A 57671-nucleotide genomic window follows, 5' to 3' on the forward strand; every position below is an offset into this window, starting at 1 on the left:
GCCTCCGGCCGGCTGCCACGCCCGGTGATTTCCGGAGCGCGTCCTCGTTTCGCAGCGCGACACGCCCGGAACCTGCCGTCCTGGCGGCGGACGCTGCCGCACTCATCGGCCGATCCATGCCCGGGACAGCCAAGCTTGACCAATGTAATAACGCGCTATTACATTACGCACCCATGAAACAGCGCATCGAGCCCCTGCCGGAGTCCGACGCCGACGCCTCGTTCCGGGCGCTGGCCAAGGCGTTCGCCGGCCTGGAGCGGGTGGACGAGGCCGCGGCGTTCCTGCGCGACCTGTGTACGCCGGCCGAGCTGGAAGCCATGGCCGATCGCTGGCGGGTGGTGCCGATGCTGCTGCAGGGCGTGCCGTACCGCGAGATCCACGAGCGCACCCTGGTCAGCGTGACCACGATCGGTCGGGTCGCGCGCACGCTCGAACATGGCGCCGGCGGCTACGCGGCCGCCGTCCGACGCCAGTATCCCCGGCTCGCGCCGGGCCATTGAGGAAGTTCCCATGAGTCCCACGGCCGTCCCCGCGGCGCGCGATCGCCTGCGCATCGCGATCCAGAAATCCGGTCGCCTGAGCGATCCGGCGCGCGCGCTGCTGGCCTCGTGCGGCCTGTCCTGGCGCGAAAGCCGCGACAAGCTGTTCTGCTACGGCGAGACCCTGCCGGTCGACCTGCTGCTGGTGCGCGACGACGACATCCCGGGCCTGCTCGCCGATGGTGTCTGCGACTACGGCATCGTCGGCCGCAACGTGCTCGAGGAGCATGCGGCCCTGCGCGAGGGCGAGGGCAGGCCGCAGGTGTCGAAGGAGGTGCGCCCGCTCGGTTTCGGCGGCTGCCGGCTCGACATCGCCGTGCCCGAGGCCTGGGACTGGGAAGGCCCGCAGCAGCTGCAGGGCCGGCGTATCGCCACCAGCTACCCGGGCCTACTCGCGCGGTGGCTGGCGCAGGAGCAGGTGGACGCCAGTGTGGTCATGCTGTCGGGTTCGGTCGAGATCGCGCCGCGCCTGGGGCAGGCGGACGTCGTGTGCGACCTGGTCTCGAGCGGCGGCACGCTGCTGGCCAACCAGCTCAAGCCGGTGGCGACGATCATGCGCAGCGAAGCGGTGCTCGCCGGGCCGGTGCAGCCGTTCGCCGACATCCGCGGCGAACTGGCGCAGATGCTGCTGCGGCGGCTGGACGGCGTACTGCGCCTGAAGGACAGCCGCCTGCTGCTGTTCCAGGCGCGTCGCGACGAGGTGGCGGGCCTGCTGGACATGCTGCCCGATGCCGAGGCGCCCACGGTGCTCCAGGTGGACGGCGCCGACACCCTGGCGCTGCAGGCGCTGTGCCACGGCGCGATGACCTGGCAGCGGCTGGAGGACCTCAAGCGCGCCGGTGCGCGCGGACTGATGGTGCTGCCGGTCGAGAGGATGCTGGCATGAGCGCGCCCGTTGCGCAGCGGCTGGACTGGCCCACGCTCGACGCCGGCGCGCGCTCGGCGGCGCTGCAGAGACCGGTGCAGGCGGTCGCGGCGCAGGTGCGCGACACCGTGGCCGCACTGATCGAGGAGGTCCGCACCGGCGGCGACCCCGCATTGCGCGCGATCAGCGAACGTCTGGATGGCGTCGCGCCGGATGCGTTCGAGATCGGCGAGTCCGCGTTCGACGCTGCCGAAGCGACACTGCCGGCCGCGCTGAAGTCCGCAATTCTCGAGGCGGCCGAGCGCATCGAGCGCTTCCACCGCGCCGGGATGGTGCAGGGTTACACGGTCGAGACCGCGCCGGGGGTGGTGTGCGAGCGCGTCGTGCGTGCGATCGATCGCGTCGGCCTGTACGTCCCGGCCGGGAGCGCGCCGCTGCCGTCGACCGCACTGATGCTGGGCGTCCCGGCACGCCTGGCAGGTTGCCGCGAAACCATCCTGTGCACGCCGCCCCGGCGCGACGGCAGTGCGGACCCGGCCGTCCTGTTCGCCGCCCGCGCGACGGGCGTGCAGCGGGTGTTCGTCCTGGGTGGCGCGCAGGCGATCGCGGCGATGGCCTTCGGCGCCGGCGGCGTGCCGCGCTGCGCCAAACTCTTCGGACCCGGCAACCGCTACGTCACCGAGGCCAAGCAGCAGATTGCGCAGGCGGGCATCGCCGCGATCGACATGCCCGCCGGTCCGTCCGAGGTGCTGGTGATCGCCGACGATGGCGCCGATGCCGACTTCGTCGCCGCCGACCTGCTGTCGCAGGCCGAGCACGGCCCCGATTCGCAGGTGCTGCTGCTCAGCGACAGCGCGGACCTGCTGGACCGGGTGGAGCGCGCGCTCCAGGCCCAGTTGGCCGTCCTGCCGCGCGCCGACATCGCCCGCCAGGCGCTGTCGCGTTCGCGGCTGGTGCGGGTGGACACGCTCGCCGGGGCATTCGAAATCAGCAATGCCTATGCGCCCGAACACCTGATCCTGGCGCTGCGCGACCCGCGCGCCTGGCTGGACCGCGTGGTCGCCGCCGGTTCGGTGTTCCTCGGCGATTTCACGCCCGAGGCTTTGGGCGATTACTGCAGCGGCACCAACCACGTGCTGCCGACCAATGGCGCCGCGCGCGCGTACAGCGGCGTATCGGTGGCCAGCTTCCAGAACTTCGTGACCGTGCAGTCGGCCAGCCCTGCGGGCATCGCCGCCATCGGCGCCTGCGCCGTGACCCTGGCCGAGGCCGAGGGCCTCGAAGCACACGCCAACGCGGTACGCCTGCGACTGCAGCGCGGTAGCGCGCCCGGATCGCGGGAGGCCGCATGAGCCGGATCCTCGACCTGCTGCGCGAGGACCTGCGCGACTTTTCCGGCTACAGCTCCGCGCGCAGCGAATCGCTGGACGGAGAGGTCTGGCTCAACGCCAACGAATCGGCGTGGGCGAACGTGGCCGATGCCGACGGCGCGTGTCGCCGTTACCCCGATCCGCAGCCCGCGGCGCTGCGTGACGCATTGGCGGCGCTCTACAGCGTGGCGCCGGAGCGGCTGCTGGTCGGCCGCGGCAGCGACGAGGCGATCGACCTGCTGGTCCGCGCCACGTGTATCCCCGGCCGCGACGCGGTGCTGGTCACGCCGCCGGTGTTCGGCATGTACGCGGTGAGCGCCAGGCTGCAGGGTGCGCCGCTGGTCGAGGTGCCGCTGCACGACGATCCGCAGGCCGGGCTGGTGCCCGACATCGCCGCCATCGGCGAAGTCGCTGTCGCGCGCGGAGCGAAGCTGGTGTTCCTGTGCTCGCCGTCAAATCCAGGCGGTGCCGCGGTTCCGCTGGCCGAAATCGACGCCCTGTCGCGCCTGCTTGATGGACGCGCGCTGGTGGTGGTGGACGAGGCCTACGGCGAGTTCGCCGACGGGCCCTCGGCCACCATGCTGCTCGACGCACTGCCCAACCTGGTCGTGCTGCGCACGCTGTCGAAGGCGCACGCGCTGGCCGCGGCGCGGATCGGCGTGGCAATCGGCGATCCGGCGTTGATCGCGGCGCTGCGCCGCTGCCAGGCGCCGTACCCGGTCCCCGCACCCTGCGCCGCGCTGGCGCTGGCCGGCCTGGGCACTGCGGCGCGCGCGCAGACCTGTGCGCGTGTGGGCGCGGTACGCAGCGAACGCGAGCGGCTCGCGGGTGCGATGCAGGCACTGCCCGGCGTGCGGCGGGTGTATCCGTCGGAGGCGAACTTCCTGCTGGTCCGCTTCGAAGACGCCGGCGCAGCGTTCGAGACGCTGCTGGCGGCGGGCATCGTGGTCCGCGACCAGCGGTCCGCGTACGGCCTCGGCGACGCTCTGCGCATCACCATCGGCACCCCGGAACAGAACGCGCGCGTGCTGGATGTGCTGTCGACGCGTGTGCGGCCGGCCGAAATGGCGCGTGCGCGGGGAGTGGCGTGATGGGCACGAGGATCCTGTTCGTCGACCGCGACGGCACCCTGATCGAGGAGCCGGCCGATTTCCAGATCGACGCCTACGAAAAGGTGCGCTTCGTGCGCGGCGTGATCCCGGCCATGCTGAAGCTGCGCGACGCCGGCTTCGCGTTCGTGATCGTGACCAACCAGGACGGGCTCGGCAGCGAGGCGTATCCGCGCGCGAGCTTCGACGGGCCGAACGACCTGATGCTGCAGATATTCGAAAGCCAGGGCATCGTGTTCCGCGAGGTGCTGGTCGACGGCAGCTGGCCTGCCGACAACGCGCCCACGCGCAAGCCGGGGCTGGGCCTGGTGCAGCACTACCTGCGCGACCGGGGCATCGACCTCGACCGCTCGGCCATGGTCGGCGACCGCGAGACCGACCTGCAGTTCGCGCGCAACCTCGGGATCCGCGGCTTCCAGCTGCGTACCGAACAGTTCGGCGGCGACTGGGACTGGGCTGGCATCGCGCACGAGCTGGCCGATGCGCCGCGCCGCGCGCGCGTGCAGCGCGACACGAAGGAAACCCGGATCACGGTCGAACTCGACCTCGACCGCAGCGCCGATGCCGAGGTGTCGACCGGCCTGCCGTTCTTCGACCACATGCTCGACCAGATCGGCAAGCACGGCGGCATTGCGCTGCGCGTGCGCGCCGAGGGCGACCTTCACATCGACGAGCACCACACCATCGAGGACACCGGCATCGCCCTGGGCCAGGCCCTGCGCGAGGCGCTGGGCGACAAGCGCGGGATCGCGCGCTACGGTTTCACCCTGCCGATGGACGAAACCCTGGCCAGCGCGGCGCTCGATCTCGGCGGCCGTCCGTACCTGGTATTCGACGGCACGTTCCGGCGCGAGCGCGTGGGCGACCTGCCGACCGAACTGGTGGAACACTTCTTCCGCTCGGTGTGCGACGCGGCCGCGCTCAACCTCAACCTCAAGGTCGCGGGCGAGAACGACCACCACAAGGTGGAAGCCTGCTTCAAGGCCTTCGCCCGCGCCCTGCGCATGGCCGTGCGCCGCGAAGGCGCGGACCTGCCCAGCACCAAGGGCGTGCTGTGATGCGGGTGGTGCTGGTCGACGCCGGCGGCGCGAACATCGGCTCGGTGCGCTACGCGCTGCAGCGGCTGGGCGTGGACGCGCAGCTGGCCTCGGACGCGGAGGAGATCCGTGGCGCGGATCGCGTGATCCTGCCGGGCGTGAGCACCGCGGCCACGGTGATGCGGCGGCTGCGTGAACTCGACCTGGTCGACACCCTGCGGGCGCTGCGCCAGCCGCTGCTGGGCGTGTGCGTCGGCGCGCAGCTGCTGTTCGAGCATTCGGAAGAGGACGACACGCCGTGCCTCGGCCTGCTGCCCGGCATCGTGCGTCGCCTGCCGGCCGGGGAGGGCATCCGCGTGCCGCACATGGGCTGGAACCGCCTGCAGCGACGCGTCGACGATCCGCTGCTGGCCGACATCGCCGAGGGTGCGCATGCGTACTTCGTGCACAGTTTCGCCGCGCCGGTGACGCCCGACTGCATCGCGGCCAGCGAACACGGGGCCGCCTTCGCCGCGGTGGTCAGGCGTGGCCACGTGATGGGCGCCCAGTTCCACCCGGAGCGGTCCGCTGCCGCGGGCGCGCGCCTGCTGCACAACTTCCTGTCGCTGGAGCCCGCATGACCCGACCCTTCACCCTGTATCCGGCGATCGACGTCCGCAACGGCCGCGTGGTCCGGCTGGCCCAGGGCGACTATGCGCAGGAGACGCGCTACGGCGACGATCCGCTGGCGCTCGCGCGCGACTATGCCGCGCAGGGCGCGCAGTGGCTGCACCTGGTCGACCTGGACGCGGCGCGCGCCGGCGGCTACACCCTGCTGCCACTGGTGGCCGATATCGTCCGCGACACCGGCCTGCAGGTACAGACCGGCGGCGGCGTGCGCGCGCGCGACGACGTGCAGCGCATCCTCGATGCGGGCGCTTCGCGCGTGGTGGTGGGCTCGCTGGCGGTGCGCGAGGCCGACAGCGTGTGCGACTGGCTCGGGGCACTCGGCAGCGATCGCCTGACCATCGCCCTCGACACCCGGCAGGATCGCGAGGGCACCTGGCGCCTGCCGGTCCACGGCTGGACCGAGACCGCGGCGGGCACCCTGCAGGACATGGCGCGACGCTATGCCGACCACGGCCTGCGCCACCTGCTGTGCACCGACATCACCCGCGACGGCATGATGACCGGACCGAATCTCGAACTGTACAGGCTGCTGGTGGACGCCGTGCCGGGGCTGGAACTGCAGGCCTCGGGCGGCGTGCGCGACCTGGACGACGTGCTCGCGGCGCGCGACACCGGATGCACCGGCGTGGTGCTGGGCCGCTCGCTGCTCGAGGGGCGGCTCGAACTGCCGCAGGCGCTGGCGCGCGTGACGGCGGACGTGCGCTGATGCTGGCCCGGCGCCTCATTCCGTGCCTGGACGTGCGCGACGGACGCGTGGTCAAGGGCGTGCGCTTCCGCGACCACGTCGACATGGGCGACATCGTCGAGCTCGCGTTGCGATACCGCGACGAGGGCGCCGACGAACTGGTCTTCTACGACATCAGCGCGACCCCGCAGCAGCGCTCGGTCGACCGCGGCTGGGTCGAGCGCGTCTCGGCGCGGCTGGACATCCCGTTCTGCGTGGCCGGCGGCATACGCGATGTCGGGACCGCGCGCGCGGTGCTGCACGCGGGCGCCGACAAGATCTCGATCAACTCGCCCGCGCTCGAACGGCCGGCACTGATCGGCGAACTGGCGGAGGCGTTCGGCGTGCAGTGCGTGGTGGTGGGCGTGGATTCGATCCGCGAGGCCGATGGCGAGTGGCGGGTGCGCACCCATACCGGCGATCCCGAGCGGATGCGCGCACCGTCGATCCGCACCCTCGACTGGGTGGTCGAGGCACAGCGCCTGGGCGCGGGCGAGATCGTGCTCAACTGCATGGACAGCGACGGCGTGCGCCGCGGCTACGACCTGGAGCAGCTGCGAGCCGTGCGTGCGCGTTGCGGAGTACCGCTGGTGGCGTCCGGCGGGGCAGGCGAGCCGGAACATTTCGAGTCGGTGTTCCGCGAGGCCGACGTGGACGGCGCGCTCGCGGCGAGTGTGTTCCACAGCGGCAGGATCCGGATCCCGGAACTCAAGCGGTTCCTGCATGCGCAGGGCGTGGAGGTGCGCGATGACTGAGCGGACGACGGCTGCGGCGGCGCCCGACGGCATCGACTGGGACAAGGGCGGCGGCCTGCTGCCGGCGATCGTGCAGGATGCGCGCACGCTGCGGGTGCTGATGCTCGGCTACATGGATCGCGCCGCGCTCGAGGCCACGCTGTCCTCGCGCCAGGTGACCTTCTTCAGCCGCAGCAGGCAGCGGTTGTGGACCAAGGGCGAGTCCTCGGGCCACATGCTCGACCTGGTGTCGGTCGAGGCGGACTGCGACGGCGACACCCTGCTGGTGCTCGCGCACCCGCGCGGGCCCACCTGCCACCTGCAGCGCGAAAGCTGCTTCCCGACCGCGCCCGGATCGCTGCTGGCGGAACTGTCCGCGCTGGTGGAGCGCCGCGCCACGGAGCGTCCGGAAGGCAGCTACACCACGCGGCTGTTCGAGGGCGGCGTGCGCCGCATCGCGCAGAAGGTAGGAGAGGAAGGCGTGGAGACCGCGCTCGCCTCGATCGCCGAGGACGATCAGGCGCTGCTGGGCGAAGGGGCGGACCTGCTGTTCCACCTGCTGGTGCTGCTGCGCGCGCGGGGCCTCGGCCTGGCGGACCTGGAGGCGACGCTGGCGACCCGTCGCCGTTGACCCTGGACCCACGGCGTGGCGGGCGTGCGCCGCGGGGCAGGACGCGCCGTCTATGCCGCCGTGATCGAGGTGCGCACGCAGTCGCGCCCGTTGGCCTTGGCCGCGTAGAGCGCCTTGTCGGCGGTGTCGAGCGCGTCGTCGATGTCGTCGGCCGCGTCGGGCGCGATGGTGTGCACGCCGATGCTCGCCGAGATCCGAAGGCAGGTGCCCTGCGATTCGCAGGCTTCGTCCACCAGCGAGCGCCGCAGTTCCTCCGCCACCGCGACCGCCGCCCGCAGGTCGTGGTTGGGCAGCACCACCACGAACTCCTCGCCGCCGAAGCGCGCCAGCAGCGCCTCGTGCGGACGCAGGGTGCGGCCGATGCGGCGTGCGGCCCAGCGCAGGCAGTCGTCGCCGACCAGGTGGCCGTGGCGGTCGTTGATCGACTTGAAATGGTCCAGGTCGACCATCAGCAGCGACAGCGGCCTGCGCGCCTGGCGGCATTCGTCCAGCATGCGGTCGAAGCCTTCGTGGAAGAAGCTGCGGTTGTACAGGCCGGTGAGCGCGTCGCGGCGGCTCGAATCCCGAAGCTTCTCGTGCGTTTCCTTGAGCTGCGACAGCGCCTGCTGCAGCTCCTGCGTGCGGGCGGCGACATTGCGCTCGAGCTGGCGGTTGGCCTCGTCGGTGATGCGCTGGTTCTCGTTGCGCAGCTGCGCGTAGCGGTAGCCGAGCGCGATCGAGAGCAGCAGCATCTCCAGCGCCGAGCCGATCTGCACGCCGTATTCGGTGGCGAAGTTCTTCGGCAGGGCGCCGAAGGCGAGCAGGGTGAAGATCGCGGTGCCGAGCAGGAACATCGACCACGCCAGCAGCAGCAGGCGCGCGGGCGTGTAGCCGCGGCGCAGCACGTGGATGGTCACCAGCACGATCCACAGCACGCCCACCAGCACCGCGCGCGAGGCGATCGGCGTCGACAGCCGGTAGGGAAGCCAGATCGAGGCGACGCCGAACACCAGGAAGAAGCCGATCAGTGCGATCGTCCCCGCGTTCAGCCGCGGTGCCCGCTGCGGCAGCTCCAGGAAGGTGCGCGCGAACTGCAGCATGGCCACCAGCGCCAGGCAGATCGAGATCGGCACCATGTGGTCCGCCATCCACGGCGAGTCCGGCCACAGGTATTCGAAGCCCAGGCCGTTGAGCGTGAACAGCACCAGTCCGAACGCGGTGATGTGGCACAGGTACCAGAAGTAGCTGGCGTCGCGCAGCGACAGCCACAGCACCAGGTTGTAGAAGAACAGCGCCAGCAGGATGCCGTAGTACAGCCCGATCGCCAGCTGCGCATCGCGCGAGACTTCGGTGAACGCGGCCGGCGTGTACAGGTGCAGCGGCACCTGCATCGAGCTCTCGCTCTCCACCCGCACCAAAAGCTGCACCGGGACATCCGGCGGCAGGTCCACCAGCACGTTGGGGTGGCGGTAGCGCACGCTGCGGACGCCGAACGGAACGTGGTCGCCGCCTACGTGGTGCACCACGCGACCGTCGGGGTAGCGCAGGAAAATCTCGAGCCGGTCGCTGAGCGGATACTCCTGCACCAGGAGCCAGCGCTGTTCGCCGCGGTCGCGGTTGACGATGGTGGCGTGGAACCAGAATGCGCCGCTCTGGAACCCGAAGGCGTCCTTGCCGCCGGGCAGGGGCGCGAACGCGCCGGCGTCGACGCGGCGCCAGGCGTCCTCGGGTCGGTCGGACCCGGTCGCATCGTGGCGGTAGACCAGATGGGGCGAGAGAGCGGCATCGCGGGCGCCGGCCGGCAGGTCCAGCGCTGGCCCGGCTGCTGCGGCCGGAAGGGCCGACGCCAGCGCCAGCAGCAGCCACCCCATCAGGAAGCGCCACGTGCGCCTCATCGATCGTCCCGGTCCGTCGCGGATTCCATCTGCGTGTGTCCGTCCGTCATCCCAGTTCGGCCATCAGGGGTAACGCCAATGATGGCCATAATGGGACATCTTCGACCCGACGGGGGACTCGTGCGCCATCGCATCCGGTTCGCGGCGCTGGTGGCGCTGCTGGCGTCGGCGCCCGCAGGTGCCTGTGTCCAGGGCGAGGTATTCGTGGACGCCAGCGGCGACGGCGTGCGCCAGGCCTCCGAGGCCGGCCTGGCCGATGTGCTCGTGTCGAACGGACGCGAGATCGTGTCCACGGATGCGGGCGGGCATTGGCGCGGACTGCCGTCCGGCACGTCGCCGGTGTTCGTGGTCAAGCCGGCGGGGTTCACGATCGCGCTTGCGGGCGACGGCCTGCCGGGCTTCTGGCGCGCGCCCGGCGCGGACGCATGCGACTTCGCGCTGCAGCCGCAGGCGGCTGCACGGGGGCCGCTGAAGGTCCTGGTGACGAGCGATCCGCAGGCCGGCACGCCGCGCGAGGCCGGCTTCTACGCTACGGTCGTGGATCGCGCGCTCAGGTCCCATCGCGACGCGGCACTGGGGCTCACGCTCGGCGATATCGCCAACGACGACCTGTCGCTGTATCCCCAGCTCAACCGCGCCACGACCTCCCTGGGCGTGCCGTGGCTGCACCTGCCCGGGAATCACGACCTCGATCCCGGCGCACGCGACGACGCTGCCTCGCTGGCCACCTATCGCCGCGTGTTCGGCCCGGACACGTTCGCGTGGGAAGAGCCGCATGCGAGTTTCGTCATGCTCGACAATGTCGTTGCGCAGCCCGGTGGTCGGCCGGCCTACGTCGGCGGCCTGCGCGAGGACCAGTTCGAATTCCTCGCCGGCCTGCTGCCGACGCTCGACCCCGCGCGCCTGCTGGTGGTGGCCGCGCACATTCCGTGGTTCGACACTGCGGCCGAGGGCCGCCCACCGAGCCTGCGCATCCGCGACCGCGAGCGCCTGTTCGCGCTGCTGCAGGCGTTTCCGAACGTGCTGCTGCTGAGCGGGCACCGGCACGCCCAGCGCCAGGTCGACCACGGGTCCGAGAGCGGCTGGCACGGCACGTCGCCGCTGCGCGAGTTCAACGTCGGGGCGATGAGCGGGGCGTACTGGTCCGGGATCGACGACGCCGACGGCATCCCGGTCTCGACCATGGCCGACGGCACGCCGCGCGGCTTCGCCACCCTGCACGTCGCCCACGACGGCAGCCATCGCCTGGCCTGGCATCCGACCGCGCGACTGCCGGACGATCCGTCCCGCACCGATGCGATGGCGCTGCACGCACCACAGCTGCTGCGTCGCGGCGCCTATCCGGCCTGGGGCGTGTACGCGAACGTGTTCCTGGGCCATGACGGCACGCGGGTGGAGTACCGCGTCGACGGCGGCGAGTGGCAGGCGATGGAGCGGGTGGAGCGTGCCGATCCGCGGCTGGCCGCGGAGAACGCGCGCGACGACGCGGCGCGGACGCTGCGTGGCTTCGATCGCTCGCCCGAAGCCGACGTGTCGCCGCACCTGTGGCGCGGGCCGCTGCCCACCCGGCTCGACGCCGGCCGCCATCGCATCGAGGTGCGCAGCATCGACGACGCGGGACGCGAGTCGCGGGCGACGACGCATTACCGGCTGGAGGACGCGGCGGTCCGCTGACCGGCTTTGCACAACTTGCTGGAACGCCGCTGCCGGGATATCGTGACCTGGTTCCGGATTTCGCATCCGGACGCGAGCGCCGCCATGCCGGCGGTTGCCACAGGGGACAACATGACGAAGTGCTTCGCCGACGGGCTTCCCGCCGGGCAGTTGGACCGTGCGCCATTCCAGTTCAGGCACGCCCTGCTGGATCATCCCGCGCTCACCATCGAGGGCCTGGCGGAAGTCCTGCCGGAGCTGCCGCCGGAGCGGGTCAGGTATTCCAAGGGGCTGGCCGACCTGCGCATCAACTTCGACCACGCGCACGTCGAGCACCGCAACGGCATGGGCCTGGCGGACACCATCGAGACGATCCGCGGCGGCAATTCCTACATCGCGGTGAGCGATCCCCAGACGCATCCCGCATTCCGTGGCCTGTACGGGGATCTGTGCCGCGAGATGACGGCGCTGCTGCGCGAGGGCGGGCAGTCGCAGGCGATCCACGAGCCGCGCATCTGGCTGTTCATCGCCTCGCCCAACGCGATCACCCCGTTCCACTTCGACCGCTACTCGAACGTGCTGATGCAGATCCGCGGCAGCAAGCAAGTGGCGGTGTTCCCGAACTTCCGGCCGGACATCGTGCCGGTCGACGTCTGCGAGGCCTACATGGACCGGCAGCCGATCGACGCGCTCTGGCGCGACGAGCTCGACCAGCACGCGATCAAGTTCGATTTCCGCCCCGGCGACGCGCTGCACATCCCGTACACCAGCGGCCACTACGTGAAGAACGGGGCCGAGGATGTGTCCATCTCGCTGTCGTTCTTCTTCCAGACCGACGAGACCCTGCGCTGGACCCGTGCGATGCAGTTCAACCACCGCATGCGCCGCTGGTCGAAGGCCGTGGGCCTCAGGCAGACGCCCGTGGGGCACTCGCACTGGCTGGACGCGACCAAGTCGCACGCGCTGCCGTGCGCGGAGGCCGTGAGCCGCGTGGCGCGGAGGCTGCGTCGCGCGTAGCCGGCAGCGGGAGGAGGAGCTGCCGCACGCGCGAGCCCCTCGCGGGGATATACGGGCTTCGCCCGTGCTGGTATCGGCGCCGCCCTACAGCGGATGCGGGTAGGGCAGCAGCGGCCCGCGCACCAGCGCTGCTTCCCAGGCGTCCAGCCGGGCACGGATCCGTTCGCCCACGTTGATTTGCGGAAACGACGCCTCGTGTCCTTCCATTACCTCGCGCCGGGCCACCTGGCGTCGGGCGTAGCCGAAGGCGTCGACCAGGCCGCCATCGCGGTTGAGGCCCTCCACCAGCAGCGCGCGGCCGAAGTACGTCGCACTGGCGGTGTCGCCGCAGCCGAACGAGGGGCGGTCGTGGCGCGCGGCAGTGATGATCAGCGTGTCGGGCGCGGCCAGTTCCGGGATGAAGCCGCCGGAGAAGCACGCCGAGACGATCAGCAGGCGGTGGCGGATGCCGGCGGCGTCGAGCGCGTCGCGCAGCTGCACCGGCGAGAGCGTGGTATCGAAACGGTCGGGCTGGCTCACGGTCAGCGCGTGGTCGCGCCCGCCATGGCTGGTGAGGAACAGCAGCAGCAGGTCCTCGTCCGGATCCATGCGCGCGGCGATGCCGTCGAGCGCATGCTGCAGATTGCCGAGGGTGGCCAGCGGACGCGGCGTGCGATCCAGGCTGTCGGGATGGTTGACCAGCGCCAGCGTGCGCCCGGCGGCGCCATAGCGCGCGGTGGCGAGCGTCTCGAAATAGGCGGCCTCGTTGCGGAACACGTCCTCGTGGCCGTCGCCCGCGAACGCGAGTGCGAACAGATCGAGCTGGCCCGGGCGCTGCGCAGGCATCCGTGCCAGGCGCGCGTCGATCAGGGCGCGGTCGCGCGCGGCATCGGCATGGTCCGGCGCGAGGTCGTCGGCGGATGCCGGCGACGTGCGCAGCAGGCACAGGACGGCCAGCAGCAGGACGGCGGCCACGCGCGCCGCGCCGCCGCACCGGGCGGCGGGACGGGACGCCGCGGCGGGCAGGGCACTCACGCCGCCAGGGCGACGCCGTCGAAGCCGGTGGCGCGGGGATGCCCGCCGGCGGATGCGCCGGTGCGCGGCTGCGGATAATCCTCGGGCCGGTCGATCAGCGTGGTGCGCAGCCCGGCCTCGCGGGCGGCGTCGAGTTCGGCCACCACGTCCGAGAGGAACAGGATGTCGTGCGGGGGTGCGCCCAGCTCGCGCGCGATGGTCGTGTAGCTCGCGGCTTCGCGCTTGCCGCCGACGGCGGTGTCGAACCAGCCCGAAAACAGTCCGGTCAGGTCGCCGGCACCGGTGTGGGAGAACAGCAGCTTCTGCGCCGGCACCGAGCCGGACGAATAGACGGCGAGCACGTGGCCGTCGGCGTGCCAGCGCCGCAGGGCGGGTTCCACGTCCGGATACAGCGGCGCGGTGAAGTCGGCATTCGCGTAGCCGGCCGACCACACCATGCCCTGCAGCGCCTTGAGCGCGGTGTGCTTGCGGTCCTCGTCGATCCAGCCCTGCAGTGTTTCCACGATCATCGGATCCTGGCACAGGCCGCCGCTCTCCAGCGCCACCTGGTCCAGCCACCGGCGCACGTCCGGCTCGTGGCCGTGTTCACGCACGAAGCGCGGCAGTTCGCGCCGGGCATACGGAAACAGCACGTCCTTGACGAAGGAGATGCTGCTGGTGGTGCCCTCGATGTCGGTGAGGATCAGCGGACTGGCCATCGGGATGTGCGTGCCTGCTCGGGGACCGCGCTCGCCGCGCTCAGCGCCCGGAGGGCACGTCGTAGCGCGGGAACCGCTGCGCGATGTCGGTGCCGGTGAAGTGGCCGATCCAGCCGTCGGGCTGCTCGAAGAAGCGGATCGCCACGAAGCGAGGCTCCGGTCCCATGTCGAACCAGTGCGTGGTGCCGTCGGGCACCGCGATCAGGTCGTCCTTCACGCATTCGATCTCGTAGACCTTCCCGCCCACGTGCAGGGTGAACAGGCCCGAGCCGTCGACGAAGAACCGCACTTCGTCCTCGTTGTGGTAGTGCTCGTCGAGGAACTTCCCGCGCAGCTCGTCCTTCTTCGGGTTGTCGGGGGCGATGCTGATCACGTCGACGGTGGTGAACCCGCGCTCAGCCGAGATCCGGTCGATGTCGGCCCGGTAGGCGGCCATGACCTGCTCGGGCGTGGCGCCCGCGGCCACCGGCTGGCTGGCCTGCCAGCGCTCGAAATGCACGCCGATCTTCGCCAGCTCGCGCGCGATCTCGTCGCCGTCGTGGCTGGTGAACTCGGGGGTGTCGGGGGCCTGGTCGGAGAAGATGCGCAGTCGGCTCATGGCGGGCGGCTCAACAGGGCGTCGGGAGAGGAAAGAGGCTAACAGCTGGGCCGGGAACCGGGGGTGACGCGGCTGCAACGCGGGCGTTCCCCGGCTGCAACGCGACACGATCAGCGGGCGACCGCGAGCCGGCGGATCTCGAGCTCGCAGCCGAGCAGGAAATCGAACGCCTCCAGGTGCCGGCGCGCCTCGGCCATGTCGCGGCCCCAGGCGTACAGCCCGTGGCCGTCGATCAGGTAGCCCCACATCGGCCCGCGGTCGAGCAGGGCGTCGACCTGGGCGGCCAGGGTCGGCATGTGCTGGCTGTTGGGCAGCACCGGCACGTCGATGGCGGTCTCGTGGGTCTCGTTGCCGCGGAAGGCCTTGAGCAGCTCGTAGCCTTCCAGCCGCACGTGGCCGGCGCCGGCGAACAGGCGCGAGGCCACGGTCTGGTGCTGCGAATGGGTGTGCAGGATGCAGCCGACCTCGTCGAAGCGGCGGTACAGCTGGGTGTGGAGCAGGGTCTCGGCCGAGGGGCGGTGGTCACTGCCGACCGCATGGCCGTCGAAGTCGACCACCATGATGTCGTCCTCGACCAGCCGGCCCTTGTCGCGGCCCGAGACGGTGATCGCGGCGTGGTCCGCATCGAGCCGGGCGGAAAAGTTGCTGCTGGTCGCGGGGGTCCAGCCGAGCTGCGACAGCTCGCGCACGTTGGCGATGAGTCCGGCGGCGCGCTCGCGCAGGCGGGCGGGGTCGTAGGGCAGGTCCATGGGCCCGATTCTAGTCCAGCGCTCGCCCGCGGTCGCCCCAGGACACGGTGAACTGCGTCAGCGTGCGGAGCGGCCGGCGCCGTCGCCCGCATCCGCCGGGGCGATCTCCGGCTGCGGCTGCGCATCTGCCGGCGCCGGCGCCGCGCCGGTCTCGAGCGGCAGCACCCGCACCCCCAGCCAGGCCAGCACGAAGGCCAGGCCGAAGTTCACCAGGTTGAAGAAGGCGTACGGCAGGTAATCCAGCGTCGCCACGCCCAGGGTCGCGGCCATGAACGCGGCGCAGGTGTTCCACGGCACCAGCGGCGAGGTGATGGTGCCGCCATCCTCCAAGGCACGCGACAGGTTCAGCGGAGACAGGCCCCGGCGCGCGTACTCGGTCTGGTACAGCTTGCCGGGCAGGACCAGCGACATGTACTGGTCGGCGGTGATCACGTTGGTGCCGAATGCGGTCACCAGGGTCGAGACGATTAGCGCACGCGCCGAATGCGCCATCGCCAGCACGCTGCGGATCATCCGCTCCAGCAGCCCGGTGCGCTCCATGACCGCACCGAAGCACATCGCGCAGATCACCAGCCAGACCGTGTTGAGCATGTTCGACATGCCGCCGCCGCCCAGCAGCTCGTCGACCACCGCGTTGCCGGTCTCGATCGAGTAGCCGTTGAACAGCGCGGTCCAGGCACCCGCGAGCAGCGCCATCGGCCGGCTGAGTTCGGCGTTGCCCGCCAGTGCCACCACCGCATCGGGCTGGAACACCACCGCGAACACCACGCCCACCAGGGCTCCGATCAGGATCGTCGGGTAGGCCGGGAACCTGGCGAAGGCCAGCCCGAACACCAGCAGCATCGGCAGCAGCAGGTACCAGCCCAGGTCGAAGCGCGCGGCCAGGATCGCCGGCAGGTCCACTTTCGTGGCCAGTTCGCCGTCCGCCGCGCCGGACACGAACCCGAGCACCGTGAACATCGCCAGCGCGATCGCCAGCGACGGTATCGTGGTCCAGAGCAGGTTGCGGATGTGGCTGAACAGCTCGGCCCCGCTCACGGCCGGCGCGAGGTTGGTGGTGTCCGACAGCGGCGAGAGCTTGTCGCCGAAGTAGGCGCCCGAGACCACCGCGCCTGCGGTGGCGGCCACCGACATGTCCATGCCCTGGGCGATGCCGATCAGGGCCACGCCGACCGTGCCCGCGGTGGTCCAGGAACTGCCGATCGCCAGCGAGGTGATCGCGCAGATCACGCACACCGCCGGGTAGAAGTAGCTGGGGTTCAGCAGTTCCAGGCCGTAGACGATCAGCGTCGGCACCGTGCCGCTCAGCAGCCAGCTGCCGATCAGTGCGCCGACCGCGAGCAGGATCAGGATCGCGCCCACCGACACCGACACCCCGTGCGCCATCGCCTCCTGGATGTCCGCCCAGCTCAGCCCGTTGCGGATGCCGATGATCGCCGCCACGCCCGCGGCGAGCAGCAGTGCGATCTGGCTGGCGCCGTACACCGCGTCATCGGCGAACAGGGCGATGCCGAGCACCAGCAGCGCGATCAGCAGCAGCAGCGGGATCAGGGCCTGCAGCAGGCTCGGCTCTCGCGGGACGGATGGGCGCATCGTTCGCTCGGCGGGAAGGCGGGGCGGGGACGGCGGGCCCGCTCGACGCGGGCCCCCGGGGTCAGGCTGCCGGCGAGGCCGGAGTCCGGTTGAGCTTGCTGTTGCGGTAGCCGTAGGCGAAGTAGATCACCTGGCCGACCAGGGTCCACAGCACGAAGATCAGCCAGTGCTCCCGGAACGACTGCAGGAACAGGAACAGGCACGACAGCACGCCCAGCGGGCACACCAGCCAGAACAGCGGCACCCGGAACGGGCGCTGCAGGTCGGGCCGCGTGTAGCGCAGCACCAGCACGCCGAGGCACACGGTCGCGAACGCGATCAGGGTGCCCATCGACACCAGCTCGCCCAGCACGCTGAGCGGCATGAAACCCGCCAGCAGGCAGGCGGCGACGCCGACCACGATGGTGCCGACGTACGGGGTATGGAACTTCCTGTGCACGCGGCCGAACATCGCCGGCAGCAGGCCGTCGCGCGACATCGAGTAGAAGATGCGCGGCTGCGCCATCAGCATCACCAGGATCACCGACGACAGGCCCGCGATCGCACCGATCTCGACCGCGGTCTTGAGCCAGCCCAGGTTGGCGGTCGGATCGGCGCGCATCGCCAGTTCCAGCGCGGTGGCGACCGGCTTGGCGGTGTCCAGTTCGCGGAACGGGGCCATGCCCACCAGCACCGCGCACACCGCGATGTAGATCAGGGTGCACACGACCAGCGAGCCGAGGATGCCGATCGGCATGTCGCGCTGCGGATTCTTGGCCTCGCCGGCGGCGGTGGAGACCGCGTCGAAGCCGATGTAGGCGAAGAACACGATGGTGGCGGCGCGGAACACGCCTTCCATCCCGAACTGCCCGGGCCCCTCGTTGGCGGGGATGAACGGCGTCCAGTTGGCCGGATCGACGTACATCACGCCGAAGCCGAGGAAGGCCGCGATCACCGCGACCTTGATCGCCACCACGATCGCATTGACGAACGCGGACTGGGTGATGCCGACGTAGCACAGGCCGCTGACCGCCGCCACGATCAGCACCGCGGGCAGGTTGATCACGCCGGCGGTGCGCACGAATTCGCCATCGGTCCAGGTGATCGGCGCGGTCGCAAGCTGGGCCGGGAAGGGAATCCCGACCGTGCCGGTGAGGAAACTGACGAGATAGCCCGACCAGCCGACCGCCACGGTCGAGGATGCGAACAGGTATTCGAGCACCAGGCACCAGCCGATGAACCAGGCGGTGAATTCGCCGAGCGTCGCGTAGGAATACGAGTAGGCGCTGCCGGAGACCGGCATCATCGCCGAGAACTCGGCGTAGCACAGGCCGGCGAACGCACACGCCAGTCCGGCGAGCACGAAGCTGAGCATGATCGCCGGGCCGGCGTGGTTGGCCGCGGCCTGGCCGGTGAGCACGAAGATGCCGGCGCCGATCACCGCGCCGATGCCGAGCAGGATCAGGTGGCGCGCGGTGAGGGTGCGCTTGAGTGTCGCCTCGCCCTCCAGGGAGCCTTCGACCGGTTCGCCCGCATCCACGTGCGGTGCCGGCTCGACCGGCTTGACCCTGAACAGACTCTTCGACATCGATGCTCCCCTGGAAAGTGGACGACAGCCGCGCGGGCGACGGCGAAGGTTACCGTTGCTACCTTGCCAAACGGTGATGCACTGCACAACCCGTGGCCGGATGCCGGAGAATGACAGGTTTCCCGAACGACGGTGGAGGCAGGTGGGGATGCAGGAACCAGATCCGCTCGACATGCTGGACGCCGCATTCGCGGCCCATGCCCGGCGTCGGCCCGACCAGGCGGCATCTGCGGCGGAGTTCGCCGCGCTGCTGCGTGACCCTGAAGATCCGTTCCTGCGCACGCGGCTGGCCGGGCACTTCACCGCTTCGGCCTGGCTGGTCGACCGGTCGCGCACGCGCGTGCTGCTCACCCACCACCGCAAGCTGGGGCTGTGGCTGCAGCCGGGCGGACATGCCGATGGCGACCGCGACCTGCGGCAGGTGGCGCTGCGCGAGGCGGAGGAAGAGTCCGGACTCGCCGGCCTGTCTGCCGATCCCGCGATCTTCGACCTCGATCGCCACTGGATCCCGGACCACCGCGACGTCCCCGGCCACTGGCACTACGACGTACGCTACGTCGTGCACGCCGGCGAGGACGAGCGCTACGTGGTGAGTGCCGAATCGATCGCGCTTGCCTGGCGCGACATCCGCGAGGTGCGTGACGACGACCGGGCGGATGCGTCGCTGCGGCGGATGGCGGACCGCTGGCTCGGGGTGCAGTGACGTCGGTGGACGCGCGGTCCTGCGAGGCGTCGCCGGGAATCCGTGCGCATCGCGCGCCGGCTCAGCGCCGCGCCGCGACCTCGTCGATGTGGCGCAGCAGGTCGGCCGGGTCGTCGTAGACCCGGAACGCGCCGGAGCGTTCCAGTTCCTCCAGTCCGTATCCGCCGGACAGCAGCCCGACCCCGAGCGCGCGGGCGCGCTGCGCGGCCAGCATGTCCCAGATGCTGTCGCCGATCACCAGCGACTGACCGATGTCCACGCCCAGGCGGTCGGCGGCGGCCAGGAACAGGTCCGGGTCGGGCTTGGCGTAGCGCACCTGGTCGCGCGTCACCACCGGCACCTTGGCCGGATCCACGCCGAGCGCGGCGATGTTGGGGGCGGCGGTTTCCATCCGGCCGCTGGTCGCGATCGCCCAGGGAATGCCTTCGGCCGTGAGGAAGGCGAGCAGTTCGGGCGCGCCGGGCAGCGGCCGGATCGCGCCGGCTGCAGCCTGGCGGTTGTAGGCCTCGGCATGCCAGGCACGCAGGCGTTCGAGCCGCTCGTCGGTGATGTCCAGGCCGGTCTCGCGCAGCAGGATGTTGGTGAACAGCCCGCCGCTCATGCCGATCTTGCGGTGGATGCGCCAGACCGAGAGGTCGACGCCCTCGCGGTCGAGCGCTTCCTTCCACGCCAGCACGTGCTGGTAGACGCTGTCGACGAGGGTCCCGTCGAGGTCGAACAGGAAGGCGGTGTCGGCGCGGGGCATCGGCGGATCCTCGGGATGGAGGGGCGACCGCATCGCTGCGGACGCGAACACGCGCATTCAACCACCAGCGATGTCCGGGACGGGTGAGCGCGCCGCGCGGCGCGGCGCTGCAGCGGTCCGAAGCCGATCACGGCGCGTGCGGTATCGCCGGTGCGCGCCCGCGCCGGGAGGCCTCGCCTCAGTACAGCACCCGCGTGCGCAGCGTACCCTCGATCTCGTTGAGCGCGGCGCGCAGGCGCGCGGTGGTTTCCGGGCTGGAGGCGACGTCGATCACCACGTAGCCGACCTTGGCGTCGGTGCGCAGGAACTGGCCGTCGATGTTCACGCCCTCGCGCGAGAACAGTTCGTTGACCTTCGACAGGACGCCCGGCACGTTGCGGTGGATGTGCAGGATCCGGTGGCTGCCGGCGTGTTCGGGTAGGGTGACCTCGGGGAAGTTCACCGCCGACAGCGTGCTGCCGTTGTCGCTGTAGCGCACCAGCTTGGCCGCCACCTCGGTGCCGATGTTGTCCTGCGCCTCCAGCGTGCTGCCGCCCACGTGCGGGGTCAGGATCACGTTGTCGCGACCGACCAGCGGCGACTCGAAGCGGTCGTCGTTGCCCTTGGGCTCGACCGGGAACACGTCCACCGCCGCGCCGCCGACCTGGCCCGAATCCAGCGCCGCGGCCAGCGCGTCGATGTCGACCACGGTGCCGCGCGAGGCGTTGATCAGGTGCGCGCCGGGCTTCATGCGCGCGATCTGCTCCGCGCCGAACATCAGCTGCGTGGCCGGCGTCTCCGGGACGTGCAGCGTCACCACGTCCGCGCGTGCGAGCAGGTCGTCCAGGCCCGCGGCGGCGCGCGCATTGCCGAGCGAGAGCTTGGCCTCGATGTCGTGGAACAGCACCTGCATCCCCAGCGATTCGGCCAGCACGCCGACCTGGGTGCCGATATGGCCGTAGCCCACGATGCCGAGCGTCTTGCCGCGCACCTCGTGGCTGCCCAGCGCCGACTTGCTCCAGCCGCCGCGATGGCACTCGGCGTTCTTCTGCGGGATCCCGCGCATCAGCAGGATCGCCTCGGCCAGCACCAGCTCGGCGACGCTGCGGGTGTTGGAGTAGGGCGCGTTGAACACCGGGATGCCGGCCAGCTCGGCGGCCTCGAGATCCACCTGGTTGGTGCCGATGCAGAAGCAGCCGATGGTGATCAGCTTGCGCGCCTGCGCGACCACCTCGGCGGTGACCTGGGTGCGCGAGCGGATGCCGATGATGTGTGCGCCGGCCACCTTCTCGATCAGGTCCGCGCCGGCGAGCGACTTCGGCAGCAGCTCGACCTGGGCGTATCCGGCGGCCTCGAACACCTCGACCGCGCTGCGGCTGATGCCTTCGAACAGCACCACGCGGATGTCCTGCTTCGGGAACGAGGTCTTCAGGGCCGTCATGCGCGTGGGAGTCCGGTGGGTGCGGCGGGACCGGCATTATTCCAGATGCACGCGCCGGATTCCGCACGGCACGCGCGCCGTTTGTCGCGCCGGGCGGAACGACGCACGCGATGGACGGAACACTGCGACGTCGTGGCGACGTCCGTTGCTCCCGAAACGATTTCCGCTCGGCCGCGCGATGCGTTCTGCGGCGACGGCCGCAGCCTCCGCCATCCCGTGGCGATTCGCCTGCAGCGCACGCCGGACAGGCAATGCGCCCATCCCGCCGTCACGAGTGCGGCGTGCTGGACGCCCGCGATGGCGACTGGCACGCTTGCGCTCCCGTGTCCGCCTGCGAGTTCCGATGACCGACCCGCGCCTGGCCGCGCTCGCGCAGTCGCAGCCCGAGCTGCGCCTGCTCACCGATCCCGCTGATCTTGAGCACTACGGACGCGACTGGACCCGGCGCTGGACCCCGGCGCCGCTGGCCATTGCGTTGCCGGCGAATGCGGAGCAGGTGCAGGCGATCGTGCGCTGGGCGCGTGCCGAGGGTGTGGCGCTGGTGCCGTCGGGTGGGCGCACCGGCCTGTCCGGCGGCGCGGTGGCCGCGAACGGTGAACTGGTGGTCAGCCTGGAGCGCATGAACCGCGCCATCGGCTTCGACCCGGTGGACCGCACGCTCACCGTCCAGGCGGGCATGCCGCTGGAGGCCGTGCACAACGCCGCGCGCGAGCACGGCTTGTCCTACCCGGTGGACTTCGCGGCGCGGGGCTCGTGCACCATCGGCGGCAACATCGCCACCAATGCCGGCGGCATCCGCGTGATCCGCTACGGCAATACCCGCGAGTGGGTGGCCGGGCTGAAGCTGGTCGACGGGCGCGGCGAGCTGCTCGATCTGGGGCGCGCGCTGGTCAAGAATTCCAGCGGCTACGACCTGCGCCACCTCGCGGTGGCCTCCGAGGGTACGCTCGGCATCATCGTCGAGGCGACGCTGCGGCTCACCGACCCGCCGCCGGGCAGCAGCGTGATGCTGCTGGCGCTGCCGGATTTCGAATCGCTGATGCGGGTGTTCGAAACCCTGCGCGCGCGTCTGCGGCTGGAGGCATTCGAGTTCTTCACCGACCGCGCCCTGCAGCACGTCCTCGCGCACGGCGCCCAGGCGCCGTTCGACGAGACGTATCCCTACTACGTGGTCGCCGAGTTCGCCTCCGGCGAAGCCGGCGAGGACGCCGCGCTGTCGGCGTTCGAGCACTGCGTGGGCGAGGGCTGGGTGCTCGACGGCGTGATCAGCCAGAGCCAGGCCCAGGCTGCGCAACTGTGGCGCCTGCGCGAGGGGATCACAGAGAGCCTGGCGCCGTACGTCCCGTACAAGAACGATGTCGCGGTCCGGATCTCGGCCATGCCCGCGTTCCTGGCCGAGACCCAGGCCCTCCTGGCCCACGAATACCCGCATTTCGAGGTGGTGTGGTTCGGGCATATCGGCGACGGCAACCTGCATATCAACGTGCTCAAGCCCGACGACATGGACCAGTCCGGGTTCGTGGACGAGTGCGAACGGGTCACGAAGCTGCTGGCGGGCGCGCTGCAGCGCCACGGCGGCAGCATTTCCGCCGAGCACGGCATCGGCCTGGTCAAGAAGCCGTACCTGGGCTCGACCCGCGACGAGGCGGAGATCGCGCTGATGCGCGGCATCCGCCGCGTGCTCGACCCGGACGGGCTGATGAACCCGGGCAAGCTGTTCGACCCGTGAGCAGCCTGCGCGCGGCGTGGCCGGTGTTCAGCCACATGGCCGCGCGAACGGCTACCCTCGCGATTCCTCCGCACACGCCTTCGCCGACGATGATCCGCATCGCCCTGGGGTTCGCCCTGTTCGCCTGTACCAGCCTCGCCGCCCATGCCGGAAGTTTCGGCGGAACCACGGGCGGGAGTTCGGCCGCCGGATCGTCGGCCTCCTCGGGCAGCACCTCGGGCGACGACAAGGTGGTGGTCGACGCGCACGAGGATGCCGCGCTGTTCGTCGCCAGCGACGGCGCGATCCGCGGCGCGCAGCTGGAAGCGGCGCTGCGCCACCTGCGCGAATCCGACCCGGGCGCACGCGCGGCCAGTGACCTCGCCCTGGCGCAGTCGATCCTCGCCCGCTGAGCGGCGTCTGCCGGTGCGGTGGCTCGCGGTCCGCGCCTGCGGGCTGGTCGCGTTGCTCGGGGTCGCGCTGCCGGCGGCAGCCGCGCTGCGGCTGACGGTCGACCCGCAGGGACTGACGCCGACCGAGGCCGACGCCACGCGCGCGCTGGCCGATGCGGCGCTGGCGCGCCTGCCGCCTGCTTTCGTGGCGCGGCTCGACCGTAACGTCGGATTGCACTGGCGCGACGACCTGCCCGAGCATGTCCACGGCCGCGCGCGTGGCGGCGACATCGCGCTGCGACGCGCGCTGCTGGACGGCTGGGTTGCACGCGATCCGCACGCGACAAGCGCGGATCCCGGCGCCCACGCCGCGCTGTCGGCCCTGCTGCACGAACTGGCGCACGTGCATGCGCGCTCCGGCGCGGGCGACCTGGCGCGCGACCCGCGCCTGCTCGACCTGGCCGGCTGGCCGGTGGTTCCGCTGCGGTTCGGCCTGCGCACGCCGCGCAACTCCCTGCGAGAGCGCAGCCCGGACCCCTACGAGTACGCCTCTCCGTCCGAGTTCGTGGCGGTGAACTTCGAGCACTTCCTGCTCGACCCGGACTACGCCTGCCGACGCCCGGCCGTGGACCGGCTGCTGCGCGCGCACTTCGGCGCCCCGCCGATGGCGTCCTCCGAATGCGCGGCCACGGTGCCGCTGGTCGCCTCCGGCGACGACGGTGCCGCGCTGCGGCTTGAGTCGCTGGATCCCTCGCGCGTGCATGCCGTCGACTACCTGCTCGCGGAACCCGACGAGCGCGCCATGAGCCGCTGGGGGCATTCGATGCTGCGTCTGGTGGTGTGCGCGCCGGGGCGCCCGCCCGGGCCGGACTGCCGGCTGGACCTGTCGCACCATCTGGTGCTGTCGTTCCGCGCCTTCGTCGACGATGTCCAGGTGTCGAACTGGCGCGGCCTGACCGGCGCGTATCCCGCGCGCCTGTTCATCCTGCCGCTGTCGCAGGTACTCGACGAGTACACGCGGGTGGAACTGCGCGGACTGCGCTCGGTGCCGCTGCGGCTCGGCGAGGATGAAATTTCCGGCCTGCTCGAACGCGCCGCGCAGGTGCACTGGAGCTACGACGGGCGCTACCGGTTCGTCACCAACAACTGCGCGGTCGAGACCTGGAAGCTGCTCAACGACGGCGTCCCGCGCCTGGCCGGCGCGGACCTGCGCAGCATCACGCCCACCGGACTGCTGCGCCGGCTCGAACGCGACGGCGTGGCGGACGCCTCGGTGCTGGCCGATCCCGCGGCCGCGCTGCGGCTGGGCTACCGCTTCGAATCGCTGGAAACGTACTTCACCGACATGTTCGCGATCGCCACCGCCGCCCACGCGCTGCCGGCCGGCGACGTGCAGGCCTGGTTCGCGCTCGACCCCGGCGAGCGACGGCCCTGGCTGGCGCGCGGCGACCTGCGCACGACCGCGGCGCTGCTGGTGCTGGAGCGGGCCGCGCTGCGACGCGACGAGGCGCAGGCGCGCGAGATGCTCAAGCAGCGGTTCCTGCGCGGCGAGGACGCTGGTAGCGACGAAGCAGGGCGGTCCGGCGCGTCGGACCTGGACGATGCCCGCGAGGAGCGCGACGACATCGAGGCAGACCCCGATCCGGTGGACGGCCGTGCCACCGCCGGAGACGCTGCCGGCGACCCGCTGCTCGTCCCGGTCACGACGCCGGTGCGCGATGGGGCCGATCCTGCCGGGACGCTGCGCCGCCTGCGCGAGTTGCTGGAAGATGGCGCCTACGCCGGGCGGCCCGCGTTGCTGCTGCCGGGCGCGGGCTACGGCCTGCCGCAGGCCGAGGAGCGTGCGCGCCTGTCGGATGCGGTGGTGCGTGACGACGCGCGCCTGCGCCGCCTGCGCGAGGACCTGATGCGCGAGGCGCGGACGTGGCTGCCGTCCGGCCAGCGGCACCGGCTGGACGCCGCCGAATCCAATCTGGCGCTTTTGGGCGCGCGCCTGCGCGAGCTGGGTGGCGCGCGATCCGTGTCCTCGCGCTGACGAAGGACCGGTCGCGGTGAGTACGCCCCGAGCGTCCGCGGTGGCCCAGCCGCGTCGCCGCGTAGCCCGGATAAGCGGAGCGCATCCGGGACATCCGCGCGGGCCCCGGATGCGCGTCGCTTATCCGGGCTACGTTTCCGGCGACGTTCCAGCTACGCTTTTCCGGCAACGTTTCCGGCGACGTTGCGGGGTAGGGCCGCGGCTCGCTCAGTCCGCGCGACCGCCGAACTCGCCGGTGGTGGTGTTCACCAGCACGCGCTCGCCGTTGACGATGTACTCGGGCACCATGATCTCGATGCCGGTGCTGAGCCGGGCCGGCTTGGGACGCTTGGTCGCGGTGCCGCCCTTGAGTTCCGGCGGCGTCTCCACGACCTCCAGCGTCACGTGCTGCGGCAGCTGCAGCGCCACCGGCTGTTCGTCGATGATCTGCACGTAGCTGCCGGTGAGGCCGTCGGTGATGTAGCCGGCATCGTCGCCCACCACGTCGGCATCGAGGGTGTAGGGCGTGTAATCCTCGTCGTCGAGGAACACGAACGCCTCGCCGTCCTTGTACGAGAACTTGGCCTGGCGGCGCAGCAGCTCGACCTCGCTCAGGTTGTCGTCGCCGTCGAAGCTGGCGTCGAGCTTGTTGCCGCCGGGCACGCTGTACATGATGAAGCGGAAACGCACGTTGCCGCCGCGTCCCTGCGGCGAGCTGCGCTCGATGTCGCGCACCTGGTAGACGGTGCCGTTGTGTTCGACCACGTTTCCCTTCTTGACGTCGTAGGCTTTCATGCGGATTCGGAACTCGGGAGTGGAATGGGAGGGCCCGGACGGGAGCATGGAGCCGGTTCCTGCGCTGCGTCGACGCTCGCGCTGCGACGCGTGGACCGGCTACTTCGGCGCCAGCCGCACCGCGCCGTCCAGGCGGATGGTTTCGCCATTCAGGTAGCGGTGGCCGACGATGTAGGCGACCAGGTCGGCGAACTCCTCGGGCCGGCCCAGGCGCGAGGGGAACGGAATCGACGCCGAGAGCGAGGCCTGCACCTCGTCCGGCATGCCATCGACCATCGGCGTCCAGAAGATGCCGGGCGCGATCGTGTTGACCCGGATGCCGAAGCGCGCGAGCTCGCGCGCCATCGGCAGGGTCATGCCGACCACGCCGCCCTTCGAAGCCGAATACGCGGCCTGGCCGATCTGGCCTTCGTAGGCCGCCACCGAAGCGGTGTTCACGATCACGCCGCGCTCGCCGTCGTCACCGGGCGCGTTGTGCTGCATGCGCGCGGCCGCGGCCTTGGCGACGTTGAAGCTGCCGACCAGGTTCACCAGTACCGTGGTGCTGAAGTTCGCCAGCGGCATCGGCGCCTCGCGCCCGAGCACGCGCCCGGCACCGAGGATCCCGGCGCAGTTCACGCCGACATTGAGACCACCCAGGAACGCCTCCGCCTCGGCCACGTTGCTGGTGACGCCGTCCTCGCTGGTGACATCGGTATGGAAGTAGCGCGCGTTGTCCCTACCGAGCGCGGCCACCGCGGCGGCGCCCTTGTCGTCGTTGACGTCGAACAGTGCCACCCGGCCGCCATCGGCGACCAGGCGCTGCGCCACGGCCAGGCCCAGGCCGGAGACGCCACCGGTGACGATGGCGCGGACGGAATCGGAATGCATGGCGGGTCCTGCTGGGGAAAGACCGGCATTTTAACCGGCAGGCGCCTCGGCCGCGCCGACGCACGCGGGGTCGGGGACAGGGCGGCTGCCGGTGCGGATCAGGTCCTGGCCGTCATCCGCCGTGCGAACTCGTCCGGGGTCAGCCCCGGGGCGAACAGGAAACCCTGGCCGACCGGCACGCCGAGTTCGAGCATGAAGCGCCGCTGCGCCTCCGATTCGATGCCCTCGGCCACCAGCCCGAGGCCGAGGCTGCGCGCGATGCCGGCCACCGCCTGGCATACGGCGACGTCGGACGCATTGCCCGGCACGCCCTCGACGAACAGCTGGCTCAGCTTGAGTCCGTGGATCGGCAGCCGGCGCAGGTAGTTCAGCGCGCTGTAGCCCTCGCCGAAATCGTCGATGGTCAGGATCACGCCCATCTCGCGCAGCGCCGCGAACGTGCGCAGGGTGTCGGGTGCGTCCTCGATCAGCACCCGCTCGGTGAACTCCAGTTCCAGCGCTGAGCCGGGCAGGGCGTGCTCGTCGAGCGCCTCGCGGATCGCACGCGCCAGGTCCTCGACCAGGAACTGGCGGTACGAGACGTTGACCGCGACCCGGATGATCCCGAGTCCGGCGTCGCGCCATTCGGCCGCCTGGCGACAGGCCTGGCGAAGCACCCAGCCGCCGATGCGCACGATGTCGCCGGTGGTCTCGGCGTGGCCGATGAAATGGTCCGGGCGCATCTCGCCCAGCTGGTGGTTCTGCCAGCGGATCAGCGCCTCGGCGGCCACGGTGGCGCCGTTGCGCAGGTCGACCTGCGGCTGGTAGACGAGGCGGAACTCGTCGTTGTCGGCCGCGCGGCGCAGCTGGGTTTCCATGCGCAGGCGGTTCTCCTGCGACTGCGCCAGCTCGGGCGTGAACTCCTGGCGCCCGTTGCGGATCCGGCGCTTGCTGTCGTACATCGCCGCGTCGGCGTTCTGGATCAGCAGCTGCGGCCGGTCGCCGTCGCGCGGCGCGCGCGCGATGCCGATGCTGGCGGTGATCGCGAACTCCTCCTTCTCGAAGCGGAAGCTTTCGGAGAACGCCTCGAGGATCGCGTCGGCGATGCGGTCCGGGCGCGTCTCGTCGTCGCGGGTGTTGCAGGCCACCAGGAACTCGTCGCCGCCGAAGCGTGCGACCAGGCCCTCGGTGCCCGCGGCGCGGGCGATGCGCCGCGCCGCCGTGCTGAGCAGGTCGTCGCCGGCGGCGTGCCCGAGCACGTCGTTGACCATCTTGAACCGGTCCAGGTCGATGTACAGCACCGCGATCCCGCCTCGCAGCGGGTCGCGCATGCGCGTGTCGAGCTCGTACAGCATCGCGTCGCGGTTGAGCAGGCCGGTGAGCGGATCGGTGCGCGCGCGCACCCGCAGCGTTTCCTGCTCCTGCTTGCGCTCGGTGATGTCCTGCAGGGTGCCGGTGATGCTGGTGCCTTCGCTGCGGTTGATCTCGGCCTCGCCGATGATGCGCACCCACAGCGGACTGCCGTCGGCATGCGTGCCCTGCACCTCGATGTCGATGGGCCGGTTGCCCGAGATCGCCACGTCCAGCGCGTCGCGCAGGCGCGCCCGGTCGTCGCGGGTGAGGGCGGTGAGCAGGTCGCCGATCCTGTGCAGGGGGCGGCCGCCGAGGATGCGCAGCGCCTCGACGGTCATGTACAGCGCGTCGCGGTCGACCTCCCATTCCCAGCCGCCGATGTGGGCGAGCGATTGCGCGCGGTCGAACAGGGCGCTGTCGCGCTTGAGCTGGGTGACGTCGCTGAAGAACGACAGCACCTGCACCGGCTTTCGTCCGCCGGGCGCGAATAGTGGCACGCTGCTGACCGACAGCCAGCGCAGGCGGCGCTCGGGCCGGTGGTAGAGCCCCAGGACGCGGCTCTCGGTCGCGCGCCCGGTACGCAGGGTCTGCGACGGCGGCAGGTCCTCGACCGTGATCGGACGACCGCCTTCGTCGACCATCGCCCAGTCCGCCGCGCGCAGGTAGGTCTGGAAATCGACGTGTCCGTCGGCGCCGAGGATGCGCATCGCCGCGGCGTTGGCCTGCACCAGCCGGCCGTGGTCGTCGAGCACCAGCACGCCCTTGTCCATCACTTCCAGCAGCTGTCCGTAGCGCAGCTCGGCCACGCGGCGCGCGGACAGGTCGCGCGCCACCGCCACCACGCAGCGGCGTCCGTCGTGCACGAAGCCCGCCGAATGCACCTCCACCGGGAAACGGGTGCCGTCGCCGCGCATGTTGGCGACTTCGATCACGTAGGTCTCGCCGCGATTGAGCGTCTCCAGCACCGGCTGCATGTGGTCCTTGGGCAGGTCCGGGTTGAGCACCTCGATCGGGCGGCCGACGATCTCCTCGCGCGGGCGGCGATATGCGGCCAGGCCGGCCTTGTTGAGGTCGAGCACGATGCCGCGCTCGTCGAGGATGCTGACCGGGTCGGGGACCGCGTCGAACAGCGCGTGATAGCGCAGCCGCGCGGCCTCGGCCTCGTTGCTGGTGGCGCGCAGCGCGTCGCGGGCGCGGGCGAACAGCTCGCGGGCGTCGGCGGGCAGGCTCAGGTCGCGGCCGGCGGCCTCGAGCGAAGCGACGATCTGCGCCGTGCCGTCGTTGGCCGGCGGCATCGCCGCTTCGTCCGGCAGCCGCCGCGGACTCATCCGGCCGCCGCCAGGGCCTTACCGGCCTTGCTGCCCGTGTCCCGTCCGAGCAGGGCGGCCAGCCAGCGTCCCGTGTCGGCGAGCCGGTCGAGATCGATGCCGGTGTCGATGCCCAGGCCGTGCAGCATGTACACCACGTCCTCGCTGGCGACGTTGCCCGATGCGCCCTTCGCATACGGGCAGCCGCCGGCGCCGGCCACCGCGCTGTCGACCACCGCCACGCCTTCCTCCAGGCAGGCCAGCACATTCGCCAGCGCCTGGCCCCAGGTGTCGTGGAAATGCACCGCCAGCGCCGGCATCGGTACCTCCATCGCGACCGCGCGCAGCATCGTGCGCGCCTTGCCGGGCGTGCCCACTCCGATCGTGTCGCCGAGCGAGACCTCGTAGCAACCCATCGCATGCAGCGCCCGCGCCACGCGCACCACGTCGGCCAGCGGCACCTCGCCCTGGTAGGGGCAGCCGAGCACGGTCGACACGTAGCCGCGTACCCGCACGCCGTCGGCGCGCGCACGTTCGAGCACCGGGGCGAAGCGCGCGAGCGATTCGTCGATGCCGGCGTTGGTATTGCGGCGGTTGAAGGCCTCCGAGGCGGCGGTGAACACCGCCACCTCGGTCGCGCCGACCGCGCGTGTGCGCTCGTAGCCCTGCAGGTTCGGCACCAGCACGGGATAGGCCACGCCGGGCCGCCGCTCGATGCCGGCATACACCTCGGCGGCATCGGCCAGCTGCGGGACCCACTTCGGGCTGACGAAGCTGGTCGCCTCGATGGTCTGCAGGCCGGTCGCGGACAGGCGGTCGATCAGCTCGATCTTGGCCGCGGTGGGCACCTGCGCCGATTCGTTCTGCAGCCCGTCGCGCGGACCGACCTCGACGATGCGGACACGCTGCGGCAGCGCCACGTCAGTCCTCCAGCACGACCAGCACGCTGTCGGCTTCGACGAAGTCGCCGACGCCTGCGCGCAGCTCGCCGACGGTGCCGTCGCGCGGCGCCTTCAGGGCCAGCTCCATCTTCATCGCCTCGATCACCGCCAGCTCCTGTCCCCGTTCCACCCGGTCGCCGGCGGCGACGCGCAGCGCCACCACGCGGCCCGGCATCGGCGCACGCACGCGGTCGTCTCCCTCTGCCTGGCCCGTGCCCTCGTGGCGGTACACCGCCAGCGGCCGCAGCGTCAGCCGGCGCTCGCCATCGTGCACGTCCACCCGCCCGGGCTGCAGCGACACGCGCACACGCAGGCCCCTGTCGTCCATACGTAGCGAGAGCGCGTCGCCGGACAGGCGCGCCCCCTCGATCGCCGCGACCCGGCTGCCGTGCGCGATCCGGTAGCGTCCGGCATGCCCCTGGGCCAGCAGTTCGATGCGGGCGTCGCGATGCTGGAACGCCAGCGGCCGCTGGCCGGCGTGGCCCAGGCGCCAGCCGTCCGCCAGCGCCCACGGCGAACCCGGATCGCCCGAGGCCGCCGCCACGTCGCGCTGGTCGTGTTCCTGCCGCAGCAGCGCGGCCGTGGCCGCGGCGAACAGCAGCGAAGGATCGTCGGACGCGTCCGGGCCGGCGATGAACTCGTCCAGGTGGCGGTCGAGGTAGCCGGTGTCGATGCGGCCCTCGACCACCGCCGGATGCCGCACCAGCGCTTCCAGGAACCCGATGTTGGACTTCGGGCCCTCGATCACGCACTGCGCCAGCGCCTCGCGCAGGCGGGCGAGGGCGCGCGGACGGTCGGCGTCGTGGACGACGAGCTTGGCGATCATCGGGTCGTAGAAGATCGTGACCGTATCGCCCTCGACCACGCCGGCATCGACGCGCACGTGTTCCGAGGCGTCGGGCAGCTCCAGCCGCTGCAGCCGGCCGGAACCCGGGAGGAAGCCGGCGTCGGGATCCTCGGCGTACAGCCGCACCTCGATCGCATGGCCGTGGCAGCGCACGTCCTCCTGCGCCAGCGGCAACGGCGCACCGGCGGCCACCCGCAGCTGCCATTCCACCAGGTCCAGCCCGGTGGTCAGCTCGGTGACCGGGTGCTCCACCTGCAGCCGGGTATTGATTTCCATGAAGTAGAACCCGCCCTCGGGGTCGACGATGAATTCGACCGTGCCGGCGTTGGCGTAATCGATCGCGCGCGCCGCCAGCACCGCGGCCTCGCCCATCGCCGTGCGCAGTTCCGGGGTCAGGAACGGCGAGGGCGCTTCCTCCAGCACCTTCTGGTAACGGCGCTGCGCGGAACACTCGCGTTCGTTGAGATGGATGACGTTGCCGTGCGCGTCGCCGAACACCTGGATCTCGATGTGGCGCGGCGACTGGATGTAGCGCTCCAGCAGCACCCGGTCGCGGCCGAAGGCGTTGGCGGCTTCGCGCTGGCAGCTTTCGAGATTCGGCAGGAACTCGTCCAGCGCGCGCACGATGCGCATGCCCTTGCCGCCGCCGCCGTGGGCGGCCTTGATCATCAGCGGGAAGCCGATCCGCGCCGCCTCGCGTGACAGCGTGGCGTGCGACTGGTCCTCCCCGGTGTAGCCGGGGACCACCGGCACGCCGGCCGCCTGCATCAGTTCCTTGGCGCCGGCCTTGCTGCCCATCTTGCGCATCGACGCCGCCTTCGGCCCGATGAAGACCAGGCCTGCGGCCTCCACCGCGTCGGCGAAGTCGGCGTTCTCGCTGAGGAAGCCGTAGCCGGGGTGGATCGCCTGCGCGCCGCTGCGCGCGGCGACCTCGAGGATCGCATCGCCGCGCAGGTAGCTCTCCGCCGGGCGCGGCCCGCCGATCGGCCAGGCTTCGTCGGCCAGGCGCACGTGCTGCGCATCGGCATCGGCCTCGGAGTACACCGCCACCGTGCGGATGCCGAGCCGGCGCGCGGTGCGGATCACCCGGCAGGCGATCTCGCCGCGGTTGGCGATCAGGATCGTGTCGAACATGCGCTTCAGCCCTCCCCTTCAAGGGGAGGGTGGGGTGGGGATGGTTCCGGAGCGTGGGCCTGCAACGCGGCAATGATCACTTCGACGACTCCCTCGGTATTGTCGAACACTTCGTTGTTCCAGAACCGGATGACCTTCCAGCCCGCATCGCCGAGAACCCTGGTCCGTTCGGCGTCGGCAAGCGCGGTTTCCGCGTGCTGGCCGCCATCCAGTTCGATTGCGATTCTTCTTTCGAGGCATGCGAAATCCAGAATGAAGTTCCCGTACGGATGCTGGCGGCGGAACTTGCAATCGTTGAGCTGACGGTCGCGGAGGTACTGCCAGAGCCTGCGTTCCGCATCGGTCGCCTCATTGCGCAGCTTCCGCTGCAGTCTGCCTCGAATGATCTTGCGATTGGTCTGTCCCTGCATCGATGTTCCTCCCTGAACACCATCCCCACCCAGCCCTCCCCTTGAAGGGGAGGGTTCACGCCGAACCACCTCGTCCTGCCGCACTCCAGGCCGGCGCGCGTTTGTCGAGGAAGGCCGACAGGCCCTCCTGGCCTTCCGGGGAGACGCGCAGCGCGGCGATCAGGCGCGCGTTGGAATGGTCGAGCAGGTCGCGGTCGGGCTGCAGCGCGACCTCCCGCACCAGCCGCTTGGCCGCCGCGGACGCGACCGGCCCGGCCTTGAGCAGCAGCGCCACCTGGCGGTCCACTGCCGTGTCCAGTGCGTCGGCCTCGACCACCTCGTGCAGCAGCCCGATGCGCAGCGCCTGCGCGGCGTCGAACACCTCGGCGGTCGCGAACCAGCGCCGCGCCTGGCGCGGGCCGATCGCGGCCACCACGTAGGGCGAGATCACGGCCGGCAGCAGGCCGAGCCGACTCTCGGTCAGGCCGAAGCTCGCCTGCGGCACGCCGATCGCGATGTCGCAGCAGGCGACCAGGCCCACGCCGCCGCCGAACGCCGCGCCGTGCACGCGGGCGACGGTCGGCTTCGGCAGCTCGTCCAGCGTGCGCATGAGGCGGGCGAGGGCGAGCGCGTCCTCGCGGTTGTCGGCCTCGCTGGCGGCGGCCATGCCGCGCATCCAGTTCAGGTCGGCGCCGGCGGAAAACGACTTGCCCGCGCCTTCGATCACGACCACGCGCACCCCGGGATCGCCGGCCGCACTGCCCAGCGCCTCGGTCAGCTGCGCGATCAGGGCGGCGTCGAACGCGTTGTGCAGGTCGGGGCGCTCCAGCCGCAGGCGCAGCACGGCATCGGCGTGGTGGATCGACAGCGGCTCCGGCATGAGCGTTCCGGCAGGGGACATGGCCCCGGATGATAGCCCGCGACCACGACCGGGCCGGCTGCCGTCGCGGCGCTTCACGCCGGCGCGGCACTGCCGGGCGGCGGCCTCCGCTGCTAAGATGAGAACTATTCGTATTCAAGGTGCCACCGTGACGCTTGCCGATCTGCCGCGCCGCACCCCGTCCACCGTCGAGGCCGTCGATGCCCGTGGCGAGAACGACGTCATCGCCCGTCGCCTGCGCGAGCTCGGTTTCGTGGCCGGCGAAGCCGTGGAGGTGGTGTCGCACGCCCCCTTCGGCGGCGACCCGATCCTGGTGCAGGTCGGCTACACCCGTTTCGCACTGCGCCGGATCGAAGCCGCGCGGGTCCGCGTGGTGACGCCATGACCGCGCAGGCGGCCGCAGAAGCGCAGCCCTGGCGCCTGGCGCTGGTCGGCAATCCCAACTGCGGCAAGACGGCGCTGTTCAACCTGCTCACCGGCAGCCGGCAGAAGGTCGCCAACTACGCCGGGGTCACGGTCGAACGCAAGGAGGGTCGCTTTCACGGCGCCGAGGGCCGGCAGTACGTGCTGCTCGACCTGCCGGGCACCTATAGCCTGCAGCCGGCTAGTCTGGACGAGGCGATCACGCGCGACGTCTGCCGCGGCTTCTATCCCGGCGAGCCGGCCCCTGACCTGCTGGTGTGCGTGGTCGACGCCACCAACCTGCGCCTGCACCTGCGCTTCGCGCTCGAACTGCGCTCGCTGGGCCGGCCGATGGTGCTGGCGGTGAACATGATCGACGTCGCCCGGCGCCGCGGCATCACGGTGGATCTGGAGGCGCTGGAGCGCGAACTCGCCATTCCCGTGGTGGAGACCGTCGCGGTCAGGCACCATGGCGCGCAGGCGCTGCTCGATCGCCTGGACCGCATGCCGGTGCCGCCGGTTGCGCGTGGCGGGGCGGACGGAGGCGCCCCCGACCTGCACGCCGAGACCCGGCGCCTGATCGACGTGGCCGTCCGCATGCCGCGCCGCACTGCCCGCATCGACGACGCCCTCGATCGCTGGCTGCTGCACCCGGTGTTCGGTCTGGTGGCGCTGGCGCTGGTGATGTTCCTGATCTTCCAGGCCGTGTATGCCTGGGCGACGCCGGTGATGGACCTGATCGACGCCGGCACTGGCTGGCTCGGCGGGGCCGTCGGCGGCGCGCTGCCCCAAGGCCCGCTCAACAGCCTGCTGGTGGACGGCGTGATCGCCGGGCTGGGCGGTGTGATCATCTTCCTGCCGCAGATCCTGGTGCTGTTCGCCTTCATCCTGGCGCTGGAGGAGAGCGGCTACCTGCCGCGCGCGGCGTTCCTGCTGGACCGGCTGATGAAGGGCGCGGGGCTGTCGGGGCGCTCGTTCATCCCGCTGCTGTCGAGCTTCGCCTGCGCGATTCCCGGGATCATGGCCACGCGTTCGATCCAGGATCCGCGTGACCGGCTGGCGACGATCATGGTCGCGCCGTTGATGACCTGCTCGGCGCGCCTGCCGGTGTACGCGCTGCTCATCGGCGCCTTCATCCCCGCGCGCACGGTCTGGGGGCCGATCGGCCTGCAGGGGCTGGTGCTGTTCGGCCTCTACGTCGCGGGCATCGCCAGCGCGCTGGTGGTGTCGTTCGTGATGAAGCGCTGGCGGCGCGACACCTCCGAGCACGCGCTGCTGCTGGAACTCCCGTCGTACCGCGTGCCGCATCCGCGCGACCTCGCCATCGGCCTGTACGAGCGCGGCATGATCTTCCTCAAGCGGGTGGGCGGGATCATCTTCGCGCTCACCGTGCTGCTGTGGGTGCTGCTGAACGTGCCGGCACCGCCGCCGGACGCGACGATGCCCGCGATCGACTACAGCCTGGCCGGACGCATCGGCCATGCGCTGGCCGTCGTGTTCGCGCCGCTCGGATTCAACTGGCAGATCTGCATCGCGCTGATCCCCGGACTGGCGGCGCGCGAGGTGGCGGTGTCGTCGCTGGCGACGGTCTACGCGCTGTCGGCCGCCGACGACGAGGCCGCGGCGCAGGCGCTCACGCCCATCATCACCGACGGCTGGTCGCTCGCGACCGGGCTGTCGCTGCTGGTGTGGTTCATCTACGCGCCGCAGTGCCTCTCCACCTGGGCGACGATCAAGCGCGAGACCAACTCCTGGCGGATCATGGCCGCGAACGCGGCGGGCCTGTTCGCGCTGGCCTACCTGGCCTCGCTGCTGACCTACCAGGTCGCGGTGGCGCTGGGGGCGGGCTGAACCATGGAAACCGGCCTGCTGCTGCAGTACCTGGTCGTGGCGGCCGTGGCCGCGTACAGCGCCTGGTTCGTCGCCCGGCGGCAGTTTCCGGATGGTATCCGCCGGATGCGGATCGCGCTCGCCGTGCCGCTGGTGCGCGATGGCCGGCCGCGCTGGATGCACGCGCTGGGCCAGCGCGTGGCTCCCGCGCCACTGCATCGCGACGACGCCTGCGGCGGCTGCAACGGCTGCGGCTGAGCGTCGGACAAGATCGCATCCGGGATTCCGTCGTCCGCCGCGCGTGTACACGCGTGTCCAGGCGTCCCGGATGCGGCCTTCGGCCTTATCCGGGCTACGGAAGGCGGTGCGCGTACGGCCCAAGCGGTGCAGTCACCCCACGATACTGATCGAGCACGATGGCGACGCCGTGCCGGGCGCGTAGCCCGGATAAGGCCAAGGGCCGCATCCGGGACGAACGCCCGGAAAGATTGACGATTCGCAGACGCCCGCGCCGCGCTCAAGCCAGGCGATTGTGTCGAACCGCGCGACCGCGCCCGCGCGTCGCCTCAGTGCCGCACGCCGCGCTTGTTGGGCGACCGCACCGGCCGGCGCATGTCGCTGGTCGGGGTGACCTCGACCGAGAGATTGAAGGTGCGTTCCTCGCCGGCCAGCATCGCGCCCACGCCCACGAGGTGGCGCGCGATCTCCTTGCCCTCGTCGTCGCGCACGGTCAGCAGCACCGAGTATTCCCAGGCCCCGCCCTCGGACGGATGCCGGATCATGCCCTCCACCTGCAGCGCGGTGGTGCTGGCCGCCGGCGCGGCGCCGGGCGCCGCGCGCGGGGAGTCGAAGCGCAGGTAATGCTTGCACGCAGGACAGATGCTCGAACTCTCGAGGATCGTCGTCTTGCAATGGGGGCAGGTGCGCGTGGCACCCGCCATGCCGGGCTTCGGCGTGCTCACGCCGGAGCTCAGGACGCGCGTTCGGCGGGCTCCGCGGCCTCGGCGGCCTTGCCGTTGCGGCGTGGCGCGGCGGACTCGGACGCGTCCCAGCCGCACTCGACGTGGCCACGGATCTTGGAACCGGCCGCGACCGTCATCGAGCCGGCCTTGACGTCGCCGGTCAGCACCGCCGAGGGCAGCAGCTCGACCTTCTCGGCCGACTGGATGTTGCCGTCCAGTTCGCCCGCGACCACTACCTGGCGCGCCTTGACGCCGCCGTTGAGACGGGCACCGTCCTCGATCCGCAGGTTGCCCTGCACGTTGACGTCGCCCTTGAACTTGCCGGCGATGCGGACATGGCCGCTGCCTTCGATCTTGCCTTCGATGGTCAGGTCGGCGGCGATCAGCGATTCCTTGGCCACCGGCTCGGGTGCCGGGGCGGGCGCGGCGGCGCGCGGCGGCGCGACCTGGCTGGGGCTGAAATCGGCCACCGCGTTCGACTCGCGCGACGGAGGCGTGGCGGCAGGCGTATCCGATGCGAAGGAGGGCTGGTCCTTGCGGGCGGTGGCGTTGTTCTGCGGGCTGTTGAAGATGGCCATGGCGCGGAGTCCTCGGGGCTGGGCAGGGATGGCCGGAAGACGCCGGCCATACAGGGGAGCCCCGGAGCCTAGCACGTGCACACTACCTTCACGCTGTGACGCACCTCACCGAATCCGTTGCGTGGCAATCACTTGCCGCGCGTTGTTGAGCAGCTTCCTGCGCCCGCGTCACGGCGCGGCACCCTCGGGCCACCAGGCGCGGAAGCGGCCGCCGGCGTGGAGCAGCGCCATCATGTACAGCATGCCGTCGTAATAGCGGTGCTGACCGGTGGGCGCCGGCCGCTCCCACAGCGCCCGCACGAAGTCCAGTCGTCGCGGATGGTCGGCCGCCAGCGCCGCGACCGCGTTCATCGCCACCAGTCCCGTGGTCAGGCCGCCGCCGAGCGGGGTCCCGTCGAGCGTGTACAGGCTCTGGTAACCGTCCATGCCCTGCGCGGCGAAGAACGCCTGCAGCCGGTTCGACAGTTCGACCTGGCGCGGGTCCGCGCGCCACCACGACCAGTCCACCGACCAGTTCATCGCGCTGCGCCAGGCGTCGTAGCGGAAATCCGCCGAACCCGGATGCCACGATGCGGCCCAAGGCGTGCCGTCGAAGTTGCCGTAGTCCGACGTCAGCCCGGTGCGCGGATGCGCGGCCCTGGCGAAATAGTCGCGGCTGGTGCGCGCGGCCTCGCGCCAGAACCCGCGGTCGGCCTCCGGCCCCACGCGGGCCCAGACTTCGTAGAACGCCGGCAGGTGGTAGGAGGCATCGGTGTGCGCGGCGTTCACCACGTCGGGGGTGAAGCGCACCATCTTCGCGTCGCGGTCGAACAGGTTGGTGGCCGTCATCTCGCCGCGGTTGGTCGGGCCGGTGACGGGTTCGCGATGCAGCACGTCGTGCAGGATGCGGTCGGCGTGCGCGCGGTAGTCGTACAGGCCTTCGCCATCGCCCCACCGCGCGGAGGCGAAATACAGCGCGGTGATGAAGTACTCCTCGCCGTCGGGCGCCGGCATCTCGTCGATCGCGGTGCCGTCGGCCTTCACCGACCAGGCGAAGTAGCCGTGCGCCGGATGCGCCGGATCGGCGTGGTAGGTGTGGGTCATCGCCCAGTTCCACAGCGCGTCGAACTCGCGCTTCCGGTCCAGCTGCACGGCGATCATCATCCCGTACGACATGCCTTCCGAGCGCACGTCGTCGTTGTTGACGTCGAGGATGTAGGCCAGCGGGCCGTCGGCGTTGCGTCCGGCGTCGTAGTACACCGCCTCGTGCTCCGGGTCACCGTGGAAGAGCTGCGCGAACGCGGATTCGATCTTCGCGTCGATCCCGTCGCGTGGGTAGCCCGCTTCGGCGAACAGATCCGCGTAGCGGCCGGTCACCGCCGCGCCGGTGGCTGCATCGACGGCCGGGCCATCGCCCGGGCGTGAGACGAGGCCCGAGGGTGCCGCGCTGCACGCGCCGAGGATGGAGGCGACGAGAAACGCAGCGAAGGCGGCGTGGAAGGCGCGCGGATGCGGCATGGGCGGGCGCGAAAGATGGCGGGCCCGCGAAGGTAGCAGAGCTCAGCGCCCGCGCGCGGGTGGTTACATCCGGAACACGCCGAACTTCGCCGGCTCGATCGGCGCATTGAGCGAGGCGGAGATTCCCAGCCCCAGCACGCGCCGGGTGTCGGCCGGATCGATGATGCCGTCGTCCCACAGCCGCGCGGTCGCATACCACGGGCTGCCCTGGGATTCGTACTGCTCGCGGATCGGCGCCTTGAAGGCTTCCTCGTCCTCCGCGCTCCACTGGCCGCCCTTGCCCTCGATGCCGTCGCGGCGCACCGTCGCCAGCACGCTCGCCGCCTGTTCGCCGCCCATCACGCTGATGCGCGCGTTCGGCCACATCCACAGGAAGCGCGCGCCGTAGGCGCGGCCGCACATCGCGTAGTTGCCGGCGCCGAAGCTGCCGCCGATGACCACGGTGAACTTCGGCACGCTCGAGCACGCGACGGCGGTGACCATCTTCGCGCCGTCCTTGGCGATGCCGGCGTTCTCGTACTTGCGGCCGACCATGAAGCCGGTGATGTTCTGCAGGAACACCAGCGGGATGCCGCGCTGGTTGCACAGCTCGATGAAGTGCGCGCCCTTGAGCGCGCTCTCGGCGAACAGGATGCCGTTGTTGGCGACGATGCCGACCGGATAGCCGTGCAGGTGCGCGAAGCCGGTGACCAGGGTCTTGCCGTAGCGCGCCTTGAACTCGTCGAGCTCGCTGCCGTCGGTGATGCGCGCGATCACCTCGCGGATGTCGAACGGCCGGCGCGTGTCCTTCGGCACGATGCCGTACAGCTCGTTCGCCGCGTACAGCGGTTCGCGCGGCTCGCGCACCGCCACCGGCAGCACCTTGCGCCGGTTGAAGTGCCCGACGATGCCGCGTGCGATTTCCAGCGCGTGGCGATCGTCCTCGGCGAAGTGGTCGGCGACCCCCGACACGCTGGTGTGCACGTCCGCGCCGCCCAGCGCCTCGGCATCGACCACCTCGCCGGTGGCCGCCTTCACCAGCGGCGGGCCGCCGAGGAAGATCGTGCCCTGTTCCTTCACGATCACGCTCTCGTCGCACATCGCCGGCACGTAGGCGCCGCCGGCGGTGCAGCTGCCCATCACCACCGCGACCTGGGGGATGTTCTCCGCGGACAGGCGCGCCTGGTTGTAGAAGATGCGGCCGAAATGTTCGCGGTCCGGGAAGACCTCGTCCTGCAGCGGCAGGAACGCACCGCCGGAGTCCACCAGGTACACGCAGGGCAGGTGGTTCTCGCGCGCGATCTCCTGCGCGCGCAGGTGCTTCTTCACCGTCATCGGGAAATACGTGCCGCCCTTGACGGTCGCGTCATTGGCGACGACCACCACCTCGGTGCCCATCACCCGGCCGACGCCGCAGACCATGCCCGCGGCCGGCGCGTCGCCGTCGTACATGTCCTCGGCGGCGAGCGGCGCGATCTCCAGGAACGGCGACCCCGGATCGAGCAGGGCCGTGATGCGCTCGCGTGCGAGCAGCTTGCCGCGCCCCGCGTGGCGTTCGCGCGCGTGCGCGCCACCACCGTCGGCCGCGCGCGCCAGGCGCCGGTCGAGTTCCTCGACGAGTCCGCGGTGCCAGGCCGCGTTGTCGAGAAAGGCCTGCGAACGGGGATCGAGCTGCGTGGTCAGGACCGTCATCGTCGGGCGCGCTGCAAGAGGAGCGCAGAGGATACGTGACCACGCGCGCCGCCGCCCGCCGGCGGCATGGACGCAACGAGCGTGCCTCCAAACGAAAACAGGCCCGCGCGAGGCGGGCCTGTCCGGGACTGCACTGCGCGCGGAATCAGTCGCGCGCGTCTTCCTCGACTTCCGCAGCGGCGTCGCTCACGGCGCCCGCGGCATCGGCCGTGGCTTCCTTGGTGGCGTCGGCGGCGTTGTCCATGGCGGCATCGGCTTCGGCCGCGGCCTGGTCCATGGCAGCGTCGGCTTCGGCGGCGGCCTGCTCGGTGGCGGCAGCGGCTTCGGCAGCGGCCTGCTCGGTAGCGGCGGCGGCGTCGGCGGCAGCCTGCTCGGTGGCGGCAGCGGCGGCGGCGGTGTCTTCCGCGGCGCCCTCGGCGGTGTTCTTGCAGGCGGCCAGGGCGAGCACGCTGGCGGCGGCGATGGCGATGAGCTTGGTGTTCAAGATGGTGTCTCCGAAGGCAAGGGAGGGACTGTCTGATGTCGCGTCCGGCCTCGGACTCCCCGTGGCCGCGGCGGCATTGTGCAGAAACGGATGTTCAAATAAAAGAAAAGCCGCCGGCGGACCGGCGGCTTTCCTGGACAGCCTGGGAAGACCCGTCAGATCACGGGTTGGCTTCTTCGGCGGCGTCCTCGGCGTCCTGCGCCGCGTCTTCCATGTTCTCGGCCGTGTCGGCAGCCGCGTCGGCAGCCTCGGACGTGGTGGCGGCGGCAGCGTCGGCAGCGGCGTCGGCAGCAGCGTCAGCGGCGGCAGCGGCTTCGTCGGCGGCAGTCTGGGCGGTCGCTTCGGTCGCGGTGCCGGCAGCCTCGGTGGCTTCGGTCGCGGCATCGGCAGCGGCGTCGGCGGCGTCGGCAGCGGCGTTCTCGGCCTGCTGCTGGTTGCTGCAGGCGGCCAGGGCGAAGCCCAGGGCCAGCGCGAGCAGAGCCTTGTTGATGGTCATATTGAATCTTCCTCGTCTGAAAGGTGGAGAACGCGCAAGATTGCGCGCCGCATCAATGATGACAAGCCCGTGAACCCTGTCAAGCGGGGCCGCCGTGGAATTTTCGTCAAAACTCCGTTAACCGCGGGCCCCTTCCCGGGCTCAGACGAGCTCGACCGCGACCGCGGTCGCCTCGCCCCCACCGATGCACAGGGCGGCGACCCCGCGCTTGCCGCCACGCGCCCGCAGGGCGTGCAGCAAGGTCACCACCAGGCGCGCGCCACTGGCGCCGATGGGATGGCCCAGCGCGGTCGCACCGCCGTTGACGTTGATCTTGTCGTGGGGGATGCCGAGCTCGCGGATGGGCGCCATGGCGACCACTGAAAACGCTTCATTGACCTCGAACACGTCGACGTCCCCGACCGACCAGCCGAGCTTGTCGAGCAGGTTGCGGATCGCACTCACCGGCGCGGTGGTGAACCATTCCGGCTCCTGCGAGAAGGTGGCGTGGCCGACGATGCGTGCAACCGCTTCCAGCCCCAGCTTCGCCGCATGTTCGGCGCTCATCAGCACGGTCGCGGCGGCGCCGTCGGAGATGCTCGAGGAGCTGGCGGCGGTCACCGTGCCGTCCTTGCGGAAGGCCGCGCGCAGGGTCGGGATCTTGGCGATGTCGGACTTGCCCGGCTGCTCGTCGGTGTCGACCTCGACCTCACCCTTGCGGGTGGCGACCTTGACCGGGACGATCTCGTCCTTGAACGCGCCCGAGGCGATCGCCGCCTGCGCGCGCTTGACCGACTCGATCGTGTAGGCGTCCTGCTCCTCGCGGGTGAAACCGTACTTGTCGGCGGTGGCCTCGGCGAACACGCCCATCGACTGGCCGTCGTAGGGGTTGGTCAGCCCGTCCCACGCCATGTGGTCGACCAGCTTGGCATCACCGTAGCGCAGGCCGGGGCGCGCCGAGACCATGTGCGGGGCGTTGGTCATCGACTCCATGCCGCCGGCGACCACCACGCTGGCCGACCCGGCCTTGATCAGGTCGTGGCCGAGCATGATCGCCTTCATGCCCGAACCGCAGACCTTGTTGATCGTGGTGCAGCCGGTGGCCTTCGGCAGCCCGGCAGCGAGCGCGGCCTGGCGCGCCGGCGCCTGGCCGAGGTTGGCGGGCAGCACGCAGCCCATGATCACCTCGGAGACGTCCTCGCCCTTGACCCCGGCGTGGTCGAGCGCGCCGCGGATCGCGGCCGCGCCAAGGGTGGGCGTCGGCACGCCGGTGAACTGGCCGAGCATGGAACCGATGGCGGTGCGCTTGGCACCGACGATGACGACGTCGCTCACGGGACACTCCGGGGATGCGTGGGGTCCTGGATTATCGCGTTCGTGACCGGTGCCGGCAAACGGGAGCGCCGGCCGCGGCGCAGCGGCCGCCGGGCGCGTGTAGAGTCCGCGAGTGCGCCGTGGACGGCGCGGGGCAGGCAATGGAGGCGGGGATGTCGAAGCGGAACGTGGGAGCCGTATCGCGGCTGACGATGGCGCTGTGGATCGGGCTGGCGCTGGGCGCCTGCGGTGGCGGCGGGGGCGCGACGCGACCCGATCCGCCGCCATTGGCGCCGCCGCCCATCCTGCCACCGGAGACGCCGCCGCCGGGGCCGCCCGTGGTCGAGACCCCGAATCCCGATTTCAGCCACCACCTGACCTGGACCGGCGCCGATGCTGCGCAGGAAGCCGGCTGGACCGGCGAGGGCGTCCGCATCGGCGTGATCGACAGCGGCGTCAACCGCGACCATCCGGCGCTGGCCGGGCAGGTGGTCGCCAACCTGAGCTACATCGACCCGAACGCGAACGACCTGTCCGTCGACGATGTCGTCGGCCACGGCACCGCGGTGGCGCAGATCATCGCCGGGCAGGCCTTCGGGCAATGGCCCGGAGGCGTGGCGCCGGGCGCGGAGATCGTCTCGGCGCGGATCATCAGCGACGAGCCGCCCGAGGACGACGGCAGCGGCGAGGGCAACGAAGTCGACGGCGCGCTCGGCCTGGCGCCGATCCACGACGACCTGATCGCACGCGACGTGCGGATTATGAACAACTCCTGGGGCGGCCTGTACTGGACCAACCCGGCCGCCACCGCGGAAATCGCGGCCGAGTACCGGCCCTTCATCGTCGACAACGACGGCCTGGTGGTGTTTTCCGCCGGCAATTCCGGCTTCGACGACCCGTCGGACATGTCGGCCCTGCCGAGCCAGGCCGGCACCGGCGGCACCCGGCCGGCCGCGGACCTCGAACGCGGCTGGCTGGCGGTGGCGGCGCTGGACGCCGAATCCCCGACGCAGCTGGCCGACTACTCCAACGCCTGTGGCGTCGCGATGGACTACTGCCTCGCGGCCCCGGGCACGGTGACCGTGACCGGCACCGACGACCCGCCGGATGATCCCGAGTACTGGCGCTGGTCGGGCACCTCCTTTGCCGCGCCGATCGTGTCCGGCGCCGCCGCGCTGGTGTGGGAGGCCTTCCCGTATTTCGACAACGACCTGGTGCGCCAGACCCTGCTCGGCACCGCGACCGACATCGGTGCGCCGGGCGTGGACGCGGTGTTCGGCCATGGCGCGGTCGACGTCGAGGCCGCCGTGCGCGGGCCGGCGCGGCTGGACTGGGGCGATGTCACGGCCGATTTCGATGGCTTGACATCCGTCTGGAGCAACGACATCTCCGGCCAGGGGTCCCTGATCAAGGATGGAACCGGCACCCTGGTCGTGGACGCGAACATGTCCAACTCGGGGGGTGTCCGCGTACGGGCAGGCACCCTGCGCGCCGAGCGCACGGTGCGCGGCGATGTGCGGGTGGATGCTGCGGGCACGTATGCGATCGGTGCCAACGTGCTGGACGTCAGCCTGGTCGGCAACCTCGACAATGCCGGTCGACTGGACGTCATCGGCCAGGGCGCGAATCGCGAGTTCACCTCGATCGAGGGCGACTACCGCCATCGCGACGATGCGACGCTCGCGTTCGACCTGGGGCAGGTGCTCGGGGTGAGCGGGACTGTCCGCATCGAAGGCGGCGACCTGCATGTCATGGGGGTGAAGCCGGGCTATACGGCCACGAGCCGGGAGCTCGTGATCGAGGCAGGGAGCCTGACCGGCGAGTTCGAGCGGCTGACCTGGGCATCGTCGCTATTCCTGCAGGGCAGCCTGGACTACGAACCCGCCCGACTCTGGCTCGACATCGAACGCCTCGACGTCGCCTCCGCGGCGAAGTCGCTGGCGCGTATCCGGCCCGCGGGCGTGTCGGCCGCGCAGCGCGTGGAAGCCGCGTTCGATGCGATCGACGCACACGACGCGGCGGGACGCGTCGGCGCCGTCGACAGCGAGTTCCGCCGTGTCGCGGGTGCATTCCAGCGGCTGGGCGACGAGACCACCGCCGTCGCCGCGCTCGACAGCCTGTCCGGCGAGTCGCATGCGCTCGCCACCACGCTCACCTTCGATGCGGCGGACATGGGGCGGCGGGCGCTGTCCGCGCGCGTGGGCACGCTGCAGCCGGGACTCGTGGGTGCAGGCGCGTGGACGCAGTCGCTGAGCGCACGCGGCGAGGGGCCGGGCATGGCCGGCGGCGGCTTCCAGCTCGACGGCTGGATGCTGGGCCGCGATCTCGCGCTCGGCGACGGGCTGCTGGCCGGCTTCGCGTTCGGCGAAACCCGCGCCGACGACTGGGTCGGCGGCAACCGCGACCGCAGCCGCGACCGGCAGACCCAGGCCGCGCTGTACGTCGGTCGGGTGTCGGCGAGCGGCTATGCGCTTGCGCAGGCCAGCACCGGCCGCTTCGACCGCGACATCGAGCGCCATCTGTTCGCGGGCGAAGATGCGCGTGCGGGCGTGTTCACCGGCTACGCCGGCGACGTATCCAGCCTGGGGCTCGAAGCCGGTCGCCAGCTGCACCTGGGCGACTGGCAGGTGACCCCGTATGTGGGCGCCGACCACGTGCGCGTCTCGCACGACGGTTTCGAGGAATGGGGCAGCGGTTACGCCCTGCGCACGCAGGCGGCGACGTTCCAGCGCACCCAGGCCACCGCCGGCCTGCGCGCAGGGTTCCACTGGCGCGGCGCACGCCTGCACGCGTACTCGGAATGGCAGCAGACGCTGGCCGCGAGTGGATTCGACATCGACGCCAGCTTCGTGGGCCTCGATAGCTGGTCGCCGCTGCCGCTGGCCGATGCCGCACGCTCCGGCGGGTTGTTCGGCTTCGGCCTCGAAGCGCCGCTGGGCCGACGCGCGTGGCTCTCGCTCGGCGTCGACCAGCGCTTCGGCCCGCGTGGCGACGAGCGCATGGGTTCGGTGCGCTACACGATCGGGTTCTGAATGCACGGAGCGCGGCGCGGGCGTCCGCGCCGGCGTTCGCGTGCCTCGCGGATGTCCCCTTTTCATTCCGACCCACTCCGTCAGTTCGACCCTCTTCCTGTCATCTCGACCGAAGGGAGAAATCCCGGCGAGTGCACCGGCACCACCACGCAGCCCGGATAAGGCCGTAGGCCGCATCCGGGATGTGGGGTCGGCTGCGACGAGAGGTGGCTTTCCCGGGTGCGCTTCGCTTACCCGGGCTACGAAAGTCGCTGCGCTCTGGATGACCGGAGGAACGAAATGCCGGTCCTGCGATCGTGGCCAGGCGCCGCGCTGCGCCGGGTCAGTGGTTGCCGGCGAACAGCTCGCGGCCGATCAGCATGCGGCGGATCTCGTTGGTGCCGGCGCCGATCGCGTAGAGCTTGGCGTCGCGCAGGATCCGCCCGGTGGCGTACTCGTTGATGTAGCCGTTGCCGCCCAGCGCCTGGATCGCCTCCAGCGCCACCTGCACCGCGGCTTCGCTCGCATGCAGCAGGCAGCTCGCGGCATCGATGCGCGAACGGTGGCCGGCGTCGTAGTCGCGCGCCACCTGGTAGGCGAACGCGCGCGAGGACTGCAGCTGGGTGTACATGTCGGCGATCTTGGCCTGCATGATGCCGAAGCTGCCGATCGGCTGGCCGAACTGGCGCCGGTCGCGCACGTAGGGCAGGGCGATGTCGAGCGCGGACTGCATCAGCCCCAGCGGCCCGCCGGTGAGCACGAGGCGCTCGGTATTGAGCCCGCTCATCAGCACCTTGACGCCGTTGTTGACCTCGCCCAGCACGTTCTCCGCGGGGATCTCGCAGTCCTCGAACACCAGCTCGCAGGTGTTGGAGCCGCGCATGCCGAGCTTGTCGAGCTTCTGCGCGGTGGAAAATCCCTTGAAGCCCTTCTCGACGATGAAGGCGGTCATGCACTTGCTGCCGAGTTCGCGGCTGGCGGTGCGCATGTAGACCACCAGCACGTCGGCCTCGGGACCGTTGGTGATCCACATCTTGTTGCCGTTGGCGATCCAGGTGTCGCCCTTGAGTTCGGCGCGGCAGACCATCGAGCCGACCACGTCCGAGCCGGCGCCCGGCTCGCTCATCGCCAGCGCGCCCTTCCATTCGCCGCTGCACAGCTTCGGCAGGTATTTTTCGCGCTGCGCCTGGTTGCCGTTGGCGTACAGGTTGGACACGCACAGGTTGGAGTGCGCGCCGTAGCTCAGGCCCACGGAGCCGGACGCGCGCGAGATCTCCTCCATCGCCACCAGGTGCGCGAGGTACCCCATCTCGCTGCCGCCGAACTCGCCCGGCACGGTCATGCCCAGCAGCCCCAGCTCGCCGAGCTTCTGCCACAGCTCCTGCGGAAACGCGTTGTCCTCGTCGATCGCGGCCGCGCGCGGCGCGATTTCCGCATCGGCGAAGCGGCGCACCGCCTCGCGCAGGCTGTCGATGTCCTCGCCGAGGGGGAAAGTCCGCATGCCGCGCTCCGTCTGGATTGGTTTCACATGCTACAACGCGCCGCCGCCCTGCCGGGTTCACGGACGCGTAGCCCGGATAAGGCCGAAGGCCGCATCCGGGGCAGGGGCGTCCGGAGTCGCGTGAGCGGCGTTGTCGAAGGACGCCTCGCGGCGTCCCGGGTGCGCTTCGCTTACCCGGGCTACGCGGCTGCGGGAGACGCACGCCCGGCCCAATGGCCGAGACGCCTTACGTGCCGCGCACGCGACCCTGGAAGCGGGGGGTGTTGCGGCCCATCGGCAGCTTGAGCTTGCCGATGGTCTGGATGCGTTCCTCGGCCAGGCGGTCGGCGGCGACGTAGGTGGGGATGGCGTCGCGCTCGGCGATCTCGAAGATGCGCGTGAGGTTGTGGTAGATCGTGCGCATCATCCGCATCGCGCGTTCGCGGTTGTAGCCGTCGATCTCCAGCGAGATGTTCATCACCCCGCCCGCGTTCACCGCGTAGTCCGGCGCGTACAGGATGCCGCGCTTGGCCACCTCGTCGCCGATCGCGTTGTTGGCCAGCTGGTTGTTGGCCGCGCCGCAGATCACCTTCGCCTTGAGCCGCGGCAGCGTCTTGTCGTTGACCGTGCCGCCCAGCGCGCAGGGCGAGTACACGTCGGCATCGACGTCGTAGATCTCGTCCAGGCCCACCGCTTCGGCGCCCAGCTCGCTGACCGCGCGGTCCACCAGTTCCTTGTTGATGTCGGTGACGAAGATCTTCGCGCCGCGTTCCTTCAGCAGCTTGGCGAACTCCATGCCCACGTGGCCCAGGCCCTGCACCGCGTAGGTGTACTTGCCGATCTCCTCGTCGCCGAACTTCCGGTTCAGCGCCGCCATCAGCCCCTGCAGCGTGCCGTAGGCGGTGAATGGAGAGGGATCGCCCGAACCGCCATGCACTTGGTGCACGCCGGTGACGAACTGGGTCTCGCGATAGACGTATTCCATGTCGTTGACGTCGATGCCGACATCCTCGGCGGTGATGTAGCGCCCGCCCTGCGAGTCGACGAACTGGCCGAACGCGCGGAACAGCGCCTCGGACTTGTCCTTGGCCGGATCGCCGATGATCACCGCCTTGCCGCCGCCCAGGTTCAGCCCGGCCACCGCGTTCTTGTAGGTCATGCCGCGCGAGAGGCGCAGCACGTCGTCGAGCGCGTCCTGCTCGGTCTTGTACGGCCACATCCGGGTGCCGCCCAGGGCCGGGCCCAGCACGGTGTTGTGGATCGCGATGATGGCCTTCAGGCCCACGTCCGGGTTGTGGCAGAACACGACCTGTTCGTGGCCGTAGGTCCCAAGCTGTTCGAAAATCATGGAAAAAACTCCATCGCGGGGCGCCGCGCGAATGCCGCGTCGGGCCTCTGGTCAGGTGGCAAGTGATTGATTCTGCTGGGCAGTCGGCCCGCAGGCGGGCGAGGGTGGCGTGACAGGCGCGGCATTCTACGCCCCTCGTCCGCGAATTGCCTGTGGCGAAGGGTCTCCCGGCCCGGGTCCCGGGTGCGCTTCGCTTGCCCGGGCTACGACGGCTGCGGTCAGGCCGCGCCCGGCCAGCTGCCACCGGCCACATGCCAGACGAGGCCGACGACCAGTCCCACGACTCCCGCGCCGAGCGCCACCACAGCCGAGGAGGGGCTTCTGCCGCCGAGCAGGTACAGGCAGAGCCCTGCCGCGATACCGGCGATGAGCGGAATCGCGAATCGTGGCGCAGCCAGAAGCTCGATGAAGTCAGTTGCGTCCAGCGCCATCGCTCACCTCCCCGTGTCGCCTCGCGCTACAGCTGCGATTCCACCGGCAGCCAGCCGACCACGCGTGCCAGGCCGCGCTCCCACCAGGCGGTTTCCGGTTCGTGTTCGAGCACCACTGGCGGGTCGGCGACGCGGTCCAGCCAGCGCACGCGGTCCTCTTCGTCCAGAAAGACCCAGTAGCTGTGGTCGCGCCCGGACAGGCGCTGGTACTCCTCGCGCAGCGCGATCGCCAGGGCCGGTTCGTCGAACAGCACGCCCATCTCGGTGTTGAGCATGATCGAGCGCGGGTCGATGTTGAACGAACCGATGAAGCCGTGGCGGTCGTCCACCACGAAGGCCTTGGTGTGCAGGCTGGCGCCGCTGCTGCCGAACAGGCTCGAGCCGCCGTCGAGCGCCTGCGGGCGCATCTCGTACAGCGCCACGCCGGTCTTGAGCAGCGCCTTGCGGTAGTTGGCGTAGCCGCCGTGCACGGCCAGCACGTCGTTGGCCGCCAGCGAGTTGGTGATCACGCCCACGTGCGCGCCGCGGTTGCGCACCAGCGCGGCGAACCCGGTGACGCCCTCGTCGCCGGGCACGAAGTAGGGTGAGACCAGCAGCGCCTTGCGCTCGGTCTTGCGCAGCGTGTCCATGAGGTGCGACACCAGCCCGTCGGTGCGGGTGCTGGATTTCCACTTCACCGGCGGGTCGGACAGCACGCGGATGCGGTCGGTCCAGAACGGCGTGAGTTCCTGCGCGAAGTAGGCGCGCACGCTCGGCGCCATGTCCACCTGGCGCAGGTAGCGCTGCGCCAGTTTGCCGCGGGCTTCTTCCTTGATCGCCGCCAGCTCGGTGTCCAGCGTGCGCTTGGGCTTGCGGTTGAGCTGGGCGATCGGCACCACCGCCTCGCTGTTCCAGAACTGGTCGAAGATCGCGCTGGCGTCGCGCACCGCGGGGCCGAACAGCAGCACGTCCAGGTCGAGGAAGTTGGTCTCTTGGTGCGCGCCGAAGTATTCCAGCCCCACGTTGCGCCCGCCCACCACCGCCGCCTGGCCGTCGGCGATCCAGGCCTTGTTGTGCATGCGGTAGGTGACGCTGAACATGCGTTGCACCATTTCCAGCACGCGCGCGATGCCGTCGCGGTTGCGGAACGGGTTGTAGACGCGGATCTCGATGTTCTCGTGCACGTCCAGCGCCAGCAGTGCCGCATCCATGCCGGAGATGCTGATGTCGTCCAGCAGCAGGCGCACGCGCACGCCGCGTTCGGCCGCCTTCCAGGCCTCGTACATCAGCAGGTGGCCGGTGAGGTCGTCGTGCCAGATGTAGTACTGCAGGTCCAGGCTGCGCCCGGCCTGGCGCGCGGAGATGGCGCGCGCGGCGAACGCGTCCAGGCCGTCGGGCAGCATGATGGTGCCGGTCTTGCCCGGGTTGCGCGCGAGCAGCGGGGCGAGCTCGCGGTCCAGCGCGGTCTGCCCGGGCACGATCGCCAGCGCATGGCTGGGCGCACCGGTGGCCGGCGGCATCAGGTGATCGGCCAGCAGCACGCCGCTGAGCACCAGCATCGCCAGCGAGAACACGCCCCAGGCCAGGATGCGCGGCAGCCGCTCCCGCACGGTGGGGGGCGTGCGCCCGGGTGGCGGGGACGAAGTGGGGTGCGGCGAGGTGCGTCGGCTCATGCCGACCAGTGTGGCATGCGTCCTCGTAGCCCGGGTAAGCGAAGCGCACCCGGGGTCGCGTCGTCATCGGCACCATTCGCGTGGCGGCCTGGTCTCGCGCATCCGGATGGGACCGGCTCCCGTCATCCGGATGCGATCCGGTCCCGCCACCCCGGATGCGGCCTTCGGCCTTATCCGGGCTACGCAGTCCACGTCGCCCATGTCGACCACGTAGCCCGGGTAAGCGAAGCGCACCCGGGGTTGCGTCGTCAGAGCGGCCCCGTTCGTTGGGTGGCATGGTCCCGCGCATCCGGGTGTGGCCCGGCCCGTTGCATGGATGCGATCCGGTCCCGCACCCCGGATGCGGCCTTCGGCCTTATCCGGGCTACGCATGCCCCCCGCAAACCGGCCCAAAACCGCCCCCGCGCTACAATCGGTTCCAACTGAAATCAAGCCGGAATGCGCCATGGCCACGCCCGCCGATCGCCTCCCCGAGTCCTCCGCCGAGACCACGCCGCAGGCCACCCCGCTGCGCTTCGTCACCGCCGCATCGCTGTTCGATGGCCACGACGCCGCCATCAACATCATGCGCCGGCTGATCCAGGCCCAGGGCGCGGAGGTGATCCACCTCGGCCACAACCGCAGCGTCGAGGACGTGGTGCGCGCCGCGCTGCAGGAAGACGCCGACGCCATCGCCCTGTCCAGCTACCAGGGCGGCCATGTCGAATACTTCAAGTACATGGTCGACATGCTGCGCGAACGCGGCGCGGCCCAGATCCGCGTCTTCGGCGGCGGCGGCGGCACGATCACGCCCGAGGAGATCCGCGAACTCGAAGCCTACGGCGTCGAGCGCATCTACCACCCCAACGACGGCATGAAGATGGGCCTGGTGGAGATGATCGAGGACGTGGTGCGCCGCACCGCGGAATCGCGCAGCGCCGGCCGCACGCAGCCGCGTCATTCCGGGCCCACGCCTGTCCGGGCCGCCGGACCATCGCAACAGGGCGGCGCCCAGGCCGGCGCCCGTGCGGCGAACGACCCCTCCAGCGAGCCGTCGCAGGCAGGCGACGACGAGTCCGACCCAGGTTCCTCGTCGGCGAGCGGTGCCGCGGAGAAAGGCGACTCTGGCCCCGGTGTCGGCCAGCACGTGGACACCGAACCCGCTACGCCCGCCAACGCCGACCCCCACGACGAGATCGCCATCGGCCGCCTGCTCTCCGCGATCGAGGACGGCACCCTGCCCGAAACCGAACTCGCCACCCTGCGCAAGGCCTGGCACCTGGCCGGCGGCCGCACGCCCGTCATCGGCATCACCGGCACCGGCGGCGCGGGCAAGTCCAGCGTCACCGACGAACTGCTCAACCGCTTCCTCGCCAGCTTCGCGCAGATGCGCATCGCGGTGATCAGCGTCGACCCCACCCGCCGCCGCAGCGGCGGCGCGCTGCTGGGCGACCGCATCCGCATGAACTCGCTGCGCTCCCACCGCGTGTACATGCGCTCGATGGCCACCCGCCGCCAGCACGTGGCCACCAACGCCGTGCTGCGCGACTGCATCGCCGCGCTGCGCGGGCAGGGCTTCGACCTGGTGATCGTGGAAACCGCCGGCATCGGCCAGAGCGATTCGGAGATCGTGGACCTGGTGGATTTCCCCGTCTACGTGATGACCAGCGACTACGGCGCCGCCAGCCAGCTGGAAAAGATCGACATGCTCGATTTCGCCGAACTCATCGTGCTCAACAAGTACGACCGCCGCGGTGCCGAGGACGCCCTGCGCGACGTGCGCAAGCAGTGGAAGCGCAACCGCGTGGCGTTCCAGACCGCGGACGAGGACGTGCCGGTGTACCCCACCATTGCCAGCCAGTTCAACGACCCCGGCGTGAGCTGGATGTTCGTCAACCTGTGCCGGCTGATGCGGGAGAAAAACGAAAACCGGGGTCAGGGTCGACTGTCCCCGGAACACGACACGTCCGGAGGTACCGAGCGGAAAGTCGACTCCGACCCCGGCTTTGCTTCCCCCCGCTGCGACTTCCGCCCCAGCCTCGACACCACGCTCAAGGAGCCCCGCGCCACCGTCCTGATCCCCGGCGCGCGCGTACGCTACCTGGCCGAGATCGCCGAACAGGGCAGGGCCATCAACGCCTCCATCGAGAAGCAGGCCGAAGCCGCCGACCGCGCCCAGTCCTTCTGGCAGTCGTTGAAGGAACTCGAGGACCCGAAGCTTCCGAAGGCCCTGGACCTCTACGACACCGGCGACCTGCATCCCGCTCCCGAGGGGGAAGGTGCGGCTACCCCGGACCGCACCCTGGTCACCCTCCGCCAGCGCTACAACGACGCCCTCCAGTCCCTCACCAGCGACAGCCTGCGCCTGCTGCGCGAATGGCCCGCGCGGCTGAAGGCCATCACCGACGACACCACCGAATACCACGTCCGCGGCAAGGCCATCGAAGTCCAGAACTACCGCGAATCCCTCAGCCACCAGAAGATCCCCAAGATCGCCGCCCCCAGCTACAAGAGCTGGGGCGAACTGCTCACCTTCCTGGGGAAGGAGAACCTGCCCGGCAGCTACCCCTACACCGGCGGCGTCTACCCCTACCGCCGCACCGGCGAAGACCCCATCCGCATGTTCGCCGGCGAAGGCACGCCCGAGCGCACCAACCGCCGCTTCCACTACCTCAGCGCCGGCCAGCCCGCCGCGCGCCTGTCCACCGCCTTCGACAGCGTGACCCTCTACGGCGAAGACCCGGCCGAGCGCCCCGACATCTTCGGCAAGATCGGCAACTCCGGCGTCAACATCCCCACGCTGGACGACATGAAGAAGCTCTACTCCGGCTTCGACCTGTGCGCGCCCACCACCAGCGTGTCGATGACCATCAACGGCCCGGCGCCGATCATCCTCGCGCTGTTCATGAACACCGCCATCGACCAGCAGGTGGAGAAATACCTCAAGGCCGACGACGCCCGCTGGCAGGACGCCCAGCGCAGGATCGACGCCTTCTTCGAAGGCCGCGAACGCCCCCGCTACCACGGCGACCTCCCCAAGGGCAGCGATGGCCTGGGCCTGGCCTTCCTCGGCATGACCGGCGACCAGCTGGTGGACGCCGACACCTACGCCCGCATCAAGGCCGAGACGCTGGCCACCGTGCGCGGCACCGTCCAGGCCGACATCCTCAAGGAGGACCAGGCCCAGAACACCTGCATCTTCAGCACCGAGTTCGCCCTGCGCATGATGGGCGACATCCAGCAGTACTTCGTGGACCACAAGGTCCGCAACTTCTACTCGGTGTCGATCTCCGGCTACCACATCGCCGAGGCCGGGGCGAACCCGATCAGCCAGCTCGCCTTCACCCTGAGCAACGGCTTCACCATCGTCGAGTACTACCTGGCGCGGGGCATGAAGATCGACGACTTCGCGCCCAACCTGAGCTTCTTCTTCTCCAACGGCATGGACCCGGAGTACACCGTCATCGGCCGCGTGGCCCGCCGCATCTGGGCGCGCGCCATGCGCGAGCGCTACGGCGGCAATGAGCGCAGCCAGATGATGAAGTACCACATCCAGACCAGCGGACGCAGCCTGCACGCGCAGGAGATCCAGTTCAACGACATCCGCACCACGCTGCAGGCCCTGTACGCGTTGTTCGACAACTGCAACAGCCTGCACACCAACGCCTTCGACGAGGCCATCACCACGCCCACCGAAGACAGCGTGCGCCGCGCCGTGGCCATCCAGATGATCATCAACAAGGAGCTGGGGCTGAACTTCTGCGAGAACCCCTGGCAAGGCAGCTTCATCGTCGACCAGCTGACCGACCTGGTGGAAGAGGCCGTCTACAAGGAATTCGAGGCCATCAGCGAGCGCGGCGGCGTGCTGGGCGCCATGGACACCATGTACCAGCGTGGCAAGATCCAGGAAGAGTCGCTGTACTACGAGCACAAGAAGCACGACGGCAGCCTGCCCCTGGTGGGCGTGAACACCTTCCTGCCCAAGGAGCACGCGCGCGAGGTGGCGACCGAGATCGAGCTGATCCGGTCGACGGAAGCCGAGAAAGGCCAGCAGATTTCTAACGTTAGAAGCTGGCAGGCCAACCGCAACCGCCTGGCCCCGGAAGGCGAGACCTCCCACGCCCATGTGGTTGAGGATGAAACCGTCGCCGGCGAGGTGCACGACGGCCACGGGCTGGCGTATCTTCAGGACACGGCGCGGCGGCGGGGGAACGTGTTCGCGGCGCTGGTGGAAGCGGTGAAGACCCACTCACTGGGGCAGATCAGTCATGCCTTGTATGAGGTGGGGGGGGAGTATCGGCGGAATATGTGAGTTTCCCCAGCGAACCTTTATAGCCTTCTTGGAAGTAGCATGACTACGCCGACCGAAGCACTACGAAGCCCACAAGTACGAAAACGACTGATCTGGTTTGTCTTGCTCGCAGTAGCAGTATTGCTTTTGCTTCGCTTTGCGGTGTTAGCGCCCAATCAGTACCGGTTCCTACCCAATTATTTTGACCTGCTGGCACGAACGCTTGAGTCGTTCTCTGTCGCGCTACTGACAGGCTTGGCCATCCCCGTGTTGGCGATTTGGCTTGGTCCTGACTCTGAAGAACTCGCAAAGGTCCAGATTCTTGATCGAAAGTTGGAGACTACGCCAGCGTTTGAAGCCGCATTCCAAACGACTAGCAAATGGTGGTTTCGTGGAGGAATGGGCAGCTACTTTAGGTCCTCGACCCTTCCCGCATTACTGAAGCATAGGCCCCCAGTGGAGGTCATGCTCGTGCTCCTCGATATTCGCGACCAAAAGCTCATTGATCGATACGCCGCTTATCGGCAAGCCCAAGGCAATCCAGCTGCAACAGCCACCGAGATACGGAAGAACATCATTTGCTCAATATGGGCTCTCGTCATGACAAAGCCGGGGCTGGGAACGATAACTTCTGCATCGGTGCATTTGACCGATGTCTACTCATCATTTCGAATTGATTTGTCTAGCGATTGGGTCTTCTTGACGCAGGACGCTCCCGAAGCGCCCGCTCTGCGATTTAGTTCACAGAGTTCGTACTACAAGGGTTTCGAAAATGAATTTCGGCAGAGTTGGGCTCTGACAGTGCGCCTACATGACCAAATCGATCACATTGACTTTGAGTCGCCAGAAGTTTTCTTTGAGCAGTTCTTCCAAACGGAACTTTCCGAAGCCGAAATTGCAGCGCTCAAAGCCTTATGAAGAAGAGTGACGAGATACTTGCGCTTCTAAAGCTTTCACAAGCTGAGGCATTTAGTCGATTCTTGTCATGCCTAGAGCGTTCGGAACTTGTATTTTATACTCATCCACTCGGCTTTGTGCAGGCGAAGTGGCAAGAGAGGAGTGTCGAATTCAGGCTCAACGTATGGCTGCGTTCGGTTGGTCGACCTAAGACTCCTAACTGGTCTGTGCACGACCATTCTTTTGCATTCAAAAGCTACGTAATATTTGGCGCGCTATCAGAGAGGCGGTATCTCGCGGGCTCTGAAATTGCGCACCGGCATTACCTGGTGGAGTACTCGGAATCGGGGTCACATCTTAGTCCGACGCCCTCCACCTCTTCACTCTCCTCGGGATCGAATTTTCTCTACTGTCGTGGCGATGAGTATGTAATCGAGGCTCATGAGGTTCATTCTACCGAGGCGAGCATCGAGCCGACGGTTTCATTAATGCGGGTAGGGCAGCGCATTGGCAGACCCCCGACTGTGTTCGGAGATATTAGCCCGCCGGCGTTTGAGCCATACCAGTCAGAGATGGTGCCGATTCCTAAGTTGACCTCGGCCTTGCGACATGCGGCGGCAAATCGGATAAAAGGGGACGGAGGGAATTGAATTGAGTTCCCCAAGAGCGAAAGGGGCAAGATCGAAAGGAGACAGTGAAATTGGGCGAAATTGTGGAGATGATTAACTCGATGAACGGATTCGGGTCTGGTAGTCAAATACTCGCTCTACGCGTCGGAATGGATGGTGAGGAAATATGGGGTCAGGTACATTTTCCCTAACGGGGACCGCCTCGCCGCCGGACCTCCACGCTGCGACCGATGGGAAAGAATGAGGTCGGGTTCATCTTCTTGGTGAGAAATATAGTGCGTCCAAGAACGGGGGTCAGCGTCGACTTTCTCACCCTTCAATGCAAAACAGGGGTCAGAGTAGACTTTCTCGGCGGTCTTAGCGAACACCGAAACGCTAGCCTGACCCCTATTTTGGAGCCGCCTGCAGCCCCTGGCCCAGCATGGGTTCGACTCGGAAGTTGCGCTGGGCAGCGACCTGGTGAACACCGCGCTCGAGGGGGACGGCCTGCTCAAGGTCTCCGGCCGCAACCGCGACTTGGACGGCGCCGCCGAAGCCCGCGGCGCCCGCCGTGGCTCGCGCTCGAGCGCGAGCCAGCGGAGTGATTATCAGGACTCTCGGGCGGGTAAAGCCCGCGCGCCTCGCATCGCACGTTCACCGTTGCTCTTTCCGAGGATTTCGGAGCAGGTTTGGCCAATGGCTGCGCTCAATGAGCATGAAAGTTTAGACTTCGCTAAATCGCTTGGTGAGGGGTGTTCACTTTGAACGATCTGAGGCTTTCAACAATCTCGGAGCATCTGTCTGACGATGACCGTAGTGCTTGGGCAAGAATGTTTCCCAGCC

General features: G+C 70.0%; 48 protein-coding genes. 21 read left to right on the forward strand and 27 right to left on the reverse strand.

Features of this window, described 5'->3' with window-relative positions; genetic code table 11:
* Positions 1 to 173 precede the first annotated feature (173 nt).
* From QFW81_RS09610 to hisIE, 9 genes are read left to right on the forward strand one after another with little or no spacing between them, the layout of a single operon-like run.
* The gene (locus QFW81_RS09610) at positions 174 to 500 is read left to right on the forward strand and encodes a YerC/YecD family TrpR-related protein (RefSeq protein WP_280578532.1); all 327 of its coding nucleotides are present in this window, start codon (positions 174 to 176) and stop codon (positions 498 to 500) included.
* 10 nt (positions 501 to 510) lie between these two features.
* Complete coding sequence (hisG, locus tag QFW81_RS09615; protein WP_280578534.1) at positions 511 to 1425, forward strand: ATP phosphoribosyltransferase; 915 nt, start codon at positions 511 to 513, stop codon at positions 1423 to 1425.
* Positions 1422 to 2756, forward strand: a complete 1335-nt coding sequence (gene hisD, locus QFW81_RS09620; protein WP_280578535.1) for a histidinol dehydrogenase — start codon at positions 1422 to 1424, stop codon at positions 2754 to 2756. Before hisG ends, hisD begins: the two co-directional genes overlap by 4 nt.
* A complete protein-coding gene (gene hisC, locus QFW81_RS09625; protein ID WP_280578536.1) occupies positions 2753 to 3865 on the forward strand; it encodes a histidinol-phosphate transaminase in 1113 nt (370 codons plus the stop codon). The genes hisD and hisC overlap by 4 nt, the downstream gene beginning before the upstream one ends.
* Positions 3865 to 4941 carry a bifunctional histidinol-phosphatase/imidazoleglycerol-phosphate dehydratase HisB gene (gene hisB / locus QFW81_RS09630; protein ID WP_280578537.1) on the forward strand — a complete coding sequence of 359 codons (1077 nt, stop codon included), beginning with the start codon at positions 3865 to 3867 and terminating at the stop codon, positions 4939 to 4941. Before hisC ends, hisB begins: the two co-directional genes overlap by 1 nt.
* Positions 4938 to 5540: an imidazole glycerol phosphate synthase subunit HisH gene (hisH, locus tag QFW81_RS09635; RefSeq protein ID WP_280578538.1), complete on the forward strand. Its 603-nt coding sequence runs from the start codon at positions 4938 to 4940 to the stop codon at positions 5538 to 5540. The genes hisB and hisH overlap by 4 nt, the downstream gene beginning before the upstream one ends.
* Positions 5537 to 6295 carry a 1-(5-phosphoribosyl)-5-[(5-phosphoribosylamino)methylideneamino]imidazole-4-carboxamide isomerase gene (hisA, locus tag QFW81_RS09640; RefSeq protein WP_280578540.1) on the forward strand — a complete coding sequence of 253 codons (759 nt, stop codon included), beginning with the start codon at positions 5537 to 5539 and terminating at the stop codon, positions 6293 to 6295. Before hisH ends, hisA begins: the two co-directional genes overlap by 4 nt.
* Positions 6295 to 7068: an imidazole glycerol phosphate synthase subunit HisF gene (gene hisF / locus QFW81_RS09645; protein ID WP_280578541.1), complete on the forward strand. Its 774-nt coding sequence runs from the start codon at positions 6295 to 6297 to the stop codon at positions 7066 to 7068. The genes hisA and hisF overlap by 1 nt, the downstream gene beginning before the upstream one ends.
* Positions 7061 to 7678, forward strand: coding sequence for a bifunctional phosphoribosyl-AMP cyclohydrolase/phosphoribosyl-ATP diphosphatase HisIE (gene hisIE / locus QFW81_RS09650; protein ID WP_280578543.1), 618 nt, complete (start codon positions 7061 to 7063; stop codon positions 7676 to 7678). Before hisF ends, hisIE begins: the two co-directional genes overlap by 8 nt.
* 50 nt (positions 7679 to 7728) lie before the next feature.
* Here hisIE and QFW81_RS09655 read toward each other — a convergent pair whose 3' ends face one another.
* On the reverse strand, positions 7729 to 9552 hold the full coding sequence (locus tag QFW81_RS09655; protein WP_280578544.1) for a sensor domain-containing diguanylate cyclase: 1824 nt from the start codon (positions 9550 to 9552) through the stop codon (positions 7729 to 7731).
* A 120-nt stretch (positions 9553 to 9672) separates the two neighbouring features.
* Here QFW81_RS09655 and QFW81_RS09660 point away from each other — a divergent pair, with 120 nt between their 5' ends.
* Both QFW81_RS09660 and QFW81_RS09665 read left to right on the forward strand, forming a co-directional pair.
* Entirely contained in the window at positions 9673 to 11226 is a 1554-nt protein-coding gene (locus QFW81_RS09660; RefSeq protein WP_280578545.1) for a calcineurin-like phosphoesterase C-terminal domain-containing protein, read from the forward strand.
* A gap of 111 nt (positions 11227 to 11337) precedes the next feature.
* Complete coding sequence (locus QFW81_RS09665) at positions 11338 to 12222, forward strand: cupin-like domain-containing protein (RefSeq protein WP_280578546.1); 885 nt, start codon at positions 11338 to 11340, stop codon at positions 12220 to 12222.
* Positions 12223 to 12306: 84 nt separating this feature from the next.
* Here QFW81_RS09665 and QFW81_RS09670 read toward each other — a convergent pair whose 3' ends face one another.
* The 6 genes from QFW81_RS09670 to QFW81_RS09695 all read right to left on the reverse strand — a co-directional run bounded on the left by QFW81_RS09670 (position 12307) and on the right by QFW81_RS09695 (position 18441).
* Positions 12307 to 13176 (reverse strand): C13 family peptidase, encoded by an 870-nt coding sequence (locus QFW81_RS09670; RefSeq protein ID WP_280578547.1) that lies wholly within the window; start codon positions 13174 to 13176, stop codon positions 12307 to 12309.
* A 56-nt stretch (positions 13177 to 13232) separates the two neighbouring features.
* Positions 13233 to 13934: an acireductone synthase gene (gene mtnC, locus QFW81_RS09675; protein WP_280578548.1), complete on the reverse strand. Its 702-nt coding sequence runs from the start codon at positions 13932 to 13934 to the stop codon at positions 13233 to 13235.
* Positions 13935 to 13974: 40 nt separating this feature from the next.
* Positions 13975 to 14532 carry a 1,2-dihydroxy-3-keto-5-methylthiopentene dioxygenase gene (locus QFW81_RS09680; RefSeq protein ID WP_280578550.1) on the reverse strand — a complete coding sequence of 186 codons (558 nt, stop codon included), beginning with the start codon at positions 14530 to 14532 and terminating at the stop codon, positions 13975 to 13977.
* A 110-nt stretch (positions 14533 to 14642) separates the two neighbouring features.
* Positions 14643 to 15281, reverse strand: coding sequence for a methylthioribulose 1-phosphate dehydratase (locus tag QFW81_RS09685; protein ID WP_280578553.1), 639 nt, complete (start codon positions 15279 to 15281; stop codon positions 14643 to 14645).
* A gap of 57 nt (positions 15282 to 15338) precedes the next feature.
* The gene (gene nhaC, locus QFW81_RS09690) at positions 15339 to 16874 is read right to left on the reverse strand and encodes a Na+/H+ antiporter NhaC (protein ID WP_280578554.1); all 1536 of its coding nucleotides are present in this window, start codon (positions 16872 to 16874) and stop codon (positions 15339 to 15341) included.
* 61 nt (positions 16875 to 16935) lie between these two features.
* Positions 16936 to 18441: an amino acid permease gene (locus QFW81_RS09695; protein ID WP_280578555.1), complete on the reverse strand. Its 1506-nt coding sequence runs from the start codon at positions 18439 to 18441 to the stop codon at positions 16936 to 16938.
* A gap of 148 nt (positions 18442 to 18589) precedes the next feature.
* Between QFW81_RS09695 and QFW81_RS09700 the strand changes: the two genes are divergently transcribed.
* The gene (locus QFW81_RS09700; protein WP_280578557.1) at positions 18590 to 19144 is read left to right on the forward strand and encodes an NUDIX hydrolase; all 555 of its coding nucleotides are present in this window, start codon (positions 18590 to 18592) and stop codon (positions 19142 to 19144) included.
* A 61-nt stretch (positions 19145 to 19205) separates the two neighbouring features.
* On the opposite strand, the gene QFW81_RS09705 is transcribed toward QFW81_RS09700, so the two are convergent.
* Both QFW81_RS09705 and serA read right to left on the reverse strand, forming a co-directional pair.
* Entirely contained in the window at positions 19206 to 19889 is a 684-nt protein-coding gene (locus QFW81_RS09705) for an HAD family hydrolase (RefSeq protein ID WP_280578558.1), read from the reverse strand.
* Between the two features lie 178 nt (positions 19890 to 20067).
* A complete protein-coding gene (gene serA, locus QFW81_RS09710) occupies positions 20068 to 21309 on the reverse strand; it encodes a phosphoglycerate dehydrogenase (protein WP_280578559.1) in 1242 nt (413 codons plus the stop codon).
* A gap of 343 nt (positions 21310 to 21652) precedes the next feature.
* Between serA and QFW81_RS09715 the strand changes: the two genes are divergently transcribed.
* The 3 genes from QFW81_RS09715 (at position 21653) to QFW81_RS09725 (ending at position 25444) form a co-directional block, all read left to right on the forward strand.
* A complete protein-coding gene (locus QFW81_RS09715) occupies positions 21653 to 23038 on the forward strand; it encodes an FAD-binding oxidoreductase (protein ID WP_280578560.1) in 1386 nt (461 codons plus the stop codon).
* Positions 23039 to 23127: 89 nt separating this feature from the next.
* The gene (locus QFW81_RS09720; protein WP_280578561.1) at positions 23128 to 23430 is read left to right on the forward strand and encodes a DUF2388 domain-containing protein; all 303 of its coding nucleotides are present in this window, start codon (positions 23128 to 23130) and stop codon (positions 23428 to 23430) included.
* 13 nt (positions 23431 to 23443) lie between these two features.
* A complete protein-coding gene (locus tag QFW81_RS09725; protein WP_280578562.1) occupies positions 23444 to 25444 on the forward strand; it encodes a DUF7844 domain-containing protein in 2001 nt (666 codons plus the stop codon).
* 207 nt (positions 25445 to 25651) lie between these two features.
* Here QFW81_RS09725 and yeiP read toward each other — a convergent pair whose 3' ends face one another.
* From yeiP to QFW81_RS09760, 7 genes are all read right to left on the reverse strand, one after another.
* Positions 25652 to 26218, reverse strand: a complete 567-nt coding sequence (gene yeiP / locus QFW81_RS09730) for an elongation factor P-like protein YeiP (RefSeq protein WP_280578563.1) — start codon at positions 26216 to 26218, stop codon at positions 25652 to 25654.
* A 99-nt stretch (positions 26219 to 26317) separates the two neighbouring features.
* Positions 26318 to 27088 carry an SDR family NAD(P)-dependent oxidoreductase gene (locus QFW81_RS09735; protein ID WP_280578564.1) on the reverse strand — a complete coding sequence of 257 codons (771 nt, stop codon included), beginning with the start codon at positions 27086 to 27088 and terminating at the stop codon, positions 26318 to 26320.
* Between the two features lie 98 nt (positions 27089 to 27186).
* On the reverse strand, positions 27187 to 29748 hold the full coding sequence (locus tag QFW81_RS09740) for a sensor domain-containing protein (protein ID WP_280578565.1): 2562 nt from the start codon (positions 29746 to 29748) through the stop codon (positions 27187 to 27189).
* The gene (locus QFW81_RS09745; protein WP_280578611.1) at positions 29745 to 30641 is read right to left on the reverse strand and encodes a hydroxymethylglutaryl-CoA lyase; all 897 of its coding nucleotides are present in this window, start codon (positions 30639 to 30641) and stop codon (positions 29745 to 29747) included. The genes QFW81_RS09740 and QFW81_RS09745 overlap by 4 nt, the downstream gene beginning before the upstream one ends.
* 7 nt (positions 30642 to 30648) lie before the next feature.
* A complete protein-coding gene (locus QFW81_RS09750) occupies positions 30649 to 32649 on the reverse strand; it encodes an acetyl/propionyl/methylcrotonyl-CoA carboxylase subunit alpha (RefSeq protein ID WP_280578566.1) in 2001 nt (666 codons plus the stop codon).
* 5 nt (positions 32650 to 32654) lie between these two features.
* Entirely contained in the window at positions 32655 to 33059 is a 405-nt protein-coding gene (locus QFW81_RS09755; protein ID WP_280578567.1) for an endonuclease domain-containing protein, read from the reverse strand.
* Positions 33060 to 33114: 55 nt separating this feature from the next.
* A complete protein-coding gene (locus QFW81_RS09760) occupies positions 33115 to 33918 on the reverse strand; it encodes an enoyl-CoA hydratase-related protein (protein ID WP_280578569.1) in 804 nt (267 codons plus the stop codon).
* Between the two features lie 148 nt (positions 33919 to 34066).
* On the opposite strand from QFW81_RS09760, the gene QFW81_RS09765 reads away from it, so the two are divergent.
* The 3 genes from QFW81_RS09765 to QFW81_RS09775 are packed head-to-tail and all read left to right on the forward strand — an operon-like array spanning position 34067 to position 36408.
* A complete protein-coding gene (locus QFW81_RS09765; RefSeq protein ID WP_280578570.1) occupies positions 34067 to 34303 on the forward strand; it encodes a FeoA family protein in 237 nt (78 codons plus the stop codon).
* The gene (gene feoB, locus QFW81_RS09770) at positions 34300 to 36171 is read left to right on the forward strand and encodes a ferrous iron transporter B (protein ID WP_280578572.1); all 1872 of its coding nucleotides are present in this window, start codon (positions 34300 to 34302) and stop codon (positions 36169 to 36171) included. The genes QFW81_RS09765 and feoB overlap by 4 nt, the downstream gene beginning before the upstream one ends.
* A gap of 3 nt (positions 36172 to 36174) precedes the next feature.
* Entirely contained in the window at positions 36175 to 36408 is a 234-nt protein-coding gene (locus QFW81_RS09775) for a DUF6587 family protein (RefSeq protein WP_280578573.1), read from the forward strand.
* Between the two features lie 308 nt (positions 36409 to 36716).
* Here the strand turns inward: QFW81_RS09775 and QFW81_RS09780 are convergent, their stop codons facing one another.
* The 7 genes from QFW81_RS09780 to QFW81_RS09810 form a co-directional block, all read right to left on the reverse strand.
* Positions 36717 to 37112 carry a hypothetical protein gene (locus QFW81_RS09780; RefSeq protein ID WP_280578575.1) on the reverse strand — a complete coding sequence of 132 codons (396 nt, stop codon included), beginning with the start codon at positions 37110 to 37112 and terminating at the stop codon, positions 36717 to 36719.
* Positions 37113 to 37120: 8 nt separating this feature from the next.
* Positions 37121 to 37690 (reverse strand): bactofilin family protein, encoded by a 570-nt coding sequence (locus tag QFW81_RS09785; protein WP_280578577.1) that lies wholly within the window; start codon positions 37688 to 37690, stop codon positions 37121 to 37123.
* A gap of 168 nt (positions 37691 to 37858) precedes the next feature.
* Entirely contained in the window at positions 37859 to 39187 is a 1329-nt protein-coding gene (locus tag QFW81_RS09790; protein ID WP_280578579.1) for a family 8 glycosyl hydrolase, read from the reverse strand.
* A 63-nt stretch (positions 39188 to 39250) separates the two neighbouring features.
* Positions 39251 to 40858 (reverse strand): carboxyl transferase domain-containing protein, encoded by a 1608-nt coding sequence (locus tag QFW81_RS09795; RefSeq protein WP_280578580.1) that lies wholly within the window; start codon positions 40856 to 40858, stop codon positions 39251 to 39253.
* Positions 40859 to 41003: 145 nt separating this feature from the next.
* Positions 41004 to 41342 (reverse strand): hypothetical protein, encoded by a 339-nt coding sequence (locus tag QFW81_RS09800; protein ID WP_280578582.1) that lies wholly within the window; start codon positions 41340 to 41342, stop codon positions 41004 to 41006.
* Between the two features lie 160 nt (positions 41343 to 41502).
* Entirely contained in the window at positions 41503 to 41838 is a 336-nt protein-coding gene (locus tag QFW81_RS09805) for a hypothetical protein (RefSeq protein WP_280578584.1), read from the reverse strand.
* A gap of 141 nt (positions 41839 to 41979) precedes the next feature.
* Positions 41980 to 43152, reverse strand: coding sequence for a thiolase family protein (locus QFW81_RS09810; RefSeq protein ID WP_280578586.1), 1173 nt, complete (start codon positions 43150 to 43152; stop codon positions 41980 to 41982).
* 152 nt (positions 43153 to 43304) lie between these two features.
* Here QFW81_RS09810 and QFW81_RS09815 point away from each other — a divergent pair, with 152 nt between their 5' ends.
* On the forward strand, positions 43305 to 46163 hold the full coding sequence (locus tag QFW81_RS09815; protein WP_280578588.1) for an autotransporter serine protease: 2859 nt from the start codon (positions 43305 to 43307) through the stop codon (positions 46161 to 46163).
* 322 nt (positions 46164 to 46485) lie between these two features.
* On the opposite strand, the gene QFW81_RS09820 is transcribed toward QFW81_RS09815, so the two are convergent.
* From QFW81_RS09820 to QFW81_RS09835, 4 genes are all read right to left on the reverse strand, one after another.
* The gene (locus QFW81_RS09820; protein WP_280578590.1) at positions 46486 to 47643 is read right to left on the reverse strand and encodes an isovaleryl-CoA dehydrogenase; all 1158 of its coding nucleotides are present in this window, start codon (positions 47641 to 47643) and stop codon (positions 46486 to 46488) included.
* Positions 47644 to 47869: 226 nt separating this feature from the next.
* On the reverse strand, positions 47870 to 48970 hold the full coding sequence (locus QFW81_RS09825) for a Glu/Leu/Phe/Val dehydrogenase dimerization domain-containing protein (RefSeq protein ID WP_280578591.1): 1101 nt from the start codon (positions 48968 to 48970) through the stop codon (positions 47870 to 47872).
* Positions 48971 to 49188: 218 nt separating this feature from the next.
* Entirely contained in the window at positions 49189 to 49401 is a 213-nt protein-coding gene (locus QFW81_RS09830) for a hypothetical protein (RefSeq protein ID WP_280578593.1), read from the reverse strand.
* Between the two features lie 26 nt (positions 49402 to 49427).
* Positions 49428 to 51053: a phospholipase D family protein gene (locus QFW81_RS09835; RefSeq protein ID WP_280578595.1), complete on the reverse strand. Its 1626-nt coding sequence runs from the start codon at positions 51051 to 51053 to the stop codon at positions 49428 to 49430.
* A 445-nt stretch (positions 51054 to 51498) separates the two neighbouring features.
* Between QFW81_RS09835 and QFW81_RS09840 the strand changes: the two genes are divergently transcribed.
* Positions 51499 to 55344, forward strand: coding sequence for a methylmalonyl-CoA mutase family protein (locus QFW81_RS09840; protein WP_280578597.1), 3846 nt, complete (start codon positions 51499 to 51501; stop codon positions 55342 to 55344).
* A gap of 39 nt (positions 55345 to 55383) precedes the next feature.
* Complete coding sequence (locus tag QFW81_RS09845; protein WP_280578598.1) at positions 55384 to 56241, forward strand: hypothetical protein; 858 nt, start codon at positions 55384 to 55386, stop codon at positions 56239 to 56241.
* Positions 56242 to 57671 lie beyond the last annotated feature (1430 nt).

It is taken from the genome of Luteimonas kalidii (assembly GCF_029887935.1).
Classification (GTDB): domain Bacteria; phylum Pseudomonadota; class Gammaproteobacteria; order Xanthomonadales; family Xanthomonadaceae; genus Luteimonas; species Luteimonas kalidii.

Excerpts from the sequence above, each read along its gene's own strand:
- QFW81_RS09795 (WP_280578580.1), bottom strand. The coding sequence starts at position 40,858 with ATGACGGTCCTGACCACGCAGCTCGATCCCCGTTCGCAGGCCTTTCTC.
- QFW81_RS09790 (WP_280578579.1), bottom strand. The coding sequence starts at position 39,187 with ATGCCGCATCCGCGCGCCTTCCACGCCGCCTTCGCTGCGTTTCTCGTC.
- QFW81_RS09830 (WP_280578593.1), bottom strand. The coding sequence starts at position 49,401 with ATGGCGCTGGACGCAACTGACTTCATCGAGCTTCTGGCTGCGCCACGA.
- QFW81_RS09685 (WP_280578553.1), bottom strand. The coding sequence starts at position 15,281 with ATGGACCTGCCCTACGACCCCGCCCGCCTGCGCGAGCGCGCCGCCGGA.
- QFW81_RS09775 (WP_280578573.1), top strand. The coding sequence starts at position 36,175 with ATGGAAACCGGCCTGCTGCTGCAGTACCTGGTCGTGGCGGCCGTGGCC.
- QFW81_RS09740 (WP_280578565.1), bottom strand. The coding sequence starts at position 29,748 with ATGAGTCCGCGGCGGCTGCCGGACGAAGCGGCGATGCCGCCGGCCAAC.
- QFW81_RS09705 (WP_280578558.1), bottom strand. The coding sequence starts at position 19,889 with ATGCCCCGCGCCGACACCGCCTTCCTGTTCGACCTCGACGGGACCCTC.
- yeiP (WP_280578563.1), bottom strand. The coding sequence starts at position 26,218 with ATGAAAGCCTACGACGTCAAGAAGGGAAACGTGGTCGAACACAACGGC.
- QFW81_RS09655 (WP_280578544.1), bottom strand. The coding sequence starts at position 9,552 with ATGAGGCGCACGTGGCGCTTCCTGATGGGGTGGCTGCTGCTGGCGCTG.
- hisC (WP_280578536.1), top strand. The coding sequence starts at position 2,753 with ATGAGCCGGATCCTCGACCTGCTGCGCGAGGACCTGCGCGACTTTTCC.
- QFW81_RS09610 (WP_280578532.1), top strand. The coding sequence starts at position 174 with ATGAAACAGCGCATCGAGCCCCTGCCGGAGTCCGACGCCGACGCCTCG.
- QFW81_RS09680 (WP_280578550.1), bottom strand. The coding sequence starts at position 14,532 with ATGAGCCGACTGCGCATCTTCTCCGACCAGGCCCCCGACACCCCCGAG.
- hisB (WP_280578537.1), top strand. The coding sequence starts at position 3,865 with ATGGGCACGAGGATCCTGTTCGTCGACCGCGACGGCACCCTGATCGAG.
- QFW81_RS09755 (WP_280578567.1), bottom strand. The coding sequence starts at position 33,059 with ATGCAGGGACAGACCAATCGCAAGATCATTCGAGGCAGACTGCAGCGG.
- QFW81_RS09700 (WP_280578557.1), top strand. The coding sequence starts at position 18,590 with ATGCAGGAACCAGATCCGCTCGACATGCTGGACGCCGCATTCGCGGCC.
- mtnC (WP_280578548.1), bottom strand. The coding sequence starts at position 13,934 with ATGGCCAGTCCGCTGATCCTCACCGACATCGAGGGCACCACCAGCAGC.
- QFW81_RS09720 (WP_280578561.1), top strand. The coding sequence starts at position 23,128 with ATGATCCGCATCGCCCTGGGGTTCGCCCTGTTCGCCTGTACCAGCCTC.
- QFW81_RS09840 (WP_280578597.1), top strand. The coding sequence starts at position 51,499 with ATGGCCACGCCCGCCGATCGCCTCCCCGAGTCCTCCGCCGAGACCACG.
- nhaC (WP_280578554.1), bottom strand. The coding sequence starts at position 16,874 with ATGCGCCCATCCGTCCCGCGAGAGCCGAGCCTGCTGCAGGCCCTGATC.
- QFW81_RS09715 (WP_280578560.1), top strand. The coding sequence starts at position 21,653 with ATGACCGACCCGCGCCTGGCCGCGCTCGCGCAGTCGCAGCCCGAGCTG.
- feoB (WP_280578572.1), top strand. The coding sequence starts at position 34,300 with ATGACCGCGCAGGCGGCCGCAGAAGCGCAGCCCTGGCGCCTGGCGCTG.
- hisF (WP_280578541.1), top strand. The coding sequence starts at position 6,295 with ATGCTGGCCCGGCGCCTCATTCCGTGCCTGGACGTGCGCGACGGACGC.
- QFW81_RS09760 (WP_280578569.1), bottom strand. The coding sequence starts at position 33,918 with ATGCCGGAGCCGCTGTCGATCCACCACGCCGATGCCGTGCTGCGCCTG.
- QFW81_RS09825 (WP_280578591.1), bottom strand. The coding sequence starts at position 48,970 with ATGATTTTCGAACAGCTTGGGACCTACGGCCACGAACAGGTCGTGTTC.
- QFW81_RS09805 (WP_280578584.1), bottom strand. The coding sequence starts at position 41,838 with ATGACCATCAACAAGGCTCTGCTCGCGCTGGCCCTGGGCTTCGCCCTG.
- QFW81_RS09735 (WP_280578564.1), bottom strand. The coding sequence starts at position 27,088 with ATGCATTCCGATTCCGTCCGCGCCATCGTCACCGGTGGCGTCTCCGGC.
- QFW81_RS09750 (WP_280578566.1), bottom strand. The coding sequence starts at position 32,649 with ATGTTCGACACGATCCTGATCGCCAACCGCGGCGAGATCGCCTGCCGG.
- hisA (WP_280578540.1), top strand. The coding sequence starts at position 5,537 with ATGACCCGACCCTTCACCCTGTATCCGGCGATCGACGTCCGCAACGGC.
- hisD (WP_280578535.1), top strand. The coding sequence starts at position 1,422 with ATGAGCGCGCCCGTTGCGCAGCGGCTGGACTGGCCCACGCTCGACGCC.
- QFW81_RS09785 (WP_280578577.1), bottom strand. The coding sequence starts at position 37,690 with ATGGCCATCTTCAACAGCCCGCAGAACAACGCCACCGCCCGCAAGGAC.
- QFW81_RS09695 (WP_280578555.1), bottom strand. The coding sequence starts at position 18,441 with ATGTCGAAGAGTCTGTTCAGGGTCAAGCCGGTCGAGCCGGCACCGCAC.
- QFW81_RS09815 (WP_280578588.1), top strand. The coding sequence starts at position 43,305 with ATGTCGAAGCGGAACGTGGGAGCCGTATCGCGGCTGACGATGGCGCTG.
- hisIE (WP_280578543.1), top strand. The coding sequence starts at position 7,061 with ATGACTGAGCGGACGACGGCTGCGGCGGCGCCCGACGGCATCGACTGG.
- serA (WP_280578559.1), bottom strand. The coding sequence starts at position 21,309 with ATGACGGCCCTGAAGACCTCGTTCCCGAAGCAGGACATCCGCGTGGTG.
- QFW81_RS09845 (WP_280578598.1), top strand. The coding sequence starts at position 55,384 with ATGACTACGCCGACCGAAGCACTACGAAGCCCACAAGTACGAAAACGA.
- hisG (WP_280578534.1), top strand. The coding sequence starts at position 511 with ATGAGTCCCACGGCCGTCCCCGCGGCGCGCGATCGCCTGCGCATCGCG.
- QFW81_RS09820 (WP_280578590.1), bottom strand. The coding sequence starts at position 47,643 with ATGCGGACTTTCCCCCTCGGCGAGGACATCGACAGCCTGCGCGAGGCG.
- QFW81_RS09665 (WP_280578546.1), top strand. The coding sequence starts at position 11,338 with ATGACGAAGTGCTTCGCCGACGGGCTTCCCGCCGGGCAGTTGGACCGT.
- QFW81_RS09835 (WP_280578595.1), bottom strand. The coding sequence starts at position 51,053 with ATGAGCCGACGCACCTCGCCGCACCCCACTTCGTCCCCGCCACCCGGG.